53 protein-coding genes (2 of these 53 cut by a window edge) are annotated in these 55,979 nt (G+C 64.7%); 38 read left to right on the forward strand and 15 right to left on the reverse strand.

Features of this window, described 5'->3' with window-relative positions:
- The 9 genes from KNN17_RS02825 to KNN17_RS02865 form a co-directional block, all read left to right on the forward strand.
- A protein-coding gene (locus tag KNN17_RS02825; RefSeq protein ID WP_241707407.1) for a F0F1 ATP synthase subunit B crosses the window boundary here: on the forward strand, positions 1-553 show its 3' portion. 8 nt of this gene lie to the left of the window's left edge; only the last 553 of its 561 coding nucleotides appear in the window; the start codon falls outside the window, past its left edge; it ends in the stop codon at positions 551-553.
- On the forward strand, positions 553-1,380 hold the full coding sequence (locus KNN17_RS02830; protein WP_241707408.1) for a F0F1 ATP synthase subunit delta: 828 nt from the start codon (positions 553-555) through the stop codon (positions 1,378-1,380). The genes KNN17_RS02825 and KNN17_RS02830 overlap by 1 nt, the downstream gene beginning before the upstream one ends.
- An 83-nt stretch (positions 1,381-1,463) precedes the next feature.
- The gene (gene atpA, locus KNN17_RS02835; protein WP_078108478.1) at positions 1,464-3,101 is read left to right on the forward strand and encodes a F0F1 ATP synthase subunit alpha; all 1,638 of its coding nucleotides are present in this window, start codon (positions 1,464-1,466) and stop codon (positions 3,099-3,101) included.
- A 93-nt stretch (positions 3,102-3,194) separates the two neighbouring features.
- Positions 3,195-4,082 carry a F0F1 ATP synthase subunit gamma gene (locus KNN17_RS02840; RefSeq protein WP_078108479.1) on the forward strand — a complete coding sequence of 296 codons (888 nt, stop codon included), beginning with the start codon at positions 3,195-3,197 and terminating at the stop codon, positions 4,080-4,082.
- Positions 4,083-4,168: 86 nt separating this feature from the next.
- Positions 4,169-5,623, forward strand: a complete 1,455-nt coding sequence (gene atpD, locus KNN17_RS02845; RefSeq protein ID WP_078108480.1) for a F0F1 ATP synthase subunit beta — start codon at positions 4,169-4,171, stop codon at positions 5,621-5,623.
- Between the two features lies 1 nt (position 5,624).
- Positions 5,625-5,909, forward strand: coding sequence for a F0F1 ATP synthase subunit epsilon (locus KNN17_RS02850; protein WP_059387616.1), 285 nt, complete (start codon positions 5,625-5,627; stop codon positions 5,907-5,909).
- 10 nt (positions 5,910-5,919) lie between these two features.
- Positions 5,920-6,351 carry a DUF2550 domain-containing protein gene (locus KNN17_RS02855; protein WP_078108481.1) on the forward strand — a complete coding sequence of 144 codons (432 nt, stop codon included), beginning with the start codon at positions 5,920-5,922 and terminating at the stop codon, positions 6,349-6,351.
- Positions 6,352-6,356: 5 nt separating this feature from the next.
- On the forward strand, positions 6,357-7,628 hold the full coding sequence (locus KNN17_RS02860) for an alpha/beta hydrolase (protein WP_241707409.1): 1,272 nt from the start codon (positions 6,357-6,359) through the stop codon (positions 7,626-7,628).
- 68 nt (positions 7,629-7,696) lie between these two features.
- Positions 7,697-10,189: a bifunctional lysylphosphatidylglycerol flippase/synthetase MprF gene (locus KNN17_RS02865; RefSeq protein WP_372489621.1), complete on the forward strand. Its 2,493-nt coding sequence runs from the start codon at positions 7,697-7,699 to the stop codon at positions 10,187-10,189.
- Between the two features lie 142 nt (positions 10,190-10,331).
- On the opposite strand, the gene KNN17_RS02870 is transcribed toward KNN17_RS02865, so the two are convergent.
- From KNN17_RS02870 to nucS, 3 genes are all read right to left on the reverse strand, one after another.
- A complete protein-coding gene (locus KNN17_RS02870) occupies positions 10,332-10,535 on the reverse strand; it encodes a cold-shock protein (RefSeq protein WP_028264741.1) in 204 nt (67 codons plus the stop codon).
- Positions 10,536-10,856: 321 nt separating this feature from the next.
- Positions 10,857-12,104 carry an N-acetylglucosamine-6-phosphate deacetylase gene (nagA, locus tag KNN17_RS02875; protein ID WP_241707411.1) on the reverse strand — a complete coding sequence of 416 codons (1,248 nt, stop codon included), beginning with the start codon at positions 12,102-12,104 and terminating at the stop codon, positions 10,857-10,859.
- Between the two features lie 64 nt (positions 12,105-12,168).
- Positions 12,169-12,864 carry an endonuclease NucS gene (gene nucS / locus KNN17_RS02880; protein ID WP_059387620.1) on the reverse strand — a complete coding sequence of 232 codons (696 nt, stop codon included), beginning with the start codon at positions 12,862-12,864 and terminating at the stop codon, positions 12,169-12,171.
- Positions 12,865-12,921: 57 nt separating this feature from the next.
- Here nucS and KNN17_RS02885 point away from each other — a divergent pair, with 57 nt between their 5' ends.
- On the forward strand, positions 12,922-13,254 hold the full coding sequence (locus KNN17_RS02885) for an ATP/GTP-binding protein (protein ID WP_078108485.1): 333 nt from the start codon (positions 12,922-12,924) through the stop codon (positions 13,252-13,254).
- Between the two features lie 68 nt (positions 13,255-13,322).
- Positions 13,323-14,117, forward strand: coding sequence for an alpha/beta hydrolase (locus KNN17_RS02890; RefSeq protein WP_241707412.1), 795 nt, complete (start codon positions 13,323-13,325; stop codon positions 14,115-14,117).
- Here the strand turns inward: KNN17_RS02890 and KNN17_RS02895 are convergent.
- Positions 14,114-15,304 (reverse strand): AI-2E family transporter, encoded by a 1,191-nt coding sequence (locus KNN17_RS02895; protein WP_242598481.1) that lies wholly within the window; start codon positions 15,302-15,304, stop codon positions 14,114-14,116. The genes KNN17_RS02890 and KNN17_RS02895 overlap by 4 nt on opposite strands.
- Before the next feature lie 299 nt (positions 15,305-15,603).
- Here KNN17_RS02895 and KNN17_RS02900 point away from each other — a divergent pair, with 299 nt between their 5' ends.
- From KNN17_RS02900 to KNN17_RS02935, 8 genes are all read left to right on the forward strand, one after another.
- Positions 15,604-17,454 carry a hypothetical protein gene (locus KNN17_RS02900; protein ID WP_241707414.1) on the forward strand — a complete coding sequence of 617 codons (1,851 nt, stop codon included), beginning with the start codon at positions 15,604-15,606 and terminating at the stop codon, positions 17,452-17,454.
- Between the two features lie 36 nt (positions 17,455-17,490).
- On the forward strand, positions 17,491-18,456 hold the full coding sequence (locus KNN17_RS02905; protein WP_241707415.1) for a tetratricopeptide repeat protein: 966 nt from the start codon (positions 17,491-17,493) through the stop codon (positions 18,454-18,456).
- Entirely contained in the window at positions 18,456-19,559 is a 1,104-nt protein-coding gene (locus KNN17_RS02910) for an NADH:flavin oxidoreductase/NADH oxidase (RefSeq protein WP_241707416.1), read from the forward strand. The genes KNN17_RS02905 and KNN17_RS02910 overlap by 1 nt, the downstream gene beginning before the upstream one ends.
- Before the next feature lie 97 nt (positions 19,560-19,656).
- Positions 19,657-20,448, forward strand: coding sequence for an ABC transporter ATP-binding protein (locus KNN17_RS02915; RefSeq protein WP_241707417.1), 792 nt, complete (start codon positions 19,657-19,659; stop codon positions 20,446-20,448).
- Positions 20,430-22,001, forward strand: a complete 1,572-nt coding sequence (locus KNN17_RS02920; protein ID WP_241707418.1) for a transporter — start codon at positions 20,430-20,432, stop codon at positions 21,999-22,001. Before KNN17_RS02915 ends, KNN17_RS02920 begins: the two co-directional genes overlap by 19 nt.
- Positions 22,002-22,094: 93 nt before the next feature.
- A complete protein-coding gene (nagB, locus tag KNN17_RS02925; RefSeq protein WP_241707419.1) occupies positions 22,095-22,877 on the forward strand; it encodes a glucosamine-6-phosphate deaminase in 783 nt (260 codons plus the stop codon).
- Positions 22,878-22,913: 36 nt separating this feature from the next.
- Positions 22,914-23,252, forward strand: coding sequence for a DUF3039 domain-containing protein (locus tag KNN17_RS02930; protein ID WP_059387622.1), 339 nt, complete (start codon positions 22,914-22,916; stop codon positions 23,250-23,252).
- 197 nt (positions 23,253-23,449) lie between these two features.
- Positions 23,450-25,228 carry a DEAD/DEAH box helicase gene (locus tag KNN17_RS02935; protein ID WP_078108494.1) on the forward strand — a complete coding sequence of 593 codons (1,779 nt, stop codon included), beginning with the start codon at positions 23,450-23,452 and terminating at the stop codon, positions 25,226-25,228.
- A 25-nt stretch (positions 25,229-25,253) separates the two neighbouring features.
- Here KNN17_RS02935 and KNN17_RS02940 read toward each other — a convergent pair whose 3' ends face one another.
- Entirely contained in the window at positions 25,254-25,880 is a 627-nt protein-coding gene (locus KNN17_RS02940) for an isochorismatase family protein (protein ID WP_241707420.1), read from the reverse strand.
- A complete protein-coding gene (locus KNN17_RS02945; protein WP_241707421.1) occupies positions 25,881-27,209 on the reverse strand; it encodes a nicotinate phosphoribosyltransferase in 1,329 nt (442 codons plus the stop codon).
- A gap of 212 nt (positions 27,210-27,421) precedes the next feature.
- On the opposite strand from KNN17_RS02945, the gene clpS reads away from it, so the two are divergent.
- From clpS to rdgB, 6 genes are all read left to right on the forward strand, one after another.
- Complete coding sequence (gene clpS, locus KNN17_RS02950; protein WP_078108496.1) at positions 27,422-27,829, forward strand: ATP-dependent Clp protease adapter ClpS; 408 nt, start codon at positions 27,422-27,424, stop codon at positions 27,827-27,829.
- Positions 27,822-28,388 (forward strand): DUF2017 domain-containing protein, encoded by a 567-nt coding sequence (locus KNN17_RS02955; RefSeq protein ID WP_078108497.1) that lies wholly within the window; start codon positions 27,822-27,824, stop codon positions 28,386-28,388. Before clpS ends, KNN17_RS02955 begins: the two co-directional genes overlap by 8 nt.
- A 104-nt stretch (positions 28,389-28,492) precedes the next feature.
- Positions 28,493-29,581, forward strand: a complete 1,089-nt coding sequence (gene murI, locus KNN17_RS02960) for a glutamate racemase (RefSeq protein ID WP_241707422.1) — start codon at positions 28,493-28,495, stop codon at positions 29,579-29,581.
- Positions 29,578-30,375, forward strand: coding sequence for an MBL fold metallo-hydrolase (locus KNN17_RS02965; RefSeq protein WP_241707423.1), 798 nt, complete (start codon positions 29,578-29,580; stop codon positions 30,373-30,375). The genes murI and KNN17_RS02965 overlap by 4 nt, the downstream gene beginning before the upstream one ends.
- Positions 30,376-30,471: 96 nt before the next feature.
- A complete protein-coding gene (gene rph, locus KNN17_RS02970; RefSeq protein ID WP_078108499.1) occupies positions 30,472-31,230 on the forward strand; it encodes a ribonuclease PH in 759 nt (252 codons plus the stop codon).
- Positions 31,227-31,868 (forward strand): RdgB/HAM1 family non-canonical purine NTP pyrophosphatase, encoded by a 642-nt coding sequence (gene rdgB, locus KNN17_RS02975; protein ID WP_241707424.1) that lies wholly within the window; start codon positions 31,227-31,229, stop codon positions 31,866-31,868. Before rph ends, rdgB begins: the two co-directional genes overlap by 4 nt.
- 71 nt (positions 31,869-31,939) lie before the next feature.
- On the opposite strand, the gene KNN17_RS02980 is transcribed toward rdgB, so the two are convergent.
- The gene (locus KNN17_RS02980; RefSeq protein ID WP_241707524.1) at positions 31,940-32,704 is read right to left on the reverse strand and encodes a VTT domain-containing protein; all 765 of its coding nucleotides are present in this window, start codon (positions 32,702-32,704) and stop codon (positions 31,940-31,942) included.
- Positions 32,705-32,891: 187 nt separating this feature from the next.
- On the opposite strand from KNN17_RS02980, the gene KNN17_RS02985 reads away from it, so the two are divergent.
- Positions 32,892-34,142 carry an MFS transporter gene (locus KNN17_RS02985; protein WP_242598486.1) on the forward strand — a complete coding sequence of 417 codons (1,251 nt, stop codon included), beginning with the start codon at positions 32,892-32,894 and terminating at the stop codon, positions 34,140-34,142.
- A 38-nt stretch (positions 34,143-34,180) separates the two neighbouring features.
- Positions 34,181-34,369 (forward strand): hypothetical protein, encoded by a 189-nt coding sequence (locus KNN17_RS02990; protein ID WP_241707426.1) that lies wholly within the window; start codon positions 34,181-34,183, stop codon positions 34,367-34,369.
- Between the two features lie 55 nt (positions 34,370-34,424).
- Here KNN17_RS02990 and KNN17_RS02995 read toward each other — a convergent pair whose 3' ends face one another.
- Together KNN17_RS02995 and KNN17_RS03000 are read right to left on the reverse strand one after the other, a co-directional pair.
- Positions 34,425-35,336: an NAD(P)H-hydrate dehydratase gene (locus tag KNN17_RS02995; RefSeq protein ID WP_241707427.1), complete on the reverse strand. Its 912-nt coding sequence runs from the start codon at positions 35,334-35,336 to the stop codon at positions 34,425-34,427.
- A complete protein-coding gene (locus KNN17_RS03000; RefSeq protein WP_241707525.1) occupies positions 35,323-36,078 on the reverse strand; it encodes a histidine phosphatase family protein in 756 nt (251 codons plus the stop codon). The genes KNN17_RS02995 and KNN17_RS03000 overlap by 14 nt, the downstream gene beginning before the upstream one ends.
- Before the next feature lie 198 nt (positions 36,079-36,276).
- Between KNN17_RS03000 and KNN17_RS03005 the strand changes: the two genes are divergently transcribed.
- The 3 genes from KNN17_RS03005 to KNN17_RS03015 all read left to right on the forward strand — a co-directional run bounded on the left by KNN17_RS03005 (position 36,277) and on the right by KNN17_RS03015 (position 38,241).
- Positions 36,277-36,537, forward strand: coding sequence for a DUF4235 domain-containing protein (locus KNN17_RS03005; protein WP_241707428.1), 261 nt, complete (start codon positions 36,277-36,279; stop codon positions 36,535-36,537).
- A 72-nt stretch (positions 36,538-36,609) separates the two neighbouring features.
- Entirely contained in the window at positions 36,610-37,635 is a 1,026-nt protein-coding gene (locus tag KNN17_RS03010) for an exonuclease domain-containing protein (RefSeq protein ID WP_241707429.1), read from the forward strand.
- Positions 37,636-37,701: 66 nt separating this feature from the next.
- A complete protein-coding gene (locus KNN17_RS03015) occupies positions 37,702-38,241 on the forward strand; it encodes a DUF4395 domain-containing protein (RefSeq protein ID WP_241707430.1) in 540 nt (179 codons plus the stop codon).
- A gap of 30 nt (positions 38,242-38,271) precedes the next feature.
- Here KNN17_RS03015 and KNN17_RS03020 read toward each other — a convergent pair whose 3' ends face one another.
- Positions 38,272-39,357, reverse strand: a complete 1,086-nt coding sequence (locus KNN17_RS03020; RefSeq protein WP_241707431.1) for an ADP-ribosylglycohydrolase family protein — start codon at positions 39,355-39,357, stop codon at positions 38,272-38,274.
- A 77-nt stretch (positions 39,358-39,434) separates the two neighbouring features.
- Here KNN17_RS03020 and KNN17_RS03025 point away from each other — a divergent pair, with 77 nt between their 5' ends.
- The 5 genes from KNN17_RS03025 (at position 39,435) to KNN17_RS03045 (ending at position 46,771) form a co-directional block, all read left to right on the forward strand.
- On the forward strand, positions 39,435-39,785 hold the full coding sequence (locus KNN17_RS03025) for a YidH family protein (RefSeq protein WP_241707432.1): 351 nt from the start codon (positions 39,435-39,437) through the stop codon (positions 39,783-39,785).
- 140 nt (positions 39,786-39,925) lie between these two features.
- Positions 39,926-40,900 (forward strand): MIP/aquaporin family protein, encoded by a 975-nt coding sequence (locus KNN17_RS03030; RefSeq protein ID WP_241707433.1) that lies wholly within the window; start codon positions 39,926-39,928, stop codon positions 40,898-40,900.
- A 90-nt stretch (positions 40,901-40,990) separates the two neighbouring features.
- Complete coding sequence (locus KNN17_RS03035) at positions 40,991-42,190, forward strand: exonuclease SbcCD subunit D (protein WP_241707434.1); 1,200 nt, start codon at positions 40,991-40,993, stop codon at positions 42,188-42,190.
- Positions 42,187-45,207 (forward strand): AAA family ATPase, encoded by a 3,021-nt coding sequence (locus KNN17_RS03040; protein ID WP_241707435.1) that lies wholly within the window; start codon positions 42,187-42,189, stop codon positions 45,205-45,207. Before KNN17_RS03035 ends, KNN17_RS03040 begins: the two co-directional genes overlap by 4 nt.
- A 136-nt stretch (positions 45,208-45,343) precedes the next feature.
- The gene (locus KNN17_RS03045) at positions 45,344-46,771 is read left to right on the forward strand and encodes an MFS transporter (RefSeq protein ID WP_241707436.1); all 1,428 of its coding nucleotides are present in this window, start codon (positions 45,344-45,346) and stop codon (positions 46,769-46,771) included.
- Between the two features lie 156 nt (positions 46,772-46,927).
- Here KNN17_RS03045 and KNN17_RS03050 read toward each other — a convergent pair whose 3' ends face one another.
- A complete protein-coding gene (locus tag KNN17_RS03050; protein WP_241707526.1) occupies positions 46,928-47,662 on the reverse strand; it encodes an IclR family transcriptional regulator in 735 nt (244 codons plus the stop codon).
- Positions 47,663-47,822: 160 nt separating this feature from the next.
- On the opposite strand from KNN17_RS03050, the gene KNN17_RS03055 reads away from it, so the two are divergent.
- Both KNN17_RS03055 and hpaB read left to right on the forward strand, forming a co-directional pair.
- The gene (locus tag KNN17_RS03055) at positions 47,823-48,359 is read left to right on the forward strand and encodes a flavin reductase family protein (RefSeq protein ID WP_078108511.1); all 537 of its coding nucleotides are present in this window, start codon (positions 47,823-47,825) and stop codon (positions 48,357-48,359) included.
- Positions 48,360-48,425: 66 nt separating this feature from the next.
- On the forward strand, positions 48,426-49,880 hold the full coding sequence (gene hpaB / locus KNN17_RS03060) for a 4-hydroxyphenylacetate 3-monooxygenase, oxygenase component (RefSeq protein WP_078108512.1): 1,455 nt from the start codon (positions 48,426-48,428) through the stop codon (positions 49,878-49,880).
- Positions 49,881-50,038: 158 nt separating this feature from the next.
- On the opposite strand, the gene KNN17_RS03065 is transcribed toward hpaB, so the two are convergent.
- Positions 50,039-51,367, reverse strand: coding sequence for an S-layer homology domain-containing protein (locus KNN17_RS03065; RefSeq protein WP_241707437.1), 1,329 nt, complete (start codon positions 51,365-51,367; stop codon positions 50,039-50,041).
- A 209-nt stretch (positions 51,368-51,576) separates the two neighbouring features.
- Positions 51,577-52,785 carry an alkaline phosphatase family protein gene (locus KNN17_RS03070; RefSeq protein WP_241707438.1) on the reverse strand — a complete coding sequence of 403 codons (1,209 nt, stop codon included), beginning with the start codon at positions 52,783-52,785 and terminating at the stop codon, positions 51,577-51,579.
- Positions 52,786-53,072: 287 nt separating this feature from the next.
- Here KNN17_RS03070 and KNN17_RS03075 point away from each other — a divergent pair, with 287 nt between their 5' ends.
- On the forward strand, positions 53,073-54,005 hold the full coding sequence (locus tag KNN17_RS03075) for a glycoside hydrolase family 16 protein (RefSeq protein ID WP_241707439.1): 933 nt from the start codon (positions 53,073-53,075) through the stop codon (positions 54,003-54,005).
- A 20-nt stretch (positions 54,006-54,025) separates the two neighbouring features.
- On the opposite strand, the gene KNN17_RS03080 is transcribed toward KNN17_RS03075, so the two are convergent.
- Entirely contained in the window at positions 54,026-54,409 is a 384-nt protein-coding gene (locus KNN17_RS03080; RefSeq protein WP_241707440.1) for a hypothetical protein, read from the reverse strand.
- On the reverse strand, positions 54,399-55,979 hold the 3' portion of the coding sequence (locus tag KNN17_RS03085; RefSeq protein WP_241707441.1) for a hypothetical protein. The gene runs 315 nt beyond the window's last position; 1,581 of the gene's 1,896 nt are visible here — the last part of the coding sequence; its start codon lies off the right edge, out of view; it ends in the stop codon at positions 54,399-54,401. The genes KNN17_RS03080 and KNN17_RS03085 overlap by 11 nt, the downstream gene beginning before the upstream one ends.

Below are 55,979 nucleotides of genomic sequence, written 5' to 3' on the forward strand. Positions count from 1 at the left end.
GCAGATCATCTCAGCCGCCGCTCAAGGTGCCGCCGAGTCGGCTAATCCGCTCGTTCCCAACGTCTGGGAAATGGGCGTCGTCTTCGCCGGCTTCGTGGTCCTCTTGTACATCGTGGTCAAGTTTGTTGTCCCGATGTTCGAGAAGACCTTTGCCGAGCGCGCAGAGGCGATTGAGGGCGGCATTGCCAAGGCTGAAAAGGCCCAGGCTGAAGCTTCTGCAGCTCTCGAAGAGTACAAGCAGCAGCTCCACGACGCCCGCGCCGAGGCCAACCGCATCCGCGAAGAAGCTCGAGCCGAAGGTGCCCAGATCCTCGCGGAGCTGAAGACCAAGGCAGCAGCCGAGTCGGCTCGCATCACCGAGCAGGCATACGCCCAGATCGAATCCGAGCGTCAGGCAGCTGTTGTCTCCCTGCGTTCCGAGGTGGGCACCCTGGCCACGACATTGGCAGAGCGCATCGTTGGCGAATCGCTCAGCGATGACGAGCGTGCCGCCCGCGTGGTGGACCGCTTCCTCGCAGATCTGGAGACCCAGAGCGCAGGTGCAGCTAAGTAATGGCAGGTGTATCGAGCGAATCGCTGACCAAGGCGCTGGAGCAGTTGGAAGCCACGCTTCCGACCGCCTCGCTGCAGTTGGCTAAGGACCTCTTCGGAATCCTGGGAACGGTGGACAGCTCGGCTGGCTTGCGCCGCGCCCTGACTGACCCCTCCCGCAGCGGAGAAGAAAAGTCGGCGCTGGTCAAGCAGCTGGTTGGCGGGAAAGTCTCCGCTGATGCTGCGGAAATCGCGAGTGGACTGGCCAGCTTGCGCTGGGCATCGGCACGCGATATCGGCGATGCACTCGAGACTCTTGCCGCCACGGTGGTCATTGCCGTGGCTGAAAACAAGTCGGCCGTTTCTGCCTCCGGAATCACGGGGCTGGAAGAGCTGGAAAACGATCTGTTTGCTTTCAACCAGATGGTTGCTTCCAGCCACGAGGTACAACGTGCTCTGGGAGAGTCGCAGGCAAGTGCTGCGGCCAAGATCGGTCTGGCGGAGAAGCTGGTTCCTGGTGCAAGCCCGGAAGCCCAGCTCCTCATCGGCCAGGCTGTGTCGCAGCCGCGCGGCGTCAAGCCGAGCAAGCTCATCGACAACTTCGCCAAGCTTGCAGCCAAGCGCCAGCAGCGCTGGATCGCAACTGTCCGCGTTACCCGTCCGTTGACGGATGCGCAGGCCAGCCGTCTGCAGGGCGGGCTTAATGCCCTCTACGGCCGCGAGCTGAAGGTCAACGTCAGCGTTGATCCGACTCTGATCGGTGGAATCCGGGTCCAGGTGGGAGACGAAGTGCTTGATGCTTCCGTTGTAGCCCGCCTGTCCGAGCTCCGCCGGCAACTCGCCGGCTAGCCGGAAAAGCACAACTTAACTGATACAAAACCCGGTCATCGTGAGCAACGATGATCACGAAAACAGGAGAGCAGGGACTGCAGATGGCCGAATTGACCATCAACGCCGACGACGTCCGTAATGCGTTGAACGAGTTCGCGGCGTCCTACGAACCCGGAAACGCAGAGCGCGTAGAGGTCGGCCGCGTGACCGCCGCAAGTGACGGCATCGCCCGTGTTGAGGGCCTTCCCTCGGTCATGGCGAACGAGCTGCTTCGCTTCGAAGACGGCACCCTGGGCTTGGCCCAGAACCTCGACGTCCGCGAAATCGGCGTCATCATCCTCGGTGACTTCACCGGCATCGAAGAAGGCCAGGAAGTCCACCGCACCGGTGAAATCCTGTCCGTCCCGGTAGGCGACGCCTTCCTGGGCCGTGTAGTTGACCCGCTGGGCCAGCCGATCGACGACCTCGGCGAGATCAAGGCCGAGACCACCCGTGCACTGGAACTCCAGGCTCCTGGCGTAACCCAGCGCAAGTCGGTCCACGAGCCCATGCAGACCGGTCTCAAGGCTATCGACGCCATGATTCCGATCGGCCGTGGCCAGCGCCAGCTGATCATCGGTGACCGCCAGACCGGCAAGACCGCAATCGCCGTGGACACCATCATCAACCAGAAGGCCAACTGGGCTTCCGGGGATGTCACCAAGCAGGTGCGCTGCGTTTACGTCGGCGTCGGCCAGAAGGCTTCCACCATCGCTGCTGTCCGCCAGACCCTTGAAGACCACGGCGCGCTGGAATACACCACCATCGTGGCTTCTCCGGCATCCGACCCGGCCGGCTTCAAGTACTTGGCTCCGTACGCCGGCTCGGCCATCGGCCAGCACTGGATGTACGGCGGCAAGCACGTCCTGGTGATCTTCGACGACCTGTCGAAGCAAGCCGAGGCCTACCGTGCAGTGTCCCTGCTGCTCCGCCGCCCGCCGGGACGCGAAGCGTACCCGGGTGACGTTTTCTACTTGCACTCCCGCCTCCTGGAGCGTTGTGCCAAGCTCTCCGACGAGCTGGGCGCAGGCTCGATGACCGGTCTTCCGATCGTCGAAACCAAGGCAAACGACGTCTCGGCCTACATTCCGACCAACGTCATCTCCATCACCGATGGCCAGATCTTCCTTCAGTCGGACCTCTTCAACGCCAACCAGCGCCCCGCTGTTGACGTCGGCGTGTCCGTGTCCCGTGTCGGTGGTGCGGCACAGGTGAAGTCCATGAAGAAGGTCTCCGGTACCTTGAAGCTGGACCTGGCCCAGTACCGCGACATGCAGGCGTTCGCGATGTTCGCGTCCGACCTGGATGCCGCTTCACGCCAGCAGCTGACCCGTGGCGCCCGCCTGATGGAACTGCTCAAGCAGGGCCAGTACTCGCCGTTCCCGGTCGAGGACCAGGTTGTATCCATCTGGGCCGGTACGAAGGGCTACTTGGACGATGTTCCGGTTGAGGATGTCAGCCGTTTCGAGTCCGAGTTCCTGGAGCACCTCAAGCACAAGTCCTCCATCCTGACCACGCTGGCGCAGACCAACGTCCTGGACGACGACACCGCTGAAGCGCTGAAGTCCTCGATCATCGACTTCAAGAAGGGCTTCTTCGGAGAAGGCGACAACCGTCTGGTTGGCGCCGGCCACGAAGAGCACGAAGCGATTTCCGGTGGCGAAGTCGACCAGGAAAAGATCGTCAAGCAGAAGCGCTAGAGCATTGGTTCCCGGGCCTGCGGTATCCGCAGGCCCGGGGCCTTCGCCAAAGCCTTAGCCGCTGATCCATCGGGATCTTAGGAAAGGAAATGTATGGGAGCCCAGATCCGGGTCTACCGCCAGAAGATCAGCTCGACGACGTCGATGCGCAAGATCTTCAAGGCGATGGAACTGATCGCTACCTCGCGCATCGGTAAGGCCCGCGCCCGCGTTGCAGCTTCGACGCCCTACGCAAACGCGATTACCCGTGCTGTTTCTGCTGTCGCAAGCCAGAGCGAAATCGATCACCCGCTAGTCACCGAGCCGGAGCAGATCCGCCGCGCCGCAGTCCTGGTCATCACTTCGGACCGTGGCTTGGCTGGTTCTTACTCCGCAAGCGTGCTCAAGAAGGCCGAAGGCCTCAACGAGCTTCTCCGGGCAGAGGGCAAGGAAGTCAAGACCTACCTGGTTGGCCGCAAGGCGCAGGCATATTTCGACTTCCGCAGCCGTTCGTACTCCCGCGTGTGGACCGGCGGAACCGACGCACCGGAATTCGAGACTGCCAAGGAAGTCGGCGCCGCTCTTCTCGAAGAGTTCGCCAACGACTTCGCCGAGGGTGGCGTGGATGAGATCCACGTCGTTTACACCCGCTTCAAGTCGATGGTGACGCAGGAACCCACGGTTGTCCGTTTGCTGCCGCTCGAAGTTGAAGAGCAGGCGGTCACTGAGTCCGAGCTTCTGCCGCTGTACGAGTTCGAACCGGAATCGGAGCAGGTGCTTGACGCACTGCTTCCGCGTTACATCGAGTCCCGCATCTTCGCAGCAATGCTGCAGGCAGCAGCTTCCGAGCTCGCCGCCCGCCAGCGCGCCATGAAGTCGGCAGGCGACAACGCGACCGAATTGATCAAGAAGTACACGCGTCTGCGCAACACGGCCCGCCAGGCTGAGATCACGCAGGAGCTTTCCGAAATCGTGGCCGGCGCCGACGCCCTGAACGCGTAGTTGCCGGTGCATGGTTCGGCGCAAGCCACACCTGCACCAAATAGATAAACTTAACCCCACGCCATCTACTGAGTGAAGTGAGAGAGATGACTGCCACCGCTACCGAGCACGCAGCCGCAACGGCCGGCGCCACCGGCCGCATTGCCCGCGTCATCGGCCCGGTTGTCGACGTCGAATTTCCGGCTGACGCAATCCCGTCGATCTACAACGCACTCACCACCGAGGTAACCCTCAACGGTGAGACCAAGACCATCACGTTCGAGACCTCCCAGCACCTGGGTGACAACCTCGTCCGTGCCATCTCCCTGCAGGCTACCGACGGACTTGTCCGCGGTACCTCCGTGCAGGACTCCGGCTCCCCGATCTCCGTGCCTGTCGGCGACGGCGTCAAGGGCCACATCTTCAACGTTCTCGGCAAGCCGCTGGACGTCGAAGAGTCCGAGATCAACGCTGACGCTTACTGGCCGATCCACCGCAAGGCTCCGTCCTTCGCGTCCCTCGAGGGCTCCACGGAGATGCTCGAGACCGGCATCAAGGTCATCGACCTCCTCACCCCGTACATCAAGGGTGGAAAGATCGGCCTGTTCGGTGGCGCCGGTGTCGGCAAGACCGTTCTGATCCAGGAAATGATCACCCGTGTGGCCCGCAACTTCGGTGGTACTTCGGTATTCGCCGGTGTTGGCGAGCGTACTCGTGAAGGCAACGACCTCTGGGTTGAAATGGAAGAGGCAGGCGTCCTCAAGGACACCGCCCTTGTTTTCGGCCAGATGGACGAACCGCCGGGAACGCGTCTGCGCGTGGCACTGTCGGCGCTGACTATGGCGGAATACTTCCGCGATGTGCAGAACCAGGACGTGCTGCTCTTCATCGACAACATCTTCCGCTTCACCCAGGCCGGTTCCGAGGTCTCCACACTGCTCGGCCGCATGCCGTCCGCTGTTGGTTACCAGCCGAACCTCGCCGACGAGATGGGCCTCCTCCAGGAGCGCATCACCTCGACCAAGGGCCACTCGATCACGTCGATGCAGGCCATCTACGTGCCTGCTGATGACTACACCGACCCGGCTCCGGCAACGACCTTCGCACACCTCGACGCGACCACGGAACTTTCCCGTGAAATCGCCTCCCGTGGTCTGTACCCGGCTGTTGACCCGCTGACGTCGACGTCCCGCATCCTGGACCCGCAGTACATCGGCAAGGACCACTACAACACGGCTGTCCGCGTGAAGCAGATCCTGCAGAAGAACAAGGAACTCCAGGACATCATCGCCATCCTCGGCGTTGACGAACTGTCCGAAGAAGACAAGATCGTCGTGTCGCGTGCACGCCGCATCCAGCAGTTCCTGTCCCAGAACACCTACACCGCCAAGCAGTTCACCGGCGTCGAGGGCTCCACCGTCTCCATCAAGGACACTGTGGAAGGCTTCACGGCGATTTGCGACGGCGAGCTTGACCACATCGCAGAGCAGGCGTTCTTCAACGTCGGTGGCCTGGATGACGTCGAGCGCCAGTGGGCCAAGATCCAGGAACAGACCAAGTAGTATGGCTGAGCTCGAGGTTGAGATTGTCGCAGCGGACCACTTCGTGTGGTCCGGTGCGGCCAAGATGGTCAAGGCCCGCACCAGCGATGGTGAAATCGGGATCCTGCCGGGCCACTCGCCGCTCCTCGCCATTCTGGCCGCGGGCGAGCTGGCCATCGAGCCGGTTACCGGAGACCGCCTGGCAGTAGTTGTGGACGGCGGATTCTTCTCCGTCGACAACAACCGCGTGGTGATCGTCGCTGACAACGCCCAGTTGGGCGATTCAGCTACTGCGGGGATCCGATAGCAAGACCTTGATGGACGATTCTGCTCTTCCGTTCATCGCCTTGGCAACGGCGTTTGCGTTGCTGATCTTTACACTGTGCCTCGTCGGGGTGCGCCGCTTCAATTTGCGGCGCGCCCTGGGCACGGTCGACGCCTCCATTTGCACGGCTGGAAACAGCTGGCGGATGGGGGTTTGTCGTTATCAGGACTCGGAGCTTGAGTGGTTCCGCCTGCTGTCCCTCAGCTTCCGTCCCAAACACAGCTTCCGCCGCAGTTCCTTGGAGCTCCTTGGCCGGCGGAAGCCAACGGAGGAAGAACTGACGAGGCTCCAACCCGACGTCGTCGTCGTCGAACTCCAACATGAAGGCCAGCGGTTCATGCTGGCCATGAGATTTGATGCCTACGCCGGGCTGTCGTCCTGGCTCGAGGCCGGCCCTGTGGTGGGCGTCGGCACCTGGCGCTGAGGCCAGTGGACTTCCTCTACAACGTGAGGCTTGTTGACGGTCCGTTCTACTGGACCGTCGTTGGTGCCGGAGTTGCCGGGAGTGTCTTCCTCCTCCTGCGACGGGACCGGCGCTGGTTGCTTTCCATCGTCCTTTCGCTTGCCGCGGCGAGCGGAGTTGTCGCCGTCATCCACTGGCTGCTCGTCAATGTCCTGACCGTGTTCCCCGAGGACCTCCCCATCGATGTCCTCTTGTGGTCGACGGTTGCTTTCTCTGCGTTGGCCCTTTTCCTTTTCCGGCTCCGTGGTTCCTCGTGGCGCGGCAGGAGCGCCGCAGGGATTTCGTTCGCCTCCGTGCTGCTCCTCTCCGCGCTTCAGATCAACAGCTACTTCGGACTCAACCACACGGCTGCCGATCTCTTCGGCCACTACGTGGGACGGATCCCCGAGCTTGAGGCAGGATTCAAAAGGGGTGTTTCCGGTAACACCCCGGTGGCTGCGCTGGAGGGAGGTATTGTCTGCAGGGCGTCGATTCCCGGAATTGAATCCGGATTCACGGCCAAGGACGCTTTCATCTACCTGCCGCCGGCCTACCTGGCTACCAACCGCAGCCAGCTACCCGTCCTGGTTCTCTTTGCCGGCCAACCGGGAAGACCCGCCGATTGGCTGACGGGCGGACTGCTGGAGCAGAACATGAATTCCTTCGCCGCACGGCACGGAGGCGTGGCACCCGTCGTCGTGGTTGTCGATCCAAACGGTTCCGATACCGCAAACACCATGTGCATGGATAGCCGGATCGCACGTGCCGACACCTACCTCGCGATCGATGTTCCGCGCTGGATCAACTCGACGCTCGAGGTTTCCGCCGATCCAAGAAAGTGGGCCGTCGGAGGGTTTTCTTTCGGTGCAACCTGCGCCGTGCAAATGACCACGCTGCATCCTGAGACCTACCCTTCCTTCATCGCCTTCTCGGGAGAGCGGGAGCCTTCGCTTGGTCCTGACCGCGGGCGGACCATCCAGACCGCATTCGGCGGCGACGCTGCAGCCTTCGACGCCCTGACGCCGTTGACCTTGATGAAGCAACGTAGCTATGACGGCCATGCCGGCTACTTCGCCGTCGGGGCCGCGGACAGCGAATTCGTCCGTTTCGCCCGCGAGCTGGCGGCGGCCGCACGCATGTCCGGGTTCGACGTCAGGCACGCTTCGGTTCCCGGAGCCGGACACTCGTGGGCCGTGGCCGTTCAAGAGCTTCCCTCGGCGATGGAATTCCTGGCCCCTCGATGGGGACTCGTTCAATGAGCACCCAGGAAGCCCAGTTGTCCAAAGAACAGGCGCCTGACTCCGAAGATGCCAGGCCCGCCCGGAAGATGGTGGCAGTCCTCGCCCGGGCCATGCTGGGCAACGTGGCTGCCCACATCGGCGCGATCCCCTTCACCGTGATTGTGCTCGCGCTGTACCTGCTCACTCCGGCGATCTTCGACCCCGATCTCGGCTACGGTCCGGATGCGCTGCGGCATCTCTCGAGCGTGAGCGGTGGGGGATTGAAGGCGGGGGACTGGTGGTCCATCTGGACATCCATGTTTTTCGCCGCAAACCCCTTTGACTACGTCATGAGCTCGTTGTTGTTCGTTGTGCTTTTGGGTGCTTCAGAGCGGAAGCTGGGGTGGTTCCGCACGGCCGTGGCTTTCGTTGGCGGCCAGTTTGCGACGGTCACCGCCTTTTTGCTCGTGGTCCAGTTGGCAGCCTACGCCGGCGACGGCTGGCTGGGGCGGATGATGGATGCCGGGACCTCCGGACCGCTTCCGGCAACCCTCTTGGTCTCGATGGCGGCAAGTGGCCTCCTCCCGACTCTGTGGCGTCGGCGCCTGAGGGCGACGGTCGTATCTTTGGCGCTCCTCTTGGTCCTGTATGTAGGCGATCCATCGGCTGTCATGGCCCTGACCGGAGCGCTGCTTGGACTGGGGACCGGTCTGTGGCTCCAACTCGACCACGGCATTCAACCAAGCCACCGTGCCACCAGGCGTGAAACGCGAAACCTGCTGTCGCTCATGGTGGCGATTTTCGGCGTCGGGCCGTTGGTGGCGGGCGCCGTGAGGAGCCCGGCGGGGCCGCTGGCGCTGCTCCGCGAAATGGTCCTGAACCCTGTACCGACGCTCAACCAATTGCAGGCGAACTGCGGTGGAACCGTGGATATCAGCTGCCTGGAACTCGGACGCCAGGGCTATCCCGGGCCGGCCGGCGTCGCCCTCGCAGTGGTGCCCGCGCTGCTTCTCCTGATCTGTGCGGTGGGCATGCGCCAAGGAAGGCGCTTGGCGCTGAAAATCGCCATCGGCGTGCAACTTGGCGTGGTGGCGCTGTCCTTCGCCTACCTCGTGTTGTTTGCCAGCATTCCGCATTTTCCAGGCAGGGGCCGCACCGTCGTCATGGGCTCCGCGGTGTTCCACATCCTGACCCTCGCCTTGGTTCCCCTGATCCTGGCAGTTCTGCTTTTCCTGTTCAGGGGCAATTTTGTGGTCGGCTCGAGGGCTCCGCTCCGCCGGAAGATGGCGTGGCTGGTTGGCAGTACGTGGCTCATCTTGGCGAGTGGATACACCGGGGCCTGGCTCGGCTCGGGCGGTCTGGCGCACGACGGCGGCATCCTGGGTCTCGGTGCGGAACTCGCCCGGCAGTATCTTCCCTTGCCCATACCCACGGCCTTCGGCCGCGTGTTCGCGGACCGAAGTGCCGCCGAGTCACTGCTGTTCGCGTGGTCGGGAATCATCTTCTGGCTTGTGGCACTGGCAGCGGTGTGGACGCTGCTTCTCAAACGGCAGCACGGTCCCGACGGCGATGATCCCGCTCGACTGGCGGCCAGGGATCTGGTCAAGCGGGGCGGGGAGTCGCTTTCCTGGATGGCGCTATGGGAGCCGAACAAGTTCTGGTTCACTCCCGGAAAGGACGCCGGAATTGCCTACCAGCAGCATGGAAACGTCGCACTGACCCTCGGCGGACCGTTCGGTGATCCCGCACAAGCCGCTGCCGCGACCGAGGGTTTTCTGGACTACTGCGCGCACCATGCATTGGTGCCGTGCCTCTACTCCTGCACGGAGGAATTGTGGCCGATGCTGCAATCCGCGGGATTCCGCAGAATTGCGGTCGCGCAGGAAACCCGGCTATCGATCCGCGACCTCGAATTCACGGGCAAAGCATGGCAGAACGTGCGCACGGCCAAGAACCGTGCGCTCAAGGCCGGCGTTCTGGCCCGGTGGGGGCGCTATTCGGAGTTCCCGCAGTACATTCGCTCCCAACTCAGCGAGGTGTCCGAAGAGTGGGCCGCCCGGAAAAAGGTACCCGAAATGGGCTTTACCCTGGGTTCCCTCGACGAGTTGATGGACGATGAAGTGCTGTGCTGCGTCGCCGTCGACGGCAAGGGGTTTGTCCACGGGGTCACCAGCTGGCTCCCTGTGTTTCGGGATGGCCAGGTGATCAGCTGGACATTGGACTTCATGCGGCGGCGCAGCGATGCCTTCCCCGGCCTCATGGAATTCATGATTGCCTCGGCTGTCCACCAGTTGCGGCAGGGTGTGGAGGTCATATCCCTGTCGGGCTCGCCTTTGGCGGGGGAAGCCGAGGAATTCTCCAGCGGAGAAGCCGGCATGGCGGGCATTCTGGACCTCGTCGGCAGGACCTTGGAGCCTGTTTACGGATTCCGCTCGCTGGCCCGCTTCAAATCGAGGTTTCAGCCGGAGTACCGGACTTTGTATATGTACTACCAGGACAGCCTGGAGATTCCCGCGATCGGCGCTGCCCTCAGCCGGGCATATTTGCCGGGGCTGTCCGTCCGGCAAACTGCGAGGCTTCTCCGCACCCTCGTCGCCTGAACACCAAACTTACTCGCATTTGTTGTCGTTTTGACGCGCCATAACGACAACAAATGCGAGTTAGTTGGGAAGGGAAAAGGGGTCCCGCAGCCTGTGCGGAACCCCTTCCCTGAATCTGCCAGGCAGAATTCAAGCGGTAAAACTAGACGGCGGTGACGCCGGTGGCCTGCGGGCCCTTGGCGCCCTGACCGATCTCGAACTGAACACGCTGGTTCTCATCGAGGGTGCGGAATCCGCCGGTCTGGATCTCGGAGTAGTGGACAAAGACGTCGCCTTCAGCGTCGTCCGGGGTAATGAAGCCGAAGCCCTTTTCAGCGTTGAACCACTTGACGGTGCCCAGTGCCATTTTTGTTTCTCCTCATTGTGGAACTTTTAAGTCCGGCACACCGCGTGCCGGCCTCGGTTACTCCGCGAGAAGACCTGGTTTTCCGTCCAAGCAAGGCTTGGTTGGCTTCGCAGGAGCTTCACGCTCGCAACACGTCTTGCGAGCATGAATCACACCTACACAAAGACTGCTACAACACTTTCATGGCCGAAACTGGAGGTCAACGGTCTGCTGGGGAATTCCGACAAATTTTAAGTAAAAAGAAGGTAACGGAAGAAAGCGCGGCCACGACAGGATCCGCCATTGGGTGCCTGCGAATTCGGCCTATGCGAGCCAATCTCGCTAAGCCAGCCAATCACCATTGCGCAATACACCCGCGAGCTGCAGTTCCTTGTCGACGACGACGAGATCGGCCCGCAGGCCGCGGCGAAGGCCGCCAAGTTCATCGGAGAGGCCGAGGACTGCGGCGGGAACCGCCGTCGCCGAGGCAACCGCGTCGGCGAGCCCGACGCCGGCCGCCACGGTGCGCCTGACGACGTCGAGCATGGTGGCGGTGCCACCCGCGATGGATCCTGTGGCATCCAAGGTAGCGACGCCGTCCGTCACAGTCACCGGCGAGGGGCCCAGCATGTAGTTTCCGTCGGAGAGCCCCGCCGCCGCCATTGAATCAGTGACGAGGACAACGTTTGAGGCGCCCACCAGCTGAAAGACGGTCACGACGGTGCTGGGGTCAAGGTGCGTGCCGTCCGCGATGAGTTCAACCACGGCCTTGCCTTCCTGGGCCGTGCGAAGGGACGCGGCCACGGGGCCAGGGGAGCGGTGGTGCATGGGAGGCATGCCGTTGAACAAGTGCGTGACAGTCGGCAGCGAGCTGACGCCGTCGAAACCGGCAGACTCCAAGCCCTCCCGCGCCGCAGTGAGGGAAGCAGCCGCCGTCGCGTCGTCGCAATCCGTGTGGCCCAAAGACGGCGTTACCCCGTGGAACGTCATCAGGTCCACGAGTGCGGCGGCGCCGGGAAGCTCGGGGGCATAGGTCATGGTGGCGAGCTTGCCGGCAGCGGCTTCAACCAGCTCGGTCATGAGGTCCAGGTCCGGCTCGAGCAGATAGGCGGGGTTCTGCGCGCCGCAGCGGGCATGCGAGAGGAAGGGTCCCTCCAAGTGGATTCCAGCCACGAGTCCTTCATCGGCCAAGCGCACGAAAAGCTCGATGCCGCGAAGCAGGTCCTCCCGGGGCGCCGTCACCATGCTGGCGAGGAGGGTGGTGGTCCCGGAACGGTGAAGGAAATCGATGGCCTTGCGTGCCGAGGATTCATCGCCTCCGGGGAAGTCGCCCCCGTTGCCGCCGTGGCAGTGGACATCCACGAATCCGGGAACGATGTACCGTTCCGCAGGGAAATCGGTCCGGGGAGTTTCCTCGAACCCTTCGAAGGCTGCCTCGTGGAATTCGGCGGCCGGTCCGGCGAAGGCGATACGGTCGTCCTCCACCGCCACCAGGCCATCTTCGATCACCGCACCGTCGCTGACGATGGTTCCGGTAATCAGGTGGCGCACAGGCGCAGGAGAAGATGCAGGCCGGTCTGGGACAATCATGCTTTGATTCTAGTTGCCGGGGGCCGCACGTGACCCGGGTTACCCGGGATGAAGGCCCGGACAACTAGAACAAGCGCGACTCGCTGTCGTCCACGCCACGCATGGCGTCATAGTCCAGGGTGACGCAATCGATTCCGCGGTCGTTGGCAAGCACCTTCGCCTGCGGCTTGATTTGCTGGGCGGCGAAAATGCCCCGCACCGGCGCGAGAAGCGGATCCCGGTTGAGAAGTTCGAGGTATCGCGTAAGCTGCTCGACGCCGTCGATGTCGCCGCGCCGCTTGAGTTCGACGGCGACCGTCCTGCCGTCGCCGTCCCGGGCGAGGATGTCCACCGGGCCGATGGCAGTGAAGTACTCGCGCCGGATCAGCGAATAGCCTGCACCAAGGGTTTCGATCTGCTCGGCGAGCAGTCGCTGCAGATCCGCTTCGACGCCGTCCTTGATGAGTCCGGGGTCCGTGCCGAGGTCGTGGGACGTGTCGTGGAGATGCTCGTAAATGTTGATGATGAGCCGGTCATCGGTCTTGGCAGACTGCACGGTCCACTGTTCCACCACGCCTTCTTCGACCTCGGTCTCCTCCGGCGTGGTCACTCGCAACGTAGCGGGCGGGCTCATCCAGTTCAGCGGCTTGTAGGAACCGCCGTCGGAGTGGACCAGCACGGAACCATCGGATTTGACGAGCAAAAGCCGGGTGGCAAGCGGGAGGTGGGCCTTGAGGCGGCCAACGTAATCAACGGAACAACGGGCTATGACGAGTCGCACCCGCTCCACTTTACTTCCTCTACCGCGCGCAACCAGCGACTGGGGCAGAATGGAGTCATGCCCCGCTCCAACCGCCCCCGACGCACCGAATCAGCCAAGGCAAGCTGGAAACGGACAGGCGAGTCGCCGGAACTGGATCTGGAACGTGCCCGTTCGGGCATTGCCCGCAGGGAAAGCGCCCCCGACGGCGACTGGATGGTCCGGACGATGACCGCACGGAACGCCGAGAAGACCTACGTCTGCCCCGGTTGTTCGATGGCTATCATGCCGGGAATCGCCCACTTGGTGGTGTGGTCCGAAACTCACCTCTTCGGCGATGCCGCAGGCCTGGCGGAACGCCGGCACTGGCACAACAACTGCTGGACCGGCCGAACCTACAGGTACCGCTGAGGACTGAAGCCGCAGCTCCGGCCCCTCTGCGCGTCGCACGACGGCGCCGAGCACTTAAGCTTGGAAGCATGAGTTTCGATCCTGCTTCCCTAGTCTTCAGCCAGCCGGAGTCTGCCACGGACATCAGGGCATCCACGGTATTGCCGGCGCGGCGCGAGAACGTGGAGTTCCTCACCGAGGACGGCAAATTGCTCGTGGGTGAGCTGGCATTGCCGGAATCCGGTGAGATCTCGGCGACGCTCATCACGCTGCACCCCTTGCCGACCCACGGCGGCTTCATGGATTCGCATGTCTACCGGAAGGCGTCCTATCGCCTTCCCGCGCTGGCCGGCGTCGCGGTTCTGCGCTTCAACACACGGGGGACCCATTCGCCACGAGGTACCAGCCAGGGGCAGTTCGACGAGGGAATCGGTGAACGCTACGACGTCGAGGCTGCCGTTCGCTTCGCAGTGGAGCGCGGGCTTCCGAACCGCTGGTTGGTGGGATGGTCCTTCGGCACCGAGTTGGCCTTGATGTACGGCGCCATTGAGCCCGTCGCTTCCCAGGTAGAGGGCGCCGTCCTGCTGTCCCCGCCGCTGCACCGGGCCACGGATGTGCATTTGAAGGAATGGGCTGCCTCGGGGAAACCGCTGACGGTCCTCGTTCCGGAGCACGACGACTATCTTCAGCCCGCCGAAGCCGCCGAACGATTCAGTGTGGTGCCCCAGGCCCGGGTCCTGGGGGTCGACGGCGCCAAGCACTTGTGGGTCGGAGAGAAGTATGCGGCGCGGGTTTTGGACGAGATCGTCGACGACGTGACGGAAGCAGGCGCCGGACCGGAGGGCCTGCCGCGCCAATGGTCCGGTCCAGTGGCAGCGGCCTAGTGCCGGTCCTGGCGGGCGATGAAGACTTCCTTGAGCAGCAACATGATGGCCGCCGCGGTCGGGATGGCGATCAAGGCACCGAGCACGCCCAGTAGGCTGCCGCCCGCGATCACCGAGATCACGGCAACAGCACCCGGGACGGCAACGGCTTTCTGCATGATGCGCGGGGAGATGAAGTAGGCCTCGAACTGCAGGTAGGCGAAGTAGCAGATGGCGTAGATGACGGCGGTCTGCCAGCCCGCCGTCAGGGCCACCAGGATGACCACGACGGCGGCAATCAGGCCGCCCACCAGCGGGATGAACGCAAGCAGGGCAACCACGAAGGCCAGCAGGACGCTGAACGGAATGCCCAGGATGCTCATGACGATGAAGGCGAACAAGGCATTAAGCAGGGCCACGCACACCTGGCCGATCACGTAGTTGCCCACCGAGCGGGTGATTTCCTCGGAAAGCGCCTCCACCCGGGGCCTGCGCGACCGCGGAGCGAGCCGGTATCCCCATCTCTTCATGGCAGGCAGGGCCCCGAGGAAGTAGAGACTGAGGACCAGGACGATCAGCGTCCCGAAGACCCCGTTGGCCACCGTGGATCCGAAACCAACGACGCCGCCGAAGATGCCGCCCATCGCGTCGGGATTCTTGACGAACTTGTCGAGTTCCTGGCTGATCTTGTCGCGGACGCCGAATTGGCTGTCGAGGGAGCGGAAGAAGTCGGAATCCACGAAGCTGCGGATCCAGTCCGGCGCTTGCCGCACGATCTGCGAGACCTGTTCCACGATGGTGGGGATGAGGGTGGCGAAAAACGCCGCCACTCCGGCTACGAGGACTCCGACGGCGATGACGACGCCGGCAGGGCGCGGCACCTTGCGCTCCTCGAGCCCGCGCACTACCGGGTCAAGTCCCAAGGCAATGAACAGGGCCGTGACGATCCACAACAGCAGCTGTGCGGTATTGGTGCCGATGTAGTACAGCATGAGGGCGACCCCGACCCCGGCCGTGCCCATGAATCCGAGGTATAGCGGATGTTGCGCGGACATCCTCGGGCCGGGGGAACCGAAGCGCGGACCGTCTGTGTCATCCTGGGCGGGCTCGGTTGCCGCGTCGTGCTCAAGTTCGGGAGGCATTTCGAAACGGAGCCGTGGCTGGGCGCCCGGAATGGGCTGGCGTAGGCGGCGTACGAAGGACGCCATCAGGCCCTCGCCGTGATCCTTGCCGTCCTGGGCAGGCCCGTTGGCCAAGCCGTCCGGGCCAGTCCCCGGTTCTTGTTCCGCGGGAGTGGGATCCTTGCGCTCTTTCACGTGTTTCAGCTGCCTTTTCGTTCCGTGGTCAGGCTCGAGGAGTGCTCGATGCCATGTTGTTCGCCACACTATCAGCAGGCCGGAATTGGCGAATTCTAGAGGTTGAGCCGCGCGTCGGGAAGTCCTTGGGGAGGACCCCGAACTGACTCTTTGGTAACAAAACCGTTACCCTTGAAGTTCAACGACCGCTGATGATTGGTATTCCTGTGCGATTGAAGACTGCAGTTTCGCTGGTGCTGCTTGGCCTGCTGACACTGTTGGCCGGCATTGGCCAGCTGACCTTTTGGGCCCCGGCCGAGACCGTAACCGCGTCCGCTCCCGGCGGCTCCAAAGCCGCTCCGCTGACCGTGATCACCCAAGACGTGTTGACCCACCAGGGTGGTCCCAGACAAATCAACATCAAGGGCGACGGCAAGTTCGTGGTGGCCGTCGGACGTCCTGATGACGTGGATGCGTGGGTCGGCAAGACCGCCCACAACAGCATCACCGGAGTCTCCGCGGACGGCAAATCCCTCCAGGTTGCCGGCACCGACGGCGAAGCAACCGCTCCGTCGCCTGCCGGATCGGATATGTGGGTGCAAACCGAGAACGCCAACGGACAGTTGGACTACACCTTTACACCGCCTGCGAGTGGCAATTGGTCGCTCCTCCTGGCAAGCGACGGAACCAAGCCGGCGCCGTCGTCGGTCTCCATCACATACGCCAACGATGCCACCATGCCGTGGGCCGTCCCGCTGATCGTCATTGGCGCCATCCTCATTGTCGCGGGTGCGGCGTTGCCGTTCGTCAGCAAGTTCACGAGGGGCAGGGGCCCGCGCCGCAGCGGTCCGCGAGGCGGCGGCAGCACCGGAGCCGACAGGGACTCTATCGGCGGGGACACCCCCAAGGACTCCGAGAAGCCCCTCATCGGCGAGGACACCCCCAAGGACTCCGAGAAGCCCCTCATCGGCGGGGACACCTCTGCCGGGGACACCAACAAGGGCACGGCCGGGGGGCCCGCACTTCGCATTTCGCTGATAGCCGCCGCCGTTGTGACCGCCCTCGTCGGTGGCACCGCCGCAGGCGCCCAAGCGGCCGAGACTCCTTCTCCTTCCGGATCGGCGACGACGGGCTCCGGATCCGCGACGGCGAGCCCGGCAGGGGTCGCCGCTGCGCCCGCTGTCCCCGTGCTGGTGGACGCGCAGCTCAAGCGCATCCTGGACCAGGTAGCTGGCGCGGTGACCGCCGGGGATGCCGCACGCGATGCCTCCAAACTCGCTCCCCGGGTTGACGGCACCGAGCTGCAGGTACGCACGCAGAACTACAAGATCCGGTCCCAAGTCGCCACGCATGAGGCGCGGATGCCGGTCCGGTCAAGCAAACTGCTGGGCAGTGTCATCTCCACCCAGCGGACCTGGCCGCGCACCGTGATTGCCCTGACCCAGGGCGATGGCAACGTGGTTCCCCAGGTGCTGACCCTCGTGCAGGCCTCGCCGCGCGAGAACTACAAGCTGCAGAGCACTTCGCCGCTTCAACCGGGAACATCCTTCCCGGCGATCCCCTTGGGCGGAACCGCGCAGCTGGCGGCCGGAGACAAGACCGGACTGCAGTACAGCGGGACCGAAGCAATGGCAGCCCTGGGCGATCGCTTGACCAAAGCTGATTCGGCGTTCAAGGACAAGCTCGTGGAAGGCACCAATTCGCCGTACATTGCCGATGTCCTTGACTACCAGGCGAGCACGGTCAAGTCCGGCACCAATGGCGACTTCACCTTCACGCACACGCCCTCTCCGGCGGATACCGCCGTGTTCCGGACCTCCGACGGCGGCGCAGTAGTGGTGGGAAAGCTGGACTTCAATTTCACCAGCAAGCCCAAGGCCGACGGCGACACGTTGACCGTGGACAAAGCCGCGGCAGTGCTCGCGGGCGGGGATTCCACGAAAGTCGGCCTCGTGCAGACCTTCTCGGAGTCGGTGGCCATTTACATTCCACCGGCAGGCTCCACCGCTCCCATGAAGCTTGTTGCCGCGGTCCGCGGTCTGGTGGGAGCCAGCTTCCAGTAGGCAAATGCTGTTGGCGCAGCGGCTAGAGTGGACGGTATGAGTTCGCCAGGATCCCGTCCCGTCTCTCCAGCCGCTGCCAGCCAGCTCAACCTGCGCGGCGCCGTCGACCTCTCTGCATTGCGGCGCCCTGCGCCGGCGGCACCGAGCGGTGCCCCGGCTGCGTCCGGCGGCAGCCCCGGAAGCGGCCAGCCGCTTCGCGTCGATGCCACCGAGGCCAATTTCCAGGACCTCGTCCAGCTGTCCGCGCAGATTCCCGTCCTTTTCCTTTTGTGGTCAAACCGCTCCTTGGAGGCTTCGACCCTCCTGCATAGCCTTGAAGGCGTCGTCGAAAGCTACGGCGGCAAAGTGGTGCTGGCCGCGGCGGATGTTGACGCCTTCCCGCAGCTTGCGCAGGCGTTCCAGGTCCAGGCCATCCCCACCGCGATCGCGGTCCTGAAGGGCCAGCCCGTGCCGCTCTTCGAGGGGCCCGCTTCGGACCAGGAAATCCGCAGCCTCATCGACGAACTCCTCAAGGTGGCCGAAGCCAACGGCGTCACAGGCAGCATCGGTACAGGTGACGCCGGCGCGGAGGCCCGTCCTCTGCCGCCGCTGCACCAGGCCGCCTTCGACGCCATCGAAGCCGGGGATTACGCCGCTGCCGCCACGGCTTACCGCCAGGCGCTCGCCGAGAAGCCGGCGGACGCCGAGGCCAAGGCAGGACTCGCCCAAGTGGAGTTGATGGGCAGGCTCGAGCTCCTGACGGCAACGGAAGCCGAAACCATGCGCCAGCGGGCGGCAGAGGAGCCGGACGACATCGACGTGCAGCTCACGGTGGCCGACCTCGACATCTCGGGGGGACACATCGAGGACGCGTTCAACCGCATCATCGCGTTCATTGGCCGCAACTTCGGTCCCGAGCGGGAAACGGCGCGCGTGCGCCTGCTGGAGCTGTTCGACGTCGTCGGCATTTCGGACCAACGCGTGGCCAAAGCCCGTCAAGGTCTGGCGCGGGTCCTCTTCTAATGTCTCAGCCGGCGCTGTTCAGTCCGCTCTCATTGCGCTCTCTGACGTTGCCGCATCGTGGCTGGGTTTCCCCGATGTGCCAGTACAGTTGCTCGCCCGACGGCGGGGGAGGCGTACCCAACGATTGGCACCTGGTACATCTTGGAGCTTTTGCGACGGGAGGCGCGGCCCTCATCCTCACCGAGGCGGCGGCGGTCAGTCCCGAGGGCCGGATCAGCCCGCGGGACGCCGGAATGTACACGGACGAGCAGGCGGCGGCGTGGGAGCGGATCGTGGACTTCGTCCACCGCAACAGCGCCGTGGGCGGCAAGATCGGCGTCCAGCTGGCCCACGCCGGCCGCAAGGCTTCCACGTACTGGCCCTTCGCGGACGAGAGCGGATCAGTGGCGGAGTCCGACGGCGGGTGGGTGGCCCGGGGTCCCGGGTCTGAGGCCTTTGCCGGGCTTGCACGTCCGCTTGCCATGAACGAGGCGGATATCCACGCCGTGATTTCGGATTTCGCGGCGGCGGCTTCACGGGCGGTGGACGCCGGCTTCGACACGGTGGAGATCCACGGTGCGCATGGCTACCTCCTGCACGAATTCCAAAGCCCCCTCATCAACACGCGCAACGATGCGTGGGGAGGCAGCGAGGCCGGCCGAAACCGTTTGATGCTCGCGGTCGTCGACGCCGTCCGCGCTGTCATCCCCGATTCGATGCCGTTGTTGCTGCGGATTTCCGCGAGTGATTGGGCTGAGGGCGGCGTCGACATCGATGCCTCCGTGCGGCTCGCGCGGGCGGCGTCGGAGCATGGCGTGGACTTGGTGGACGTCTCCAGCGGGGGCGCTGTGGCCCACCAGCGGATCAAGGCCGGCCCTGGGTACCAGACGGGATTCTCGGAGCAGATCCGGCGCGAAGCGGGGGTTTCCACCGGGGCAGTCGGCTTCCTGACGTCCTCGGGGCAGGCAGAACATACGGTGGCCACGGGCCAAGCCGACGGCGTGTTCATGGCACGGGCTGCCCTCCGCGATCCGCACTGGTGGCTTCGCGCGGCTTTTGAACTCGGGTTCCCCCTGGATTGGGCGCCGCAGTATCAGCGTGCGGTTCCACGGCACAGCTTCTAGGCGCTAGTCCTTTGGGATGAGGCGGCTCCCGAAAGGCGCTCCGTAGTTCCCCCTCCGGGACGACCCCTGGAAGCGTGCCCGGGGCTAGGCTGGCTCCATGACTGTCCAGCTTCCCGGTTCTCCCCTTAACTCCCCGGTGCCCGCCTTGGCCCTGCGCGGCCTGGCGAAACGCTTCGGTGGCAAGATCGCGGTCGACGGGATCAGCCTGGACGTTCCCGCCGGCTCCTTCTACGGGGTTGTTGGTCCCAACGGGGCGGGCAAGACGACAACGTTGTCCATGGCCACCGGGCTCCTGCGGCCGGACTTCGGAACGGCACATGTGCACGGCGTGGACGTGTGGGCGAAACCGCTCGAAGCCAAGAAACTGATGGGAATACTGCCCGACGGCGTTCGCCTCTTCGACCGCTTGACGGGTGAACAGCTCGTCACCTATGCCGGCTTGCTCCGCGGCATGGACAGGGACGTCGTTGCCCACAGGGTGGGAGAACTGATGGCCGCGCTGGACGTGAGCGGCGACGCCGGCACCCTCGTGGTGGACTACTCCGCCGGCATGACAAAGAAGATTGCCCTCGCCTCGGCCCTCATCCATGCGCCCAGGCTGTTGGTACTGGATGAGCCCTTTGAGTCCGTCGATCCCGTGTCGGCAGCCAACATCAGGGGAATTCTTGACAACTATGTGGCCTCGGGAGGGACGGTCATCGTCTCGAGCCATGTCATGGACCTGGTGCAGCGCATGTGCGACCACGTGGCCGTCGTGGCTGCCGGCAGGGTCCTCGCCGCCGGAACCGTCGACGAGGTCCGCGACGGCGCCTCTCTCGAGGACCGCTTTGTGCAGCTCGTGGGCCGCGGAAACCAGACGGGAGGCCTCGAATGGTTGCGCACCTTCTGAGCCTGAAGTGGCGGCTCCTGCTGAACGGTTTCCGCCGCAGTCCGGCCCAGCTTGTGGGAATCGCGATCGGCGGACTCTATGCGTTGGGTGTTGTCGTGACCCTCGTGGTGACACTCGTCGCCCTGCGGTGGGCCGACGCCGAGACGGCCCACACCGCCGTCGTCCTCGGTGGCGCAGCCGCGATCGTTGCCTGGGCTGTGGTGCCGCTGATGGCTTCGGCCGCGGACATGACGCTTGACCCTTCCCGCTTCACCACGTCGACGGTTCCCATGCGCCAGCTACTGACCGGACTTGCCCTCGCCGGATTCATCGGATTGCCGGGCCTGTCCACAGTGATTGTGGCGTTGTTCACGGCGGCAACATGGTGGCGCAGCGTGCCGGCGGTGCTGGGCGCACTGCTGGGCGCCGTGCTCGGCATGCTGAGTTGCGTGGTCTTGTCGAAAGTCATCACGACGGCGACTGCCGGCCTCGCTGCCTCCCGTCGCTTCAAGGATGTGAGCAGCATTGTGGTCTTTGTGCCGCTCGTGCTGATGGGACCGATTGTTGCCGGCGTCTTCAGGGGGGTGTCCGGTTCCACCGGCTATCTTCCGGAGCTTGCCCGGATGGTCTCCTGGACTCCGCTCGGTGCTTCCTGGTCGCTTGGCGGCGATCTCGCGTCGGGAGATGTTGCGGCTGCCGGCCTGAAGGCCTTGATCGCCCTGGCCACCCTCCTCGTGTTGTTTGCCGCGTGGAATGCCTTGCTCAAGCGGGCACTCGTCACTCCGCCGTATTCCGGTGGCTCGGGGAAACGCGGCGGAAAACTCGGCTTGTTCGGGCTGCTGCCGGCAACTCCCACGGGGGCCGTGGCTGCGCGGTCCCTCAGCTACTGGATCCGCGACCCGCGCTACGCAGCTTCGCTCATCGTGGTCCCGTTGTTGCCCGTGATTTTCCTGTTCCAGTCCGGGCAGTCCGGAAGCTACTCGATGCTGGTGATCCTGGGGCCAATCGCTGCGTTTATCCTCGCATGGTCGATCGCCGCTGATGTTTCCTATGACAACACCGCATTTGCCTTGCATCTGGCCACCGGGGTCCGCGGCATCCATGACCGGCTCGGCCGGGCCTTGGCCTGCCTGGCATTCGCCCTCCCGGTGGTGGTGATCTTCGCCGTCGGGCCCTTCTTCCTGACACGGGATTGGAACTGGTTGCCCGGTGTCCTGGGCCTTTCCCTGGGCGTCCTGTTTTCGGGCCTTGGCTTGGCCTCCATCGTGTCGGCGCGCTACACGTCCAACGTGCCGTTGCCCGGTGACAGCCCCTTCAAGAAGCCTCCGGGAAACGTTGCCCAGACGCTGGCGGTCCAGTTCGGGGGGATGGCGGTGCTGTTCCTCTTGGTGCTTCCTGAACTTGTCCTGGTCATCGTCCAGTCCGTCACGGGCGATCCGCTGTGGGGATGGATCAATCTGGCCATTGGTACGGTTCTCGGGGTGGCCTTGTTTGTGGCCGGTGTCCGGATCGGTGGCCGCTGGCTTGACCGCCGCGGGCCGGAGCTCTTCGCGCAATTGAGCGTCAACCGTTGATTCCATGACCAACAATGATAATTTATAGGACATGGGATAACCTCGAGTTTGAACCAGTCGATCCGGGAAACACAGCTAGAAAGGTCGTGGACGATGGAAGTTGTCATCCTTCCGGGAAGCAAGCAGATCGGGGCGGTCGCCGCGGACGCCATCGAGGCGCTGCTCCTCCGAAAGCCGAACGCCGTCCTGGGCCTCGCCACAGGGTCCTCTCCGCTCCCCGTTTACGACGAACTGGCGCGCCGCCACCAGGAAAGAGGCCTCGACTTCAGTCAGGCACACGCCTTCGCCCTTGACGAATACGTCGGGCTCAAGCCGGGGCATCCCGAGTCGTACCGTGAAGTCATCCGCCGTGAATTCACGGACCGGGTTAATATCGACCCTGCCAATGTCCACAGCCCGGACGGTACCGCGGCGGACCTTCCCGCAGCCTGCGAAGCGTACGAAGACTCCATGCGCGCACTCGGCGGCGTTGACCTTCAGATCCTTGGTGTGGGCACCGACGGCCACATCGGGTTCAACGAACCCGGCTCCTCGCTCGCTTCGCGGACCCGGATCAAGACGCTGATCGAGCAGACCCGCAAGGACAACGCCCGCTTCTTCAAGAGCATCGACGACGTTCCGCACCACGTCGTCACACAGGGCTTGGGAACGATCATGGACGCCCGGCACGTGGTCCTGATTGCCACCGGGGCGCAGAAAGCCCAGGCGGTCAGGGACTTCGTCGAGGGACCGGTGGCGGCCATTTGCGCGGCATCCGTGCTGCAGATGCACCAGCACGCCACCATCCTCCTCGATGAAGCTGCCGCGTCTTCGCTCAAGCTCGCCGACTACTATCGCCACACCTATGACAACAAGCCGAAATGGCAGAGCATCTGACACGGTGCATCTGATCGCGAAGCATCAGCGGCTAAGATGGATGGCATGACGACGCTGCCTCCGGACCCATTCGAAAACGATCCCATGCGCGAGCTTTCCGGAGCCGGAACTTCCACTGCAACCATTGAGCGCGAGGAATTGCGCCAGGAAGTGGAACCCGGTGACCGGGAGCGTTTCTCGCACTACGTCCGCAAGGAAAAGATCATGGAGTCTGCCCTCACGGGCGAACCCGTGATTGCACTATGCGGCAAAGTGTGGACCCCTGGCCGGGACCCGCAGAAGTTCCCGGTCTGCCCCGAGTGCAAAGAAATCTATGAAGGACTTCGCCCCGGTAACGACGGCGGAGACAAAGGCGGCTCGGGCGGCTCCAAGTAGCGAGCAAGCCCCAGTAGTAAGAAATCCCTGGTAGTCGGGTATTTCCTGGTAGTAGGCGGGGGAGTTCTTTTCCCTGCCTGTGTGCTGCCCCGCGTGATTCGGCGCATCCGGAACAGATTGGTGTCTTTTGTGGTTATTTGGGCTTCGCTGGCTGCAGCGGCCTTGCTTGGAATCGTTGCTGGTCGGGGGGAAACCGCGTGACTGAAACGCTCTTCGGCGGCCCCGCGCTGCCCCCGGCCTATCCGGAACGCGCAGCCTGGGGAACCGCCCCGAAGTTGCGCGCCTGGCAGCAGGAAGCGCTGGACCTGTACCTGAACGCCAGCCCGCGCGATTTTCTCGCCGTGGCAACCCCGGGCGCCGGTAAGACCACCTTCGCCTTGCGGATTGCGTCGATGCTCCTTGACAGTGGAACCGTGAACCGCGTGACGATCGTCGCACCTACGGACCACTTGAAACGGCAGTGGGCGGACGCCGCGGCCAAGGTGGGCATTGCCATCGATCCGAACTTCAAGAATGCGGACGGCCAGCACGGCAGGGGCTTCGTCGGCGTCGCGGTGACCTATGCGCAAGTGGCCAGCAAGCCCATGCTCCACCGGGCGAAGACCGAGGCCGCCCGCACCCTGGTCATCCTCGACGAAATCCACCACGGCGGCGAAGCGTTGTCCTGGGGCGATGGATTGCGCGAGGCCTTCGATCCCGCTGCGCGGCGCCTGGCCCTCACGGGAACGCCTTTCCGTTCCGACACCTCACCCATCCCTTTCGTGGAATACGCCGAAGACCGGGACGGCATCCGCCGCTCGAAGGCGGACTACACCTACGGCTACGGCAATGCGTTGAGGGACCACGTCGTCCGGCCCGTGCTGTTCATGGCGTATTCGGGCCAAATGCGTTGGCGTACCAGCGCCGGAGACGAAATGGCGGCTTCCCTTGGCGAGGCTGCCGTGACCAAGGACATCACCTCCCAGGCCTGGCGTACTGCCCTGAACCCGAGCGGCGAATGGATTCCCGCCGTTCTAGCCGCCGCCGACAAGCGCCTCAGCGAGGTCCGCCGTACCGTGCCCGACGCCGGCGGCCTGGTGATCGCCACGGACCACGACGACGCCCGCGCCTACGCCGGTCAGCTCAAGAAGATCACGGGCCAGTCGCCCACGGTGATCCTGTCCGATGATTCCAAGGCTTCGCACAAGATCGAGGAGTTCACGGCGAGCGACAAGCGCTGGATGGTGGCGGTCCGCATGGTGTCCGAAGGCGTTGACGTCCCCCGGCTTTCGGTCGGCGTCTACGCGACGTCCACCTCCACGCCGCTGTTCTTCGCCCAAGCCGTGGGCCGTTTTGTCCGTGCCCGCAAACGGGGGGAAACGGCGTCGGTCTTCTTGCCGTCCGTGCCGCCGCTCATGGCCTTGGCGAACTCCATGGAAGCCGAGCGGGACCACGCACTGGACCGGCCCGAGAAGGAAGACGCGGACGGCCTCTTCAACCCCGAAGAAAACCTGATGGCCGAGGCCAACCGCGAAGAGAAGGCCTCTGACTCCCTGGAAAAGGGTAAATTCGAGGCCCTCGATTCCCAGGCATCCTTTGACAGGGTGCTGTTCGACGGCGGCGAATTCGGTACGGGAGCAGACATCGGCTCCGAGGACGAACTGGACTTCCTCGGGATCCCCGGGCTGCTCGACGCCGAACAGGTCGGAACGTTGCTCCGGCAGCGGCAGCACGATCAGCAGTCGAGGAAGAAGCGCCAGTCTCCGTTGGCTGCCGCCGCGGCGCCGGCGGTTCCGGACCACCGCATGCTGATGGATCTGCGCAATGAGCTCGCCAAAAACGTCGCAGCATGGTCGGCCCGCACCGGCACCCCGCACGGCGTGGTCCACAACAAGTTGCGCGAGGTGTGTGGCGGACCGGCCGTGGCCCAGGCAAACGAAGAGCAATTGCAGTCGAGGCTGCGCAAGCTCCAGGATTGGTTCATCGGCCGGAAGTAGATCTGCCTGGCAAGGCTACTGGCGCTTAGCGCTGCCCGAGTTCGACGCCGTTCTCTTCCAACTCGGCGTAGGTCTCGTCAAGATCCTCCGCGATGCCGGCGGTGAGCTCACCGATCACGGTCACGGAGTAGCCCGCCTGCACGGCGTCGAGCGCGGTGGCCCTGACGCAGTAGTCCGTGGCAATGCCGACCACCACCACTTCTTCCACTCCGTGGCTCTGCAGCCAGTCATCGAGCCCGAGGGCGTCCTCGTCCAGCTCGACGGAGGGGACGGCGCCGGGCACGAGCTCGCCCATGGGCACTTCGTCTTCGGGTGCCAGGACTCCTTCGAACCCCGAATAGGCCGCTGTGTACTGTCCCTTGCGGAAGTACGCCTGGATGTACTCGGCGTCGAGATCCGGATGGAGTTCGGCGCCTTTGCTCCCGGCGCGGCAATGCGGCGGCCAACTGTCCACAAGGTCCGGTGTCTCCGAAAAGTGGCTGCCGGGATCCACATGCCAGTCCTGCGTGGCAACAACGTGGTCGAAGTGCTGGTGGTTGGCATCAAGGTATTCGCTGATGGCCGCGGCGGTGGCTGCGCCACCTTCCACGGCGAGGGACCCGCCCTCGCAGAAATCATTCTGGACGTCCACGATAATCAGGGCACGGGACATTCAGTCCTCCTCATAGACGGTGGGGATCGCGGGCTCGCCGCGCTGCAACCTCCGGACTACCGGCGGGAGTTCGTTCATGGTGGCGGCGTGGCGTTCCTGTGCCCGGACCACGCCCTCAGGGCCTGTCCATCCAGGGAGCAGTTCGCCGTTCTTGATGAACTGCTGGAGCAGCGGGCGATCGTTGCCGTCGTCTTCCGGCCGGTGTCCGATGCCCACGATCTCGTGGGTCGCGATGCCGAGTTCGTTGAGTTTGCGCAGGGCGTATTTGCGACCACCCACGCTGGCCTTGTTCTTGGCTACTTTGGCCACGGGAACGAATTCGCCGGCGTCGTTGGTCCGGCTGACGAGCTTGTACACCATGCTGGCCGTCGGAGCTCCCGATCCGGTGACCAGGGAGGTGCCTACGCCATACACGTCCACCGGTGCCGATTGCAGGGCCGCGATCGCGAATTCATCGAGATCCGAGGTGACGACGATCCGGGTGTCGGTGTTGCCGAGGTTGTCCAGCAGCTCGCGGACCCACTGGGCCTGGGCCACGAGGTCGCCGGAATCAAGGCGGACGGCCCCGAGCTTGTCACCCGCGAGCTCCACCGCGGTGCGTACCCCGACCTCGACGTCGTAGGTGTCTACCAGGAGCGTGGTCCCCGGTCCGAAGGCGGAAATCTGGGCTTGGAAGGCTTCGCGCTCGGTGTCATGCAGGAGCGTGAACGAATGGGCGGCCGTCCCTACGGTCTTGATGCCGTAGCGGCGGCCGGCCTCGAGGTTGGAGGTGCTGCCGAAACCGGCGATGACGGCGGCGCGGGCTGCCGCCGTCGCGGATTCCTCCTGGGTGCGTCGGGAGCCCATCTCGATGCACGGCCGGTTACCGGCCGCGCTGGTCATACGGGAGGCAGCCGAAGCAATCGCGGTGTCGTGGTTGAGCACGGACAAAATGTACGTTTCCAGGATGCACGCTTCCGCGAACGTTGATTCGACGATCATGATGGGGGAGCCGGGGAAGTAGGCTTCGCCCTCCGGATACCCCCAAATGTCGCCCGAAAACCTGTAGTCCGCGAGGAAGTCCAGCGTCTGCCTGTCAACTACTTTGTGTTGATCGAGGAACGTGAGTTCGGCGTCTCCGAAACGGAAGTCCCTGATGCCCTCAAGCAGCCTGCCCGTGCCGGCGACGATCCCGTAGCGGCGACCATCGGGCAGGCGCCGGGCGAAGGCCTCGAAGACGGAGCGCCGGTGTGCCGCGCCCGAATGGAGGGCAGCTTCGAGCATTGTCAGCTCATAGTGATCGGTGTACAACGACGTGCGGGGGTGGTCCCAGGCGACGGATCTGCTCACGGATTCACTCTAGTCCCCGGCGGCTCCCACGTCTCGCTGCGCTCAACGCGGGGCCCTCGCCGCCGTGGGCCCATCCAGCGGCTCCCACGTCTCGCTGCGCTCAACGCGGGGCCCTCGCCGCCGTGGGCCCATCCAGCGGCTCCCACGTCTCGCTGCGCTCAACGCGGGGCCCCCGCCGCCGTGCGTGCAAGCGCCACCATTAGAATGGACAGATGACCACTACCGTCGGCCCCGGCACAGCCCCCGGCACCTATTCAGCCAGCAACACAGTCACAGACGCAGGCTTAAAGGGAAAAGAACGGACGGACATCTCGGAGCAGTCGTCCACCGACCTCCTCAGCGCCGCTGACATCCCTTGGAACCTCGTGATCTGGAACGATCCCGTCAACCTCATGAGCTACGTGAGCTACGTCTTCCAAAGCTACTTCGGCTATTCCGAGGCAAAATCCAACAAGCTCATGCTTGAGGTCCACAAGAAGGGCCGGTCCATCGTGGCGTACGGTGGCAAGGAACAAGTGGAGCAGCACGCGGTTGCCATGCACGGCTATGGTTTGTGGGCAACAGTTGAAAAGGCAAGCAGCGGCGACGGCCGGGGACGCAAGGGCGGCGCACGTGGCTAAGGCTTTCAAGTACGGACTCAAAGGCATCACCGGCTACCTTGAGCCCGCCGAGCGCGATCTCCTGCGCGGACTCCTGGATGACGTCATTTCAATGCTCGAGCCGGAGCTGTCGAGGAACGAAGATCCCCTGACGGCCTTGATCGGCCTGGACATGGACGTCAAGGAACCGTCCGACCGAGCCCTTTTGCGGCTCTTGCCGAACGTCATGAAGAACGACGACGCCGCGTCCCTCGAGTTCCGCCAGCTCACCGAGCGCTCGCTGAGGGAAGGAAAAATCGGCGCCCTCCGGGCCGCCGCGATGGGCCTGGACCGAAACGAGCTCGTCCTCACCCCGGAGGAGGCGAAGCTTTGGTCCATGGCCCTCAACGATGTCCGTTTGGTGCTGGCGGAGCGCCTCGATATCCGCGACGAAGCGGATGCCGACCATGTCCACGCCATGCAGGACTGGTCCCAGGCCGAAGACGTAGAGAGCTACCTGGCGCTCGTCTACAACTTCACCACGTGGCTCCAGGAATCGTTGGTCCAGGCCATGATGACCTCGATGGACCGGAAGCCCTGAGTGGAATTGCCGGGCCTTGTGGGCCTCCGTGTGACAAAACAGACACGAGGCCCCCGCCACATGTCATGGCTGCAGCACATGCCTTGGCTTATTCTTCTAGAATCATGAACTCAGCATCGGACCCGGTATCGGGTGGGGAGAGCGCCGTCGCCGCGCGGGAATCACAGCGCAAGCCGGATTCGCTGCGCAAGCCGGAATCACTGAACAGCCAGGCACACAACCCCTTGCTGGGATCACGCCCCATCGGTGTCTTCGATTCCGGTGTCGGCGGACTGACCGTGGCACGGTCCATCATCGACCAGCTGCCCCATGAGTCGATCATCTATGTGGGGGACACTGCCAACGGACCGTACGGGCCGCTGCCCATCGCCGAAGTCCGGGCCAATGCGCTTGGCGTCATGGACGAGCTCGTGGACTCCGGCGTCAAGCTCCTGACCATCGCCTGCAACTCGGCCTCGGCCGCGGTTTTGCGCGATGCCCGCGAACGCTATACGGCCCGTTACGGGATTCCCGTCATCGAGGTCATTCAGCCCGCAGTCCGCCGCGCGGTGTCCGCGACAAGATCCGGCCGGATCGGCGTCATCGGGACATCCGCCACAGTGGGCTCCCGGGCCTACGAGGACACCTTCGCCGCGGCGCCGGACCTGACGATCACTTCGGTGGCCTGTCCGGAATTCGTGAGTTTCGTGGAAGCCGGCATCACCACCGGTCCCGAACTGCTGGCCGCGGCCCACGAATACCTGGAGCCGCTCAGGGACGCAGGCGTGGACACCGTGGTGTTGGGCTGCACGCACTATCCCTTGCTCACCGGCGTGATCTCCTTCGTCATGGGGGAAGACGTCACCCTTGTGTCGAGCGCTGAGGAGACCGCCAAAGACGTTTACCGCGCCTTGGCCAACCACGGGATCCAGCGGACCGATCCCGGTGTGCCGCGGCACGACTTCATGGCCACCGGCGACGCTGTCCAATTCGAAACCCTGGCGCGCCGTTTCCTCGGCCCTGAGGTCCTGTCCGTACGCCACGTGGACCACGTGGCCGCCCAATACCCGACCGGAAGCCTTGCGCGGATCACTCCGGAAATGTTGGAGGCCGCCCGCGCCGGCGGCCATCATGCGAGGACGTCCAATTTCGTTGATCCTGCAGCATTCACCATGAACGAATTCGGCGCGGCCCGCGGGGGCCGCATCCAGTGAAACTGACCATTGTTGGCTGCACGGGTTCCTTCCCCGGTCCCGGCTCTCCGGCGTCGTGCTACCTGCTGACGGCGCACGACGGTGAGCGCCAGTGGAAGATCGTCATGGACCTTGGCAGCGGTGCCCTCGGGGCCATCCAGCGCTACACCGACCTCGAAGATATCGACGCCATCTTCCTGACCCACTTGCACCCGGACCACTGCATGGATCTCTGCGGACTGCACGTGGCCGTCCGCTGGAAGCCGGGTGGCTGGGGACGGGAGAGGATCCCCGTCTGGGGTCCCGCCGCGACAGCAGACCGTATGGCCACCGCCTACGGTTTGGAGTTGGACCCGGGAATGCACGAGGAATTCGACTTCAGCAACTGGAGTGAACGCCAATCCGTTCAACTCGGGCCGTTCACCGTGACACCGTACGCCGTGAACCACCCGGTGGAAGAGGCCTACGCCTTGCGCGTGGAGGTCACAGAGCCGGACAAAGACGGCAAAGCCGTGAGCCGGGTCCTCACGTACTCGGGAGACACCGACTCGTGCGCCGGACTCGAAGACGCCGCCCGCAACGCCGATCTCTTCCTGTGCGAGGCCGCTTTCGAAGAAGGGCGCGACGACGGCATCAAGGATGTGCACTTGACCGGCAAACGGGCGGGCCAGGCCGCGACGGCAGCAGGAGCCCGACGCCTCCTGCTGACCCATATCCCGGTCTGGACATCGCAGACCAAAGTCATGGCCGAGGCGCGGCCCGAGTTCGCCGGCGATGTCGCCGTCGCGGTTGCCGGAGTCCACTACACCGTCTGAAGGCCGCCGCCCGACGACGGGATCCGGCTGCGTCGTCCGATGGCGCAGTCCAACTGTGCTGTCCGGCGAGGGCCACGGGATCGCTAAGCTTGCAGTATGACTTCCGAAGCCACATCTGTCCCCGTCATCCGTGCCGACGGCCGCACACCCGATCAACTCCGTCCCATCAGCATCACCCGCGGCTGGTCCAAGCAGGCCGAAGGTTCTGCCCTGATCGAATTCGGCAACACCCGGGTGCTGTGCACGGCTTCCCTGACCGAGGGCGTTCCGCGCTGGCTTAAGGGCGAAGGCCGCGGCTGGGTCACGGCCGAGTACGCGATGCTGCCGCGGGCCACGAACACCCGTTCCGACCGTGAGTCCGTCAAGGGCAGGATCGGCGGACGCACGCACGAAATTTCGCGCCTGATCGGCCGCTCGCTGCGTTCCATCATCGACACCAAGGCCCTGGGCGAGAATACGATCGTGCTGGACTGCGATGTCTTGCAGGCCGACGGCGGCACGCGCACCGCGGCGATTACCGGCGCCTACGTGGCGCTCGCCGAAGCGATCCGCTTCGCCCGCGAGAACAAGATGATCGCGAAGAACGCACAGCCGCTGATCGACACCATCGCTGCGGTTTCCGTGGGAATCATCGATGGCATCCCGATGTTGGACCTGCCGTACGTGGAGGACGTCCGCGCGGAAACCGACATGAACGTGGTGGTCACGGGCTCCGGCAAGTTCGTTGAAGTGCAAGGCACCGCGGAGGGAGCCCCCTTCGACCGCGACGAACTGAATGCCTTGCTGGACCTTGCCCTGATCGGCACCGGCGAGCTGGCGGCAATCCAGCGCGAGACCCTGGCCGAGGCCCCGTGAGCGGGTCGACCACGCCGCGGCTCGTTCTCGCCACCCACAACAAGGGAAAACTGCGCGAACTCCGGGAACTCCTCAGGGGGCAAGTGCCAGGACTCGACGTCGATACCCAAGTGGTCGATGCGGCCGCAGCCGGCGCTCCCGATGTTGCCGAGACCGGCGTGACGTTTGCCGAGAACTCCCTCCTCAAGGCACGGGCCGTGGCTGAAGCCACAGGTATGGTGGCAATCGCCGATGACTCGGGACTGGCCGTGGACGTCCTGGGCGGAGCGCCGGGCATCTTCTCGGCCCGGTGGTCCGGCCGGCACGGTGACGATGCCGCCAACCTCGAGCTCTTGCTGGCGCAACTCTCCGACGTCCCCGACGCCCACAGGGGAGCCGCGTTCGTGTGCGCCGCGGCGCTCGCTGTACCGGCCGCCGTCGACGGCGGGGCGCGCGAGGTGGTCGAGTACGGACAGCTGGAAGGCACTCTGTTGCGCGAACCGCGCGGCGCGGGCGGATTCGGGTACGACCCCGTGCTGCAGCCCGAGGGGCTGGACCGCAGTTGCGCGGAGCTGAGTTCCGAGGAGAAGAACGCCATCAGCCACCGTGGCAAGGCGTTCAGGGCGCTGCTGCCGGCCATCGTGGACGCCTTGCGCTAATACTCCCGCCCGGCATTAACCGGAAAAGGCACCCCGCAACTGCAGGGTGCCTTTCCTATAAGTCAGCGGGTTTAGCGCTCGCCGTGCTTTCCGGCTTCGCTTCCGTCGACGAACTCCTCGGTGGGTTGCGCGCCCCGGTCCGTGGCTTTGCGCTTTGCCAGGATGCCGCGGAGGACCTCGACGGCCACGGGGACCACTGAGAGGAGCACGATGACCACGAAGATGATGTCCAGGTTGTCCCGGACCCACGGGACCTTGTCGCCGAGCAGGTAGCCGAGCAGCGTGACGCCGCCGCCCCAGAGCGCCGCCCCGATGACGTTGAAAATGAAGAACTTGCGCTTGTCCATCTGGGCGACGCCGACAATCACCGGGACGAAGGTGCGGATGATCGGAACGAAGCGGGCAAGGATCAGGGCCTTGCCACCGTGCTTTTCGAAGAAGGCGTGCGCGCTCTCGACGTTCTCCCGCTTGAACAGCTTGGAATCAGGCTTGTTGAAGATGGCCGGTCCGGCTTTGGAGCCGATGAGGTAGCCGCTCTGGTTGCCGATGATCGCAGAAACGACGATGAGGGCGGCAAGAGCCCAGATATTGAACTTGATGGTATCCGTGGCGACGAGGAGCCCCGCAGTGAAGAGCATCGAGTCGCCAGGCAGGAAGAAGCCCACCAGGAGTCCCGTTTCGGCGAACACAATGCCGCACACGAGCAGGACTACCCATGGGGCCAATGCGGGGTCGGCCAGGAAGACCTGGGGGTTCAGCCAGTCGGGGAGGAGCGCGGACATATGCGGCTGCACCTGCCCGGCACCCCCCAAAGCGGATACGGCAAAGTCGTTCATCGCAGAAAGGGTCACCCTTCAAGGGTACGGGACAACCGCCGTCGGGCCCTTGAGACTGTGCCTGGGGGTGTCTGACAGACACTGCCACCAATCGCCCGACATGCGTAGCGTGGTGGACGTGGAGAGAAGAGACGAGAACTTCTGCGTCCGCAGCCAACTGACCATGAATGACGAGGAAGAACTTTTGATGCGCGACGTAGCAATTCCCAGGACAGCGGCCACGGTCGCTCCTGCGTCAGCTCCCGTGTTCCCGTGGGGCGGTCTCCTGATCCTCGCCGCAGCAGGCTTCACCGCAGTGACTACGGAACTCCTCCCGTCCGGGCTGCTGCCGCAGATCAGCAGGGACCTGGGGGTAGACGAATCGGCCGTTGGCTCCCTGACGGCCGCTTATGCCGCAGTCATCGTCTTCACGGCCCTTCCCCTGTCCAGGCTCCTCGGCGGACGAGTCCGCCGTAAGGCGTTGTTGATCGGCACCGTGCTCGCGTTCGCGCTGAGCAATGTCCTGTTGGCGTCGAGCCCGAGCCTGGGATTGGCAGTTGCGGCAAGGCTCCTCGGAGGCGTGGCCCACGGGATGCTGTGGTCAAGCATGGCCCCCTACGTCGCCAGGATCGTTCCAGCGCGCTCCGTCGGAAAAGCAATGGCCATGGTCTTCAGCGGTAACAGCATCGCGCTGGCCGTCGGCGCCCCGATCGGCACGCTCATGGGCTCGGTCCTTAGCTGGCGCGCCTCCTTCCTTATCCTGGCCGGCGTTGGCGCGGTTCTCGCGTTCCTGGCTATTTGGTTGCTTCCTGGGGCCCCCGACGAGGAAAGTACTACGACGCCGACGCTCCGCGGGGCCCTGAAGCTCCCCGGCGTGATCGCGGTGGCTACAGCCTGGCCGCTCTTGCTTTTGGGCCACTTCACCCTCTTCACCTACATCGCGCCGTTCCTCCATGTCTCCGGCCTGCCGGATGCCTTCACGGGCATTTCGCTGTCCGTGGTGGGGGTCGCCAGCCTCGTGGGGATCTGGATTGCCGGCCTCACTGCGGATTCCCATCCGCGGCGCTCCCTGATTTCCGCGGTCGCCCTGCTGGTGCTGGCCTTCGGCCTCTTGCCGCTGCTTGGCGGCACGTGGGTGGGTGAGCTCGTGCTCGTGACCGTGTGGGGAACCGCCTTCGGGGCCGTCGGCATCTACAACCAGGCAGCAATCCTTCGCGCCGGCGGAGAGCACAAGGACGCCGCGAACGGCTTGACCGTGGTGACCATTCAACTAGGCATCGCCGTCGGCGCCGGATATGGCGCCCTGGCCCTGACTACTGTCGGCGCCCTGTGGGTGCCGCTAGCTGCAGCCGTCCCGACGGCGGCAGCGCTCGCAATCATCCTGGCCAGCCGCCGCGGCGGCTACCCCGCCGGTCCCCGGGAGAATCGGCCCCGCTCCATCGCGAAGCGCGGGCGCTAGGCCTCGACAGCTTCCTCCGGCGGGGCTACCTTGGGCGCATGAACGAAGAGCGTGCGCCAAGGCGCCATGGGCGGGAAGAGGAAGGGAAAGCCCGGGACAAGGCGGGCAAGACTATCCCGGGCGAAAGCCCGGGCGTCAAGGTGGACCCGGACTTCATCCCGGATGAAAGCTCTGAAAACCCTAATGAAGAGCGCGCCCGGGAAACCCCCGAAGAGACCGGAAGCTGATTCTCCGGACAGGCATCCGGCAACTGACCGCGTGATGCCGAAAGACCCCGTTCCATCATGTGTTCAGTTCCATCATGAGGGGCGGTAGTTCGTCGGCAAGTTCCCGGGCGAGGTATCCGGGGCTTCCTTTCCGGCTGGCCAGCCTGTCCCCGGCTGCGGCATGGAGGTGCGAACCCCGGCAGGCTGCCTGCGCATCCGTCGTTCCGCGGGCCCGGAGTCCGGCGATGGTGCCGGCCAGGACGTCTCCGCTACCGGACGTTCCAAGTCCTCCGGAACCGGTGGTGATCTCCCAGCAATCCGTGGACCCGGCTGTATCCGCCGGGCCGGTGTTCCGGGGTTGGACAATGACGCCCTGGCAACTGACCACCGCCTGGTACTGGTGGGAGGCTTCGGCGATGTCGTTGCGGACGTCTTCAGGATCCCGCCCGAGGAGCAGGCCCAATTCGGTCAGGTTCGGAGTCAGGATGAGATGCCCGGCCCATGGCTGGATATCAGGCAAGAGTCCCCTCAGGACCCCCAGTGTGTAAGCGTCGAGGACAATCGTCTGGTTCCCGTGGATCCGTTCCTTGACTACAAGGTTCCGGAGCAGTTGGGCCGTCTCGTCCGCGTCATCAAGGCCAGGCCCGATCAGCACTGCTTCCGCTGATTCCAGTTCCGGCTGCAACGCCTCGTGGGCTGTCGAACGGACGGAGCCGGAGGACGTTTCGGGCAAGCCGATGACGCCTGCCTCAGGCAGGGCGACTGCCAAAGCAACGGCCGTGGATTCAGCAACGGCAAGCGTGAGGCGGCCCGCGCCGGCACGAAGCGCGGCGGTACCGGCGAGGAGGGCGGCCCCCGGTGTTTTGCGGCTCCCACCCACGACCAACACCGTTCCCCGATCGAGCTTGTCCGAACCTGGTGCCGGCAGCGGCCAGCTTCGCAAAAGGGTGGGGGTTACCGGGATGGCCGGCAGGTCACGGACGGACATCGGCGTCGCTCCCGTGCTCGGTGAGCGTGACTCCTTGCTCCAGGAGATGGTCTGCGATATTGAAGCTCTGCAGCGTCCAGGGGCCGTGACCTTCGGCGCGGATATACCGCGTAACGGAAGCGTTCAGAATGGTGTTTGTGCCGGCTATATCCAGCAGTTCCTGTTCGGAAAGCCCCTCCAGAAGGTACCGGAAAAGCAGGATGACGGCGTCATGGCCGACCACGAGGACCCGTTCTCTTCCGGAGATCTGTTCAAGATCGGAGAGAAAGCTCCGTAGCCGCAGCGCGACATCGGTCCAGGACTCGCCACCCGGAGGCCTGTAGTAGAACTTCCCCAACCATCGGCGACGCCGGGCCTCATCGGGCAGCCTCAGCTCCACTCCCCTGGCGGTCAGCATGTCCAGGACGCCAAGCTCGCGGTCCCTGAGCCGCTCATCCACGAGGAGCGACACCTTCCAGCCCGCCGCCCCTACGACCATTTCCGCGGTGCGACGCGCCCGGGCGTACGGAGAGCACAAGACCACGTCCGGGCACTGCGACGGTGGGAGCCGGCTGAACGAACTGCCGAGAGCGGTGGCCTGCTCGTAACCGAGGGGGGACAGGTCGACGTCGGCATCCCGCGCCGGGACCTCAATGACTTCCGCGCCGGACAGTCCAGCCTTCGAGGCTGCTACGTTTCCCAGGCTCTCCCCGTGACGCACCAGGATCAGCTCGACGGCTCCATGGCCGGATAGTGCCCGCATGCTTTCGCTCACAAGAATCTCCTTCGTCGAGACAGGGACCGGACTGCTTCGGTGTCGCCCCGATAGCCACACGGTCATCGGCGTCACCGGAGGACGGCGTCTAGCCAAGTTCGGCGCCGCGTCCTTCCCTTGGGTCTATGCTACTGCTAAGCATGCTTATTATTCCGCGATGCTTGAGTTGACATGGGGAGGAGCAAAATGAACGTCCTGATCAAACTACTTGGCCTGGTTGTGGGCATGGGTGCCGGAATGGCGGCGAACAAGGCCCTGGAGGCCATCTGGAGCAAGTCCACCGGGAAGCCCGCGCCGAAGGATGCAACCAATCTGGAGGACTCCCTGCCCGGCGTGGTGCTGTTCGCCTTCGCTGGGGGCGCCGTAGGGGCGGTCATCCACGTCCTGACCCAAAGGACAACCAAGAAGGCGTTGATCAGGCTGCAGAAGACGGCGGACGAGGTCTGAACGTTTGCAGGTGACAAGGCCAACAACCCCTGCTGCGCCATGCGGATCCCTTTCCACCTGTAACCTTGACCAGTGGCATTGGACTTTACGGCGATCGACTTTGAGACTGCGAACGGCTTCAGGGGTTCTCCGTGCTCGGTCGGCCTCAGCAAGGTCCGCGGCGGCGTCGTGGTGGAGGAAGCTTCATGGCTCATGCGGCCTCCGGTAAACCATGACCACTTCGAGTACCACAACACCCGGATCCACGGCATCCGCGCCGAGGACGTCGCCGGGGCTCCACGCTTTGGCGAAGTCTTCCCCGAAATCGGCGCTTTCATCGGCGACGATATCCTTGCCGCCCACAATGCGGCATTCGATCTCGGCGTCATCCGTTCCGGGCTCGAAGTCTCCGGTCTGCCGGGCCCCGCTTACGAGTACGTCTGCACGGTGATGTTGTCCCGGCGGTGCTACTCCTTGGTGTCCAATTCCTTGCCCTACGCGGCGGAGGAGGCCGGCGTTCCCCTCGTGAACCACCACGACGCCGCCGAAGACGCCCGGGCCTGCGCCGGAATCCTGGTGGACATCGCGCACCGGAACAACGCCAACAGCATCGCTGAGCTCTACATGTCCCTCGGCCTGGCCATACCCCGGCAACAGGCTTTCCAGCCCGGAGACGGACTCTCCAAGCAAACCCTCGCCGCGCTCGCGGGCGTCGGTGGAGGGCGCAGCGCGGCCGCTGGCCGGTCCGGCGTCGGGAATGGCGCCGGCCAGCTTGGACGCGCCTGGGGCAATTGGCCTGAAGAAGGCGACAACCCGGCGCCCAACCCCGCAGCGGAACCGGGCCACCCGCTCTTCGGGCAGACAGTCGTTTTCACCGGCGAGCTTGCGATGGCCCGGCCGGAAGCGAAACAGCGGGCAGCGGAGATGGGAGCGAGCCCGGAAAGCCGTGTGACCGGAAGGACAACGGTCCTGGTGGTAGGCGACGGCTTTGTTGCCGGCGATCTCCGGAACGGCCGCCTCACGGGCAAAGCAAAGCGGGTCCTTGAGCTGCACAGCCGAGGCCAGCAGATCGAGGTACTTTCCGAGGGTGAGTTCCTGCAGATGGTCGGCGGACGCTAGCGGCCGCAAAATTCACACGGAGCAACAAAGCTTCCTGTTGTGTAGCAGCGCTCCTAGCCTTGAGCCATGGCACAGGGAAAACAGGCTGATACCGCAGGGTTCACCGCAGCTCCGGCAGGCAGCCGATGGCGCGCCGCCTTCGCCTTCCCCAATCCGGTCAATGAGTATGCCGCCAGGATCACGGCCGGGCTGGTGGTTCTTGCGGCAGTTGCCACCCTCCTGAGCGGCCTCGGTGGGGGACTCGTGCTGATCGCGGCAGGGTTCTGGCTGCGGGTGTTGTTCGGTCCGAGGATCTCGCCGTTCGCTGTGCTATCCGTCAAATTGCTGGCCCCCCGGGTGGGGCCGGCCAAGCTTGTCCCGGGGCCGCCCAAGCGATTCGCACAGGGAATCGGCGCTGCGCTCAGCACGGCCGCCGTGGTCCTGTTCTTCGCCGGTTTCGCCTTGGGCGCCTGGATCCTGCTCGCCTTGCTGATTGTCGCGGCGTCCCTTGAATCGTTTGCGGGATTCTGCCTGGGCTGCGCCATCTTTGGTTTCCTGCAGAAGCACGGACTTATCCCCGAAGACGTGTGCGAAGCGTGCAACAACATCGCGCTTCGCCGGGTTTGACGCGCTCATTGGTTTTGGGCCTCCGGCCAGCTAGCCCACGGTGACAGCGATAAGCCGTTGCGCCATGCCACGGATGACCTCAGGGGCCTCAAGGGCTTCAAGCCAGTCCGAGGGCAAAGCTTCTTCGCCATGGAATGCCCCGAGGATATTGCCCGCGATCGACGCGGTGGAGTCACTGTCACCGCTGTGGTTCAGCGCCACGGCTATGGCCTGGCGGAAATGGGCGGCCGGATCGAGCTGACCCCCGGCGGTGGCGCCGGTTGCCAGCACCGCATAGAGTCCGACGGCGAGTGCCTCCTCCGCCACCCAGCCCTCGCCCAGGTGCGCCGTGAGTTCTTCCGGGCTGAGCAGGGTGCCGGCCGAGGACATCTCCAGCGCCTGGCGGAGCCGCTCGAGGAGTTCGGGAGCCGCATCGGGCAATGCCGACACCACGCCCAGGGCATGTTCGGCCGCGGTCCGTGGATCGGAACCCGCTGTCAGTTTGTGTACGAGGACGCTGAAGGCACCGGCAGTTTGCCGGGCTGAAGGGTGTCCGTGAGTCAACGATGCGGCATCAGTGCTCAGCTTGTAGACGGTGGCTTCGGAAATGTGCGGGACCAGGCCGAAGGGAGCGGACCGCATGACCGTGCCGCAGCCCTTCGATTCCGGATTGACGGGCCGAAATTTGGTCCCCATCTGGCCCGTGGCGAGTCCGCTCAGGCAGGCCTTGCCCGGATGCCTGCGATGCCGGAGGACCTCCTGGCTGTCGATCCACCGCGGTTGGGGAACAGGGGCTGACGACGGCAACACGATGCCCTGGGTCGCGAGCCATCGCAGGTAGGCCAGCCAGAGGCACGCCGTTTCATCCGCCGCGACGCCGTCGTTGGCCCATTCGAGGGCCTCCACGATGCCGTCGACGGTGTACAGCGTCATCTGGGTGTCGTCCGAGAAGTGGCTGCCGCCGTCGAGCTGGCCGAAAGAGGTGAGGCCTGCGGCGCCGAAGCGCGAACGGATGGTGGCGACGTCGTCGAACTCGACGGCGTAGCCAAGCGAATCGCCCAAGGCACCACCCAACAGGCACCCGCGGACGCGGGACTCGAAGGATGGCACGGCGGAGGGGGACGGTTCAGCACTCATAGTGGTAATTTACCGTGGCTGCTTCGTCGCTCTTCACCTGCCCGCTGATTCGGTGGCTCGCGAACCAGGAGGCAGTGATGCGTGAACCCGCGTGGCGGAAAACCGGAAAAACTCCGGACGACAGATTCTCCCTCGCAAATGAGCGGACCTTCCTTGTGTGGATCCGTACCTCGTTGGCGCTGCGGGCCGGTGCTGTCGCCATCGACCAGCTTGCTCCAAACATCGCGCCGCAGCCCGTGCGCATTGTCTTGTGCGTGGTGCTGTCCATCATCGGCGCGGGGCTCGCGACCCTTGCCTCCCGGCGGCGGGCGCAGATGGAGGCGGCGCTGCGCAACGACCAGGCCTTGCCGTTCTTGATGATTGCAAACGCCCTGTCCATCACCGCCCTCGCCTGCGCTGCGGTCGCCGCAATCGCGTTGGGCGGCTAGGCTCGGATTCAGGAAGCGTCCAGACTGGGCTGACACGATGCTGCGGGGCAAGGATGCGGTCCGTCGCGTGGCGTTGCCCTGGCTGGAGCATTCGCCTCCGCAAAAGAGAACCCGAACTTCGAATTAAGGAATCCCTCGAGATGACCACGACTGTGTCCATTCCCTCCTCCCGCGGCCCCGGGCTCCTTGCCCGGTCGTTCGCTGAAGCTCTGGGGACGCTGTTCCTTGTGGTTGTTGGCTTGGGTGTGTTGATCTTCATCAACCCCCAGGCGGTTCCGATGCCGGCCTCGCTGGCAAGCGGCCTGACTGTCGCCGCGGCCATGCTTGCTTTCGGTTACCTGTCGGGCGGCCACTTCAACCCGGCCATCACGGTTGGCCACCTGGTTGCCGGCCGGATGAAGCTCGTTGATGGGGCCGCATACGTGGGGGCCCAGATTGCGGGCGGCCTCTTGGGCGCTTTGGCGCTCTTCGCCGTCGTACGGACTGTGCCAAATATCCCGGATAGCCGAGCCGTCTTTGAAACCTCGACGTCGGGTTTCGGTGCGCATTCCCCCTTCCAGGTTCCGGTGACCGGTGTGATGCTCGTAGAGGTCCTCGGCGCTGCACTCCTGGTGGGGGTCTTCCTGGGGGTAACCGCCCGGCGCAATCCCAGCAAACTCGCCGCGCCGTTCGCAGTCGGCCTGACCGTCGCAGTCCTGCTGCAGCTGGGTCAATCCACCGGCAATCTCGCCTTCAACCCGGCCCGTGCCACTGCGTCCGCCGTCTTCAGCTCAAGCTGGGCGGTGGAGCAGCTTTGGCTCTTCTGGGTCGCACCGCTCGTGGGCGCCGCGATCGCCGGCCTCATCTTCCGAGGGTTCGGCGAGTCGACTCCTGCGGCTGTGACCGAGGTCGAGGAACCCGCAATTTCTGAGGACGCAGAATCGTTGCCGTCCGACGCCTGGGATGAAAAGTCCGACGACGACGCTGACCCGGCCCTTCCGGAAAGTGCGGCCGACGTTTCCGAGCCCGTTCCGACGCCCGTCGATGAGCCTGCCGAAGCCCCCGCCGCGGCACCCGTCGAAGAGAAGCCCGTCGTCGACCCGGCCCGTGAATTCTTCGATGGCAAGCGGGGCTGACGCAGGGATTCAGCTGCCGGGAACGCCCAGTTACGGCCGGTGCCGCCGCGCCGCACCATTAATGTCCGTGCCTCCGCTTAGCGTGAAAACATGAGGCTTTTGCACACGTCGGATTGGCATCTTGGACGATCGTTCCATGGCGTCGGGATGCTCGATGCCCAGCGCAACTTCATCGAGCAGATGCTGGCAGTCATCCGCGAGCAGTCGGTGGACGTCGTCCTGATTGCGGGCGACGTCTACGACCGCGCCCTCCCCGGCCTGGATGTCGTCAAGCTTCTGGACGACGCCCTCGTGCGCATCACGGACGCCGGGGCCAAGGTGGTGCTGACAAGCGGCAACCACGATTCCGCGATCCGCCTCGGGTTCGCTTCACGCCTGCTGGAGCGCGGAGGAGTCCATTTGAGGACCCGCGTGGAGGACCTCGATTCTCCCGTCCTGTTCCCCTTGGATAGCAACAGCGACAGCAACGACAACGCAGCCCAGGCCGGCGCGCCGGTGCTCGCCATCTACGGCATTCCGTACCTCGAACCGAGGCTTGTTTCCGAACGGCTCGGTACTCAAACCGCGAGTCATTTTGACGTCACCCAAGCCGCGGTGCAGCTCATCCGTGAGGACACTGCCCGGAGAAGCGAAGCAGGCCCGGTGCACTCCGTGGTGTTGGCACACACCTTCGCGAGCGGCGGCATTACCTCGGACAGCGAACGCGATCTGAGCATCGGCGGTTTGGGGGCAGTGCCCCTGGATCTCTTCGATGGCTTCGGCTACACGGCCCTGGGGCACTTGCACGGGCGCCAGGAACTTTCGGAGCACGTCCGGTATTCGGGTTCGCCGCTGGCGTACTCGTTCTCCGAAGCCAAGCACCGGAAGGGTGCATGGTTGATTGACATCGGCATCGACGGTGTTGAGGGCGTCGAGGAAGTACTGTGGACAGCTCCTCGGGAGCTGGCGATCCTCCGCGGGAAGCTTGCGGAGCTTTTGGAGTCGGAGCAATATTCCTGGGCCGAGACTGCGTATTGCCAGATCACCCTCACGGACTCAGCGCGGCCGGCGCAGGCCATGGAACAATTGCGTGCCCGGTTCCCGGACACCCTGGTGCTGGGCTTTGACCCCGAAGACGCCGCCGGAAGGGTCAAGGCCAGCTACAGCAGCAGGCTTGCCGAAGCCGAGGACGATCTGGGTGTGTGCTGCGGCTTCCTCGACCATGTGCGGGGAAGGCCCGCTGACGAGACCGAACTTTCCGCACTTCGTGAAGCCTTGGAAGCAGTCCGGCTGGAAGGAGCAGAGCTGTGAGAATCCACCGACTCGACATTGAGGCATTCGGGCCGTTTGCCGGACTTCAGTCGATTGACTTCGACCAGCTGGGGGCCCAAGGTTTGTTCCTCTTGAACGGTGCTACGGGTGCAGGAAAGACAAGCGTGCTCGACGCCATCTGCTTTGCGTTGTATGGCTCCGTCCCGGGCGCCCGCCAGGATGGCAAACGCTTGCGCAGCGACCACGCGGAGCCGGCTGCGGAGCCGCGGGTTGTCTGCGAATTTTCGGCGCGGGGCAGGCGCTTTGAGGTTACCCGTTCCCCGGCCTGGGACAGGCCAAGCGCCCGTGGACGCAAGGGCTTCACCACCCAGCAGGCCAAAACCCTTCTGCGCGAACGGGTCAACGGCTCGTGGGAGGAAAAGACCTCGCGCAACGACGAAGCCGGCATGGAAATCGGTGACGTCCTGGGGATGGACCGGGAACAATTCACCAGGGTGGTCATGCTCCCGCAGGGGGACTTCGCGGCCTTCTTGCGTTCCAAGGCATCCGACCGGCTCGATCTTCTGCAGAAGCTCTTCGGAACCCAGCGCTTTGAAGCGATCGAGCAACAGTTGGCACTCCAGGCAAACGCCGCGCGCGCGCAAGTGGAGGACAACCGGAACGTCCTGGAGTTGCTCGTGCAAAGGGCGGAGTCGGAGTACGCCCAACTTGGCATTGAAGAGGCCGACACGGCGGATCTTGATGGTCAAGGATCCAGTGGGCCCGCGCCTGAACTCCGGCTCGGGAACCTTGAAGCCCTGGCCCGGGCCGAATCTTTGGCGCGGCAGCAAGCCGCCGGCACTGCCGATGCCGTCCGGCTTCACCTGGCAGACAAGCTCACCTCCGCCCGGGAACGGGTCCAACGGCACGCGAAGCTCGACGCCGCCACGCGACGGCGCGAAGTGCTCTCCTCGAGCGCGGGCGAAGTGCGGGAAACCCGCGAGCGGCTCGGGCGCCACCGGAAAGCCGCCGTACTCGGCGGACAGCTCGACGCCGTAGACCGCGCCACGAACGCCCTCGGCCTGGCGGGCTCAACGGCAGAGTCGGCGACGGCGAAGCTTCGTGCCGCCGCCCTGGACCCAAGCGACCCCGGCACGTCCCTCGCCAGGATCCACGAAACGATGGCGGTCGTGGAAGCCCGGATCGGGGACGAACAAAAGCTCGAGGACATCAGTGCCAGGCTGGACGCACTCACCTTGTCGGCAGGGCAGCGCGAGTCGGCCAAAGCCGAACGCGCCCTTGCTTTGGCCGGCCTCCGTGGCGAGGCAATTGCCTTGGAGGGTGAACTGGCCCCGCTGGAAACGGCCGCTGTGGGGCTGCCCGTCCGCGAAGGCGAAGCAGCAGCAGCGGGGAACACCGTCAAGACCGTAGCCCGTTACGCCATCGCCCGGGATTCCTTGGCCGCGGCAGTGAAGCGCCACGCGTTGGCCCGGGCGCTTTCCCAGGACCTTCGCCAACTCTGGCTGGATCTCCGCGAGTCCCGGCTGGCCAATGCCGCCGGCGAGCTCGCCGCAAAGCTGCGGGATGGCGACGCCTGCCCGGTGTGCGGAAGCGCCGAGCACCCATCGCCGGCGGCTGCCGGGCTCACCGCGCTGGCACTTGCCGAGGAAGAGCAATCCGCCCACGAACGCTATGACGCGAGCGAACACGAACTGCTTCAGGCTTCGGCCGAGCTCGCGTCCGCCGAGCAGGAAGTCGCCGTACTCGCCGCCCAGGGCGGAGACATCGATCCGAAGGAAGCTGCTGCGGCGGAGGCGCGGGCCAAAGACGCCCTGGCTTCGGCGCGTTCCGCCGTCGAAGGACTTGAACGGGTCAAGGCAGACCTCGCACGCACCGCGGAGCGTATTTCCCGTTTGGAGGAGGAACAAGTCCGGGAGGACACTGCCGCGGCTCAGGCCGAATCCACCATGGTTCTGCTGGACGAGCAACGTGAGGCCTTGGACGCCATGCTTGGCGGTCTCCGTGATGGCTTCGACACGCTACGCAGCCGGATAGAGGCATTGACCGCGCAACGCGATCTCCTGCAATCGGCTGTGGCCGCGGGCGTCCAGCTGGAACGTGCCCGGGAGGCTGTGGATGATGCGTCCACAGCTTTGGACCGCGCCCTTTCGGCGAACGGGTTCGAGACCGCGGAGGCTGCGCGGCTCGAAATCCTCGACGAGCAGCATGCCGCCAGGCTTGAGGAAGCCATCAGGGCCGCCGAGACCGAGAACGCAAGACTCGCGGAACTCTTCGAATCCGAGGACCTCGTGCTCGCCGCAAAGGAAGCGCAGATCGGAGAGGTGCCCCTGACCGCCGTCGAGCTTGCCGCCCTCGAACAGGAGGCCGGGCAAAGCGAAGAAACGGCCCGCCGTTTGGCTCTATCTGCCGGGCTGGCTGCACGGACCGTGACCAGCCTGGCCGCAATCCGCTCGCAGTACGAAGAGGCTGCCGACGCCGGGCGCGGCCCCCGCGAACGCGCCCGGGTTCTCAACGAACTCGCCGAGACCGCCAGGGGGGCAGGTGACAACGGTTACAAAATGAGTCTCAACAGCTATGTCCTGGCCGCTCGCCTTGAACAGGTCGCGGCTGCGGCCTCGGAGCGGCTGATCGCCATGAGCGATGGCCGGTACACCCTGCAACACACCGACGCCAGGGCAGCACGCGGCGCGAAATCCGGCCTGGGCCTGGAAGTCGTGGACGAGTGGACGGGCCAGCGGCGGGACACCGCAACGCTGTCCGGCGGGGAGTCGTTCATGGCTTCGCTCGCGTTGGCCCTCGGGCTCGCGGATGTGGTCCAGCACGAAGCCGGAGGCGTGGACATCGAGACCTTGTTCGTGGATGAGGGCTTCGGGAGCCTTGACGAGCAATCCCTTGAGCAGGTCATGGATGCGCTCGAAGGACTGCGCGACGGCGGCAGGGTAGTGGGGCTTGTCAGCCACGTTGCCGAGATGAAGCAGAGAATCGGCAGCCAGTTGCAAGTGACCAAGAACCGGAATGGCTCCACTGTGCGGATCGTCGACGCCGCGGCGGCCTGACAATGCCGGTTTGAGGCGCTCCCGCAGGACCCGGCCCGCTGGAAAAGGCACAGCCGTCCGGTAGACTTGGAGGGTTACACCGGGTCGCGCGCATCGGGAGGAGGGACGATGCGCACCTTTCAGCGAACCCGGAATCATGAACTCCTCCCCACAGAACTCCACGGCGAGCACCGCACTGCAGGCTGCCTCTTCAGTTCCATCCGCGCCCCCGAAAGTCGCGCCCGCGAAGGCCGCGCCCCGTCGTTCGCGTCTGCCTGGCCGCTTCGCCCGCCTGCCTGAGCTCGCCGGCCGGAACTTCCTGCCGTTGGGACTCTTCGCACGGCTGCCCCTCGCCATGCTGACTGTCGGCACCCTCACCCTCGTCACGGCCGTCAGCCATTCCTACGCCATCGGCGGCCTCGCCGCGGGAGCCGTCGGTATCGGATCGGCCTTGGGAGCACCGGTGCTCGGTTCGCTCGCTGACCGCTCAGGGCAGCGCCCGGTCCTGCTCGTAGCCGCGGCTGTCAATGCGGTGACAGTCATCGCATTGCTCGTTGCCGCGTACCTGACGCCCGATTTCAGCACCCCCACGGACGCGGCCGTCATTTTGCTGACTGCGTTCCTGGCCGGAGCGAGTTGCCCGCAGGTGGGGCCCATGGCCCGTGTCCGGTGGATGGCGCTGACTGCCGGGAACTTGAATCCACGGAATCCGAACACTGGAGTCGGGGCGAATCCCACGGGTCACGGAAGTGTGGCGTCCAGCCGCGCAGACCTGGACACCGCTTTGTCCTACGAGGGCACCGCGGACGAAGTCACTTTCGTCCTGGGTCCGGCGTTGGTCGGCATTCTCGCCAGCCTCGTGGCCCCTTGGCTTCCGCTCGCATTGGCGGCCGTCCTGACAGCAACTCTCGTACCGGCCTTCGCCGTCCATCCCTCGCAATTGGCTGTGGTGCCGGCAAAGCGCAAGGCGCGCACCGGCGTCGTGAGCATCCCTGCCGAGCGGAAGTCGGGTGCCTTGGCGTGGCTGAAGGTCGCCGTTCCTGTGCTGGCCATGGTCTGCATGGGAACATTCTTCGGGGCAACCCAGAATGCCTTGAGCGCTTACTCCGCCCAGTTCGCCACGGCGGAAATTGCGGGACTGATGTATTCCGTCATGGGCCTGAGCTCCGCCGTCGCCGCGCTGTCCGTTGCCTATTGGCCGCGGCGCTTCGGCCTGGCCATCCGTTGGGTGCTCGCCGCGGCCGCGATGACGGCCTTCTCTCTGCTGTTGTTCCTCCCCGCCGGGATCTGGCCGATGGCCATCGTTCTCTTGGTGCTCGGAATCCCCGTGGGACCCGTCATGGTGACCGTCTTCAGCATCGGGGGAGTCGTGGCTCCGGCAGGTCGGATGGCAACCGTGATGACCGCCCTGGCGAGCGGCATCGTGGCAGGTACTGCGTTGGGCGCCTATCTTGCCGGCCAGTTGGCCCAGACGCAGGGCCCGGGCGCCGCATTTGTGGTGTCGACCGCTGCTTCGGGCGCGCTTCTGGTGCTCGGCATCGTTGCAGGACTGGTCCTTCGGCGCAAGCCAAGCACCCAGCACTAACGACGCCCGCTCACTTATGGGCCGCTTTCGGGGAACCCTCTTTCAGATCATCTGCACGAGCGTTGCCGGTTTTGGCCTCATACGTGAGCGAGCGTTGGAAGGGGACGGTGCGAGCCCATCGGCGGGGTCCGTTGCCTGGAGCCCACGGGCGGGTCCTTACGCCAGCTGGGCCCCTATGCGGGCCGCGCTCGCTGCCAGTGCTTCGCCGACGGCGGCCTGGTCCTGTTCGCGGCGGATGTAGACGACGGCGATCGCGGCGGGCCGCCCACCCGGCACCTGGATTGGGGCGGCCAGGGAAGACAATCCGGCGATGACCTCGTCGTGGCTTGCCGCGTAGCCGAGCCTGCGGGCTTCGGATGCTTCCGGGCGATAGGGCAGGCCAGGAGCGCGGACGGCCCATTCTTCCTTGCTCATGGTGGACTGGATGGCGATCCCAGGCGCCCCGGTGTTCACGGGGTGGCGCGTGCCGGGATGTTGTGCCAGGGTGGCGGCCGAGTGGCGCGGCTCGACCGTGACCAGCGTGACGCAGTCCTGATGGTCCCAGACCGCGACGAAAGCCGTCATGTTCAGGGTGTTGGCAAGCTGGGTCAGCTCCGGAAGGGCGGCCGTCTGGAGGTCGCGGGAGACACCCCTGGCCAGCACCGCAAGCCCGGGCCCGGGCTGGACACGTCCGGCGTCGTCGCGCACCAGCAGGGAGTGATCCTCCAGCGTGCGGAGGATCCGGTAGGCCACCGAACGATGAACACCCAAGGCGCCGGCGAGTTCCGCAATGGTCAGGGGGCGCTCGGCAGCCGCCAGGATTTCGAGGGCCTGGATGCCCCGGGAGAGGGTCTGCGACGGCGAGACTGTCGCCGTCGTTTCCTGCAGGCTCTTAGCGGCGCTGGGAGACATCATGCGCTCCATCCTATGTTGGGGCTAACGCGGCTTGCCCGCCGTCTTGTGCTGTGACACGCAAGAGACTATGGTTCTTTATGAGAATTTGTTGTTCAAATATAGAACAAATCCACATATAGAACAATCTCCTAGAACAATCTCCAGCCAGGGATCAACGATGATTGCCAAGTCCAGCCAGAATGCGGAGCCGGGACCCCTCGGCCGCACCTCGAGGCCGCGGGCACATCATTTCCGCGGCAGCCTGGGCCGCTTCGCCACAGGCGTTGCCATCGTGACATTCGACGGCGTCAGCAAGCGGCATGGCATTACCGTCAATTCCTTCACCTCGGTGTCCATGGAACCGCCGCTGGTCCTCGTCAGCATCGCCCGCAACACCAAAGCGCACGACGAGCTTGCCGGGCGCCCATTCACCGTCAATATCCTGGGCGCCGAACAGAAGCAGTTGGCCCTGCATTTCGCGGGCCGTCCAGGGCCCGAGCCCCATTGGGTCGAAGGCGACATTGCGCCCCGGCTATCCAACGTCCTCGCCTATTTCGAATGCACGCCATGGGCTGCCTACGACGGCGGTGACCACACCCTCTACCTGGGTCAAGTGGTGGATTTCAACTACCGCAGCGGCGACGCACTCGCCTTCGCCAACAGCTCCTTCACCACCATCCCGGAAAGCCAATTGGGAATGGAGGATCTTTTGTAGTTGATGCGGGGCCCGTCGACGTCGCATCCATATGCCGTTTCAGCTCAACCATCATTGGAGACAACCATGGGAATCCGGACCGGACAGCAGTACCTGGACAAGCTCAACTCGATGAACCCCCACGTCCTGATCGACGGCGAAACGGTCACCGAGAAGATCGCCGACCACCCGTCATTCAGGAACGTGGCCCGCACGTACGCGAAGCTCTTCGACATGCAGCATGACCCGAAGTATGCGGACGCCCTCACCTATGAGTCCCCGACGACCGGCGACCGGGTGAGTGCCTCGTTCCTGGTGCCGCGCAGCAAGGAAGACCTCGAGCATCGGCATGCAGCTATCCGCACCTGGGCTGAGTATTCCCTTGGATTCCTGGGCCGGACGGGCGACTACATGAACGGCGCCCTCACGGCGCTTGCCGCCGCGGAAAAATGGTTCGCCCAGGCCGATCCGATGTTCGGCGAAAACATCCGCAAATACTACGAGCATTGCCGCGAAAACGATCTCCTGGCCACGCACACCCTGATTCCACCGCAAGTCAACCGTTCGGTGTCAGGTTCCGAGCAGCTCGGCGGCCAGCTCTCGGCCAGGGTGGTGGAAGAACGCGAAGATGGCATTGTGGTCCACGGTGCGCGGATGCTCGCCACGATCGCACCGATCGCCGACGAGCTTCTCGTGTTCCCCTCGACGCTTCTGCGCTCGACGCCGGAAGATGCTCCCTATTCCTACGCGTTTGCCCTCCCGAACGATGCGCCCGGCATGCGCTACCTGTGCCGGACGTCGCTCTACAACGGCGGAGGCACCCACGACGAGCCGCTCGCCAGCCGATTCGAGGAGATGGACGCCGTCGTCGTTTTCGACCATGTGTTCGTGCCCAACGAGCGCATCTTCATGCTCGGGCATCCTGAGCTGTGCAATGCCTTCTATTCCGAAACCGGCGCCGGGGCCCTCATGACCCACCAGGTGGTCACGCGGACCATCGCGAAGAGCGAGTTCTTCCTGGGCCTGGCCTCCGAGATTGCCGCATCGATCGGGGTGGACGGTTTCCAGCACATCCAGGAGGACCTCGCGGAGCTGATCGAGACCGTCGAAATCGGCAAGGCCCTCATGGTGGCGGCGGAAGCCCAGGCCGCTCCGAGCCCGGACGGCGTGTTCCTGCCGCACTGGCCCACCCTGAATGCGGCCCGCAACTGGTACCCCAAGGTTGCCCAGCGTTTCCCCGCGATCATCCGGAAGTTCTCGGCGTCCGGCCTCATGGCCCTGCCGGGCGAAGCGGACGTGGCCAGTGAGGCATTGCCGGACATCGAGCTGTACCTGCAGGCGAAGACGCTGACCGGCCCGGAGCGCGTGCGCCTCTTCAAGCTCGCCTTCGATGCCAGCATTTCCGCGTTCGCCGGGCGCCAGGCCCTGTATGAGTACTTCTTCTTCGGTGACCCTGTCCGCATGGCGGCCGCCCTGGTGAACAGCTATGACCGCGAGCCGGCCCGCGCGCGGGTGCGGGAGTTCCTCGAGCGGAAAGACTGAACGCGCCACGGCGCGGACGACGACGACGGCGGCGAGCGTCGCCGTCGACTTCCGGCAGCTGTGCGGGAGGATCTGGCCAAACAGAGGGGCGCCCGCCCACGGAAAAAGGGGACTGACGGTGCTGACCGTCAGTCCCCTTTTCCGTTGCCGGACCGCTCTCAGGGCCTGGGGTAGATGGCGTTGGTGCGGTAGAGGAAGGCCGCGGTGGCGTCGCGGGCGACTGCGATGCCGGGCCGGAATTCCGACGTGCCGTCAGGGAGGGCCCAGCCGGTGGTGATCTTGTTGTTGGCGAGCCAGGTGATTTCCTTGTAGAAGGGGTAGTTGGCAGGCACATCGATGAAGTTGCTGCTTACCGTGACTGCAGGACTTCCGTTGAGGCGATAGATGAAGGCTGCCATGGCATCGCGGTTGACAGTGCCTTGTGGATGGAAGGTCGGTGCCCCGTTGGGGCCGTCGTTATAGCCGGTGGTAATACCTTGGTCTGCCAGCCAGGACACTTCCTTGTAGTAGGGGCTGTTCGTTGGATAATCGGCGAACTTCGGTGTTGCCGGCGGGGTGTACGCAGGGCTGCCCATGTAGCGGTAGATGAAGGCGGCCATGGCTTCGCGGCTGATGGACTCCAAGGGCCGGAACTGGCGGGTCTGGTCCGGCATGGCCCAGCCGGTGGTGATGCCTGCGTCAGCGGCCCAGGTGATTTCCTTGTAGAAGGGGTAGCTCGAGGTCACGTCGGTGAAGGAATACGACGCAGACGCCGATTCATTCTTCACGATGAGGTCGTCCACGTAGATGTCGGCCTGCTGCGTCGGGTGTTCCGAGCCCAGCATCACACTGCTCACGGACGTTGCCGAGATGTTGAGGGTGCTGGAGGAGAAGACGGACTTGTCATCGAACCAGACTTGGGCCGCCGTGGCGCTTCCATTGGCGGTGACGTCCATCGCGATATGGTGCCAGCTGTTGAGCGCAACGGTCCCGACCATCGTTGTATAGCTGAAGGTGCCGTCCGGCGCAGTGACCCTCAACACGAAGTTGGACGTGCTGTTGTAACGGAAGATGTCCATGATCCGTGTCGCCCCGGAGAAGAAGCGGAAGTAGGGAACATCGTTGCCTGCCACACCGGCGGTGGTGATGTTGAACCAGCCGGCCGCGTAGGCATGGGTGGTGCCTGAGGGAAGGGGCACGGACATATTGGAGATCGAACCGGCATCAATCGTTGCGTGCAGGTAGGCGGAGCATGCGCCGTCGTGGGCCATGGTCGAGCTGACAGCGGCCGTTCCGGTCCCTTGCGTGACGGGTGAGTACGGGGACAAGGTCCCGGATTCGAAGTTGTCGGCAACCACCGTGGTGCCGGGGAAGCTGTCCGTAGGTGCAGCGGTTCCCGGCTGGCAGGTGACCGACGCTGCCTCGGCGGGTGCCGCAACAATTGCCGCGCTTGCACCCAAAGCGAGGCCGAGAATTCCGGAGAGTCCCAACCGGTACAGTCGTTTCATTGTCCGTCCTCCAAGCTACGGTCGACACCCGGCTTCCTCGGAGGTGCGAGGAAGCCGGCTTTGATCTGCCTGTGGCGAAAGTTGTTGCGACGGTCCCCGGCCCAGGCACCCGGCAATGCCGTCGAGAACCAATGGCACCATGGGTGCGGTTACAGTTGCGTTACCAAATCCAGGATTGCAGTGCTGGCCGGTGCGGATTCTCCGCAAGGTCAAAGTCGGGTGTTGAACACGTCCCGCCCGAAACTCCGCAGCCCGGGTGCTCCGGCATATCCGAGACGGGGGACGGCGAAGATGTCCTCCATGGTGGCGAGAAGGCTGTAATGGTTGTACATCGTCCCGCTCGTGGTGCCTGGACTGCTGAATGGAGACAGCACCAGCGCGCCGATAAGTCCTCCGGCTGTTCCCCCCGGCAGGCCCGAGGGGCCGGTTGCGTTACCGTCCGCCTCGTCGAAGGTGATGACGAGCGCGCCGTCCTGCCTGTAGGCCGGTGAGTTGAGGATCGCGGGGACTTGTTCCTTGAGCCAGGCGTCGGCGCTCTCCAGCCCGCCGGGCTGTCCGTCGACGCAGGGGCTGTCGTGGCCGTCGTGGCAAAGGTTGGGGCTGATGTAAGTCAGGTTCGGGGTGGTGGCGGCAGACTGCAGGTCCTTCGCGAGGTTGGAGTAGTCCACGACGTTGTTTTGGCAGTCGGTGGAGGACGTGATGCTGGCGAAATAGACGAAGGGATTGTGGCGGGTGGCATACTGGTCATTGATTTTGGCGTTCTGGGAAGTGTCCTTGGCGCCCGGGTTCGGGTGGCGGCACGCCGTGCCCATGTCTTCCATGTATCCCTTCCAGGTTTTCCCGGCGTTGCTGAGTTGCCCGGCGAGCGTCGGGACTGAAGCGGGGTAAACGCAGCCCGATCCGAGCACCTGGCCCGGGTCCGCGGTTCCTGTCTGGACGAACGGGGCATACGTCGTGCAGTCATTGCGCGTCATCGGGTTGGATGCCTGTCCGGAGATCTGGGCGAGATAGTTGGGGTTGGAATGGTGGGCGACGCCGTAGTACTGGGTCAGGAGGACTCCTTGGCTGCGCAGGGTCTGGGAGAGGTAGGGGGCTGCCGAGTCCGGGCCCCAGGTCTTGTCGTAGCTCTGGTTTTCCAGATTGATCACGAAGACGTGCCCGATCTTCCCCGCTGCCGCGGCCGTCGGCAGGGGGCTGTCGGTGGGCGACGGGGCCGCCGACGTCGGGACCGTGGACGAGCCGGTCGTGGCGGTGGTGCTCGGACCGGGAGCCGGTGTTCCGTCACCCGACGGACCTTGGCAAGCCGTGCCGACCACCAAGAGCGCGGCAACCAGGACGACGCGCTCAACCCTGGGTCGGCGGTGCTGCGGACGGACGCGGCCCGGGACTCTTCTGCCGGATGTCATTCTGAGTTTCATCTGATCCTGCTTCCTCCACGATCCTGCCGATCCCGGGCGGCAGACTTGGCCGGCATGCCGGCAGGTCCGCGCCGAACGGTGACGCTTCGTCTTGGCGGTAGCAGGTATCGCGGAAGCGTTCCGGTTCGGACACTTTTGCACACTATGTCCAACGGGGCCATGGTTACCGGCTTCGGGTTCGCTGTGAATTCGCAGCCAAGGCAATGGATGCTGCCGCTCCACGTCCCGATCATGGACGAAGAGGGCGGGCCTTGTATCGGCGTGGGTTTGCCGCCACACTGGCTCCCATGCACGTGGACGAGCGGCGAAACAGCAGGAATTTCAAGACTGCGCGCCGTGCGGGCATCCCGATCGTTCTCGTCGCTTCCTTGGCGCTGGTCCTCTCCGGGTGCGTCGCCGGACCCCCGGGTGGCCCGGCGTCGCCGGGCGCAAGCCGGTCGGCCGGAACGTCGACGGCGGGGGCCGGCGCAGGGCAGTCCCGGGCGACGGGACAAATGCCCGTGGGGGACCTGCCCGGGTGGCGGCAGGTATTCACTGAAGACTTCAGCGAAGGGGACGTTCCGCTGGGGAGTTTCCCCGGGCCCGCGTACAACGCCAAATGGAGTGTCAATTACGCCGACGGGACACCGGACACGGCCGGTCAGCAAAGCGGTGGCAAGTCGGGCTACTACCCATCGAAAGTGCTCAGCGTCAAGGATGGGATGCTCGACATGTACCTGCACAGCGAGAAGGGTATCTCGATGGGTGCGGCACCCGCGCCGAAGCTGCACCCTGCCAACGGGCGTCCGTACGACAGCCTGTTGTACGGCCGGTATTCGGTGCGGTTCAGGTCCGAGGCATTGCAGGGGTTCAAGACGGCGTGGCTGTTGTGGCCCGATAGCGGAGTCTGGCCGCAGGACGGAGAGATCGACTACCCCGAAGGCGATCTGTCCAAGTCCTTTTACGGCGCAGTCCACCAGGCTGGCTCGGACAAGAACATCTTCCATGAAAACCCGTCCGGTGCCCGGTTCACGGCATGGCATACCGCGACCACCGAATGGACGCCCGGGCGCGTTGAGTTCTTCCTCGATGGTGTCTCGATCGGTGTCAGCACGGTCGGCATCCCCGACAAGCCGATGCATTACATCCTCCAAACCGAATCCTGCCTGACCGGCTGCCCCGCGCCGGCAACGGCCGGGCACCTGCAGGTGGCCTGGGTGGCAATCTGGGCGAAAGCGTAGGCGCACTGTCCGCACGTTCGTTATGGCGCCGGTTCCTCTCGCCGCGACCGCCGGTCCACGGCAACGAGCAGGCCCAAGGTCAGCACGGCCAAGCCGGATACAGCCGCCGATGGATGCCAGAAACCGGCGTAAAGCATCGCCGTCGAGAGCAGGATGGCCAAGGCGAGGCTGAAGCTCACCGCTATCGCCACGGCCAACGGGAGCATCTCGAATCCGGTTCCTTTCCGGATGCGCCGGGGTTTCAGGAACAAGATGAGGGCCGTTCCCGGGCCGGCGAGCAGGAACGGGCCAATGACAGCAAGGCGAAGTCCCTCCGGGCCGGTGAAGGACAAAGGAATCGAGGCCACTGCCATAACCGCCACTACCGCGCCGATCGTCGCGACGCTCCGGTGCCTAGATGCCATTCGGTGCTCCTTGCAGGTGGTAGACCACACCGCCGGCATTGCGGGACTCCAGCGACCAGCCTCCCTGGAGGGCGCACCTGTCGATGAAGTGTTGCAAGCCTTCGCTCGGCCCCGTGTTGAGAACACCGGATGCGCTGACCTGGCTTGCAGTGACGATCAAGTAGGCGCCCGCGGACGGGACGAGCTGGGTTATCGACAAGCAGCCGGGCTGCGGGTCCCCAGGGCGTGCCGGCTCCGCTGGGAGGACCGTTTGGTACCGGTATCCGGCGTAGTGCGCATACCTCCAGGCCGTGTCGTGAACGGCCTCGATGAGGACCGAGCCATGCGGGGCGGTGGCGTACAGCTGATTGACGAGGGCGATCTCATCCGGAGTGAAATTCTCGATGGCATCATTGCCATACCGGGTGGCGACTGTGCCCGTGGCGATGATCGATCCGAGCAGCAGGAGTACGCCCATCCGACGCAGTCCGGGCGGACTCGGGCCACGGGGAAGCAGCGGAAGCACGACCAGGCTCGCGGCGAACGGAAGGCTGAAGAGGTAGATCCGGAGCAGCAGCTCGCCGCCATACGACTGGAGCGGAAACATGACGAAGGGCGCCACGGTCCCCAGTGCGGCAGCCAGCCACGGCCTCCGCAGCCGTCGCCCGCGGAGGCTGCCTAGTCCTGCGAGGACCCAGACCAGGGCTCCCTCCGCGAGCCGGGAGTAGACGATGAACTGGTGGGCCGGACTACCGCCCACCCTGTTGAGCAACGAGGCTGAAGCGGCGGCGTTGATGTTGCCGATGGACCCGAAGAGCGTGTGCAGGTGGCCGATGAGGAAAGGGGTGGCGGCCAGGACCAGCCAGCAGACCGGAAGCAGTAGCGCCAGGACCGGAAGGAAGCGCAGCCGGCACCTTCCGCTCAGGGCGAGCAGTGCCAGGATGGGGATCGCGGCAAAGGGAGTGAGCTGATGGGCAACCGTCATCCCGGCCAGCAGCACTACGCACACTGCGGCCAAGGTGATGAAGGCAGACCCCGGCAATTCGCCTGGTATCGGCGCCGGTTTGCCTGGTTCGAGTCGACGGGCAAGATTCCTGAGCCGGCCGGCGGGCTTGCCCGCCGGCTTCCACGGCCACCCGGGGAAAACCGTCAGGACACAGGCGATCAAGGTCAGCAGCAGCAGCAAGGCGCAAGCCTGTGGGGAGAGGTAGTCCTGCCCCACCCAGCTGGCCAGGTAGAACATCCACACGGCGGCCCATGCTTGCCTGGGACTGGAGCCAAGGCGCAGGGCCAGCGCCAGCAGGGCAGGCATGAACAGGACGTTGACGCCGACCGGCGCCCACGTGGCAACCCAGGTCAGGTCATGGACTCCCGTGGTATTCGAGAGCATCGCCAGCAGCCCGAAAAACCCGGGCCAGTTGAAGTAAGCGTCCAGCTTCCGGTCCAGTCCTCCGGTTTGCGTGATGTAATCCGTGATGCCCAAGTGGCGGTAGCTCGCCTCCAAACGGGGCAGGCCATGGATGATCGGGTCGGCCCCATGCAGGACGACGATCAACACCAGAAGCTGAACGACGAGCAGCCACGGGCGAAG

The sequence above is a fragment of the Arthrobacter bambusae genome, assembly GCF_022606295.1.
Taxonomy (GTDB): Bacteria; Actinomycetota; Actinomycetes; order Actinomycetales; family Micrococcaceae; genus Arthrobacter; species Arthrobacter bambusae_A.

Excerpts from the sequence above, each read along its gene's own strand:
- KNN17_RS02830 (WP_241707408.1), top strand. The coding sequence starts at position 553 with ATGGCAGGTGTATCGAGCGAATCGCTGACCAAGGCGCTGGAGCAGTTG.
- atpA (WP_078108478.1), top strand. The coding sequence starts at position 1,464 with ATGGCCGAATTGACCATCAACGCCGACGACGTCCGTAATGCGTTGAAC.
- KNN17_RS02840 (WP_078108479.1), top strand. The coding sequence starts at position 3,195 with ATGGGAGCCCAGATCCGGGTCTACCGCCAGAAGATCAGCTCGACGACG.
- atpD (WP_078108480.1), top strand. The coding sequence starts at position 4,169 with ATGACTGCCACCGCTACCGAGCACGCAGCCGCAACGGCCGGCGCCACC.
- KNN17_RS02850 (WP_059387616.1), top strand. The coding sequence starts at position 5,625 with ATGGCTGAGCTCGAGGTTGAGATTGTCGCAGCGGACCACTTCGTGTGG.
- KNN17_RS02855 (WP_078108481.1), top strand. The coding sequence starts at position 5,920 with ATGGACGATTCTGCTCTTCCGTTCATCGCCTTGGCAACGGCGTTTGCG.
- KNN17_RS02865 (WP_372489621.1), top strand. The coding sequence starts at position 7,697 with ATGGTGGCAGTCCTCGCCCGGGCCATGCTGGGCAACGTGGCTGCCCAC.
- KNN17_RS02870 (WP_028264741.1), bottom strand. The coding sequence starts at position 10,535 with ATGGCACTGGGCACCGTCAAGTGGTTCAACGCTGAAAAGGGCTTCGGC.
- nagA (WP_241707411.1), bottom strand. The coding sequence starts at position 12,104 with ATGATTGTCCCAGACCGGCCTGCATCTTCTCCTGCGCCTGTGCGCCAC.
- KNN17_RS02885 (WP_078108485.1), top strand. The coding sequence starts at position 12,922 with ATGCCCCGCTCCAACCGCCCCCGACGCACCGAATCAGCCAAGGCAAGC.
- KNN17_RS02890 (WP_241707412.1), top strand. The coding sequence starts at position 13,323 with ATGAGTTTCGATCCTGCTTCCCTAGTCTTCAGCCAGCCGGAGTCTGCC.
- KNN17_RS02895 (WP_242598481.1), bottom strand. The coding sequence starts at position 15,304 with ATGGCGTCCTTCGTACGCCGCCTACGCCAGCCCATTCCGGGCGCCCAG.
- KNN17_RS02900 (WP_241707414.1), top strand. The coding sequence starts at position 15,604 with ATGATTGGTATTCCTGTGCGATTGAAGACTGCAGTTTCGCTGGTGCTG.
- KNN17_RS02905 (WP_241707415.1), top strand. The coding sequence starts at position 17,491 with ATGAGTTCGCCAGGATCCCGTCCCGTCTCTCCAGCCGCTGCCAGCCAG.
- KNN17_RS02910 (WP_241707416.1), top strand. The coding sequence starts at position 18,456 with ATGTCTCAGCCGGCGCTGTTCAGTCCGCTCTCATTGCGCTCTCTGACG.
- KNN17_RS02915 (WP_241707417.1), top strand. The coding sequence starts at position 19,657 with ATGACTGTCCAGCTTCCCGGTTCTCCCCTTAACTCCCCGGTGCCCGCC.
- KNN17_RS02920 (WP_241707418.1), top strand. The coding sequence starts at position 20,430 with ATGGTTGCGCACCTTCTGAGCCTGAAGTGGCGGCTCCTGCTGAACGGT.
- nagB (WP_241707419.1), top strand. The coding sequence starts at position 22,095 with ATGGAAGTTGTCATCCTTCCGGGAAGCAAGCAGATCGGGGCGGTCGCC.
- KNN17_RS02930 (WP_059387622.1), top strand. The coding sequence starts at position 22,914 with ATGGATGGCATGACGACGCTGCCTCCGGACCCATTCGAAAACGATCCC.
- KNN17_RS02940 (WP_241707420.1), bottom strand. The coding sequence starts at position 25,880 with ATGTCCCGTGCCCTGATTATCGTGGACGTCCAGAATGATTTCTGCGAG.
- clpS (WP_078108496.1), top strand. The coding sequence starts at position 27,422 with ATGACCACTACCGTCGGCCCCGGCACAGCCCCCGGCACCTATTCAGCC.
- murI (WP_241707422.1), top strand. The coding sequence starts at position 28,493 with ATGAACTCAGCATCGGACCCGGTATCGGGTGGGGAGAGCGCCGTCGCC.
- rph (WP_078108499.1), top strand. The coding sequence starts at position 30,472 with ATGACTTCCGAAGCCACATCTGTCCCCGTCATCCGTGCCGACGGCCGC.
- KNN17_RS02980 (WP_241707524.1), bottom strand. The coding sequence starts at position 32,704 with ATGAACGACTTTGCCGTATCCGCTTTGGGGGGTGCCGGGCAGGTGCAG.
- KNN17_RS02985 (WP_242598486.1), top strand. The coding sequence starts at position 32,892 with ATGCGCGACGTAGCAATTCCCAGGACAGCGGCCACGGTCGCTCCTGCG.
- KNN17_RS02990 (WP_241707426.1), top strand. The coding sequence starts at position 34,181 with ATGAACGAAGAGCGTGCGCCAAGGCGCCATGGGCGGGAAGAGGAAGGG.
- KNN17_RS02995 (WP_241707427.1), bottom strand. The coding sequence starts at position 35,336 with ATGTCCGTCCGTGACCTGCCGGCCATCCCGGTAACCCCCACCCTTTTG.
- KNN17_RS03000 (WP_241707525.1), bottom strand. The coding sequence starts at position 36,078 with ATGCGGGCACTATCCGGCCATGGAGCCGTCGAGCTGATCCTGGTGCGT.
- KNN17_RS03005 (WP_241707428.1), top strand. The coding sequence starts at position 36,277 with ATGAACGTCCTGATCAAACTACTTGGCCTGGTTGTGGGCATGGGTGCC.
- KNN17_RS03015 (WP_241707430.1), top strand. The coding sequence starts at position 37,702 with ATGGCACAGGGAAAACAGGCTGATACCGCAGGGTTCACCGCAGCTCCG.
- KNN17_RS03020 (WP_241707431.1), bottom strand. The coding sequence starts at position 39,357 with ATGAGTGCTGAACCGTCCCCCTCCGCCGTGCCATCCTTCGAGTCCCGC.
- KNN17_RS03025 (WP_241707432.1), top strand. The coding sequence starts at position 39,435 with ATGCGTGAACCCGCGTGGCGGAAAACCGGAAAAACTCCGGACGACAGA.
- KNN17_RS03030 (WP_241707433.1), top strand. The coding sequence starts at position 39,926 with ATGACCACGACTGTGTCCATTCCCTCCTCCCGCGGCCCCGGGCTCCTT.
- KNN17_RS03035 (WP_241707434.1), top strand. The coding sequence starts at position 40,991 with ATGAGGCTTTTGCACACGTCGGATTGGCATCTTGGACGATCGTTCCAT.
- KNN17_RS03045 (WP_241707436.1), top strand. The coding sequence starts at position 45,344 with ATGAACTCCTCCCCACAGAACTCCACGGCGAGCACCGCACTGCAGGCT.
- KNN17_RS03050 (WP_241707526.1), bottom strand. The coding sequence starts at position 47,662 with ATGTCTCCCAGCGCCGCTAAGAGCCTGCAGGAAACGACGGCGACAGTC.
- KNN17_RS03055 (WP_078108511.1), top strand. The coding sequence starts at position 47,823 with ATGATTGCCAAGTCCAGCCAGAATGCGGAGCCGGGACCCCTCGGCCGC.
- hpaB (WP_078108512.1), top strand. The coding sequence starts at position 48,426 with ATGGGAATCCGGACCGGACAGCAGTACCTGGACAAGCTCAACTCGATG.
- KNN17_RS03065 (WP_241707437.1), bottom strand. The coding sequence starts at position 51,367 with ATGAAACGACTGTACCGGTTGGGACTCTCCGGAATTCTCGGCCTCGCT.
- KNN17_RS03070 (WP_241707438.1), bottom strand. The coding sequence starts at position 52,785 with ATGAAACTCAGAATGACATCCGGCAGAAGAGTCCCGGGCCGCGTCCGT.
- KNN17_RS03075 (WP_241707439.1), top strand. The coding sequence starts at position 53,073 with ATGCACGTGGACGAGCGGCGAAACAGCAGGAATTTCAAGACTGCGCGC.
- KNN17_RS03080 (WP_241707440.1), bottom strand. The coding sequence starts at position 54,409 with ATGGCATCTAGGCACCGGAGCGTCGCGACGATCGGCGCGGTAGTGGCG.